The 56,871-nt window shown below is 67.4% G+C and carries 53 protein-coding genes, 2 tRNA genes and 1 pseudogene (2 of these 56 only partly in view); 19 read left to right on the top strand and 37 right to left on the bottom strand.

Features of this window, described 5'->3' with window-relative positions:
- On the bottom strand, positions 1-1,129 hold the 5' portion of the coding sequence (locus ACX1D0_RS13160; protein ID WP_459018449.1) for a ribulose-bisphosphate carboxylase. It extends 251 nt beyond the left edge of the window; only the first 1,129 of its 1,380 coding nucleotides appear in the window; the start codon lies at positions 1,127-1,129; its stop codon lies off the left edge, out of view.
- A gap of 332 nt (positions 1,130-1,461) precedes the next feature.
- Between ACX1D0_RS13160 and ACX1D0_RS13155 the strand changes: the two genes are divergently transcribed.
- Positions 1,462-2,733 carry a glycosyltransferase gene (locus tag ACX1D0_RS13155; RefSeq protein WP_459018448.1) on the top strand — a complete coding sequence of 424 codons (1,272 nt, stop codon included), beginning with the start codon at positions 1,462-1,464 and terminating at the stop codon, positions 2,731-2,733.
- A gap of 60 nt (positions 2,734-2,793) precedes the next feature.
- Here ACX1D0_RS13155 and ACX1D0_RS13150 read toward each other — a convergent pair.
- The 4 genes from ACX1D0_RS13150 to gyrB all read right to left on the bottom strand — a co-directional run bounded on the left by ACX1D0_RS13150 (position 2,794) and on the right by gyrB (position 9,031).
- A tRNA-Ile gene (locus tag ACX1D0_RS13150) sits at positions 2,794-2,870 on the bottom strand.
- 61 nt (positions 2,871-2,931) lie between these two features.
- A complete protein-coding gene (locus tag ACX1D0_RS13145; protein WP_459018447.1) occupies positions 2,932-3,801 on the bottom strand; it encodes a DUF3566 domain-containing protein in 870 nt (289 codons plus the stop codon).
- The gene (gene gyrA, locus ACX1D0_RS13140; protein WP_459018446.1) at positions 3,794-6,457 is read right to left on the bottom strand and encodes a DNA gyrase subunit A; all 2,664 of its coding nucleotides are present in this window, start codon (positions 6,455-6,457) and stop codon (positions 3,794-3,796) included. The genes ACX1D0_RS13145 and gyrA overlap by 8 nt, the downstream gene beginning before the upstream one ends.
- A gap of 576 nt (positions 6,458-7,033) precedes the next feature.
- Positions 7,034-9,031 (bottom strand): DNA topoisomerase (ATP-hydrolyzing) subunit B, encoded by a 1,998-nt coding sequence (gene gyrB, locus ACX1D0_RS13135; protein WP_459020453.1) that lies wholly within the window; start codon positions 9,029-9,031, stop codon positions 7,034-7,036.
- Positions 9,032-9,458: 427 nt separating this feature from the next.
- On the opposite strand from gyrB, the gene ACX1D0_RS13130 reads away from it, so the two are divergent.
- Complete coding sequence (locus ACX1D0_RS13130) at positions 9,459-10,208, top strand: sulfite exporter TauE/SafE family protein (RefSeq protein ID WP_459018445.1); 750 nt, start codon at positions 9,459-9,461, stop codon at positions 10,206-10,208.
- Between the two features lie 23 nt (positions 10,209-10,231).
- On the opposite strand, the gene ACX1D0_RS13125 is transcribed toward ACX1D0_RS13130, so the two are convergent.
- The 9 genes from ACX1D0_RS13125 to ACX1D0_RS13085 form a co-directional block, all read right to left on the bottom strand.
- Entirely contained in the window at positions 10,232-11,575 is a 1,344-nt protein-coding gene (locus tag ACX1D0_RS13125; protein WP_459018444.1) for a M23 family metallopeptidase, read from the bottom strand.
- A 109-nt stretch (positions 11,576-11,684) separates the two neighbouring features.
- The gene (locus ACX1D0_RS13120) at positions 11,685-12,314 is read right to left on the bottom strand and encodes an SIMPL domain-containing protein (protein ID WP_459018442.1); all 630 of its coding nucleotides are present in this window, start codon (positions 12,312-12,314) and stop codon (positions 11,685-11,687) included.
- 16 nt (positions 12,315-12,330) lie between these two features.
- Positions 12,331-12,855 (bottom strand): DciA family protein, encoded by a 525-nt coding sequence (locus tag ACX1D0_RS13115; protein WP_459018440.1) that lies wholly within the window; start codon positions 12,853-12,855, stop codon positions 12,331-12,333.
- Between the two features lie 66 nt (positions 12,856-12,921).
- On the bottom strand, positions 12,922-14,073 hold the full coding sequence (gene recF / locus ACX1D0_RS13110; protein WP_459018438.1) for a DNA replication/repair protein RecF: 1,152 nt from the start codon (positions 14,071-14,073) through the stop codon (positions 12,922-12,924).
- A gap of 12 nt (positions 14,074-14,085) precedes the next feature.
- Positions 14,086-14,967 (bottom strand): phosphogluconate dehydrogenase (NAD(+)-dependent, decarboxylating), encoded by an 882-nt coding sequence (gene gnd, locus ACX1D0_RS13105; protein ID WP_459018436.1) that lies wholly within the window; start codon positions 14,965-14,967, stop codon positions 14,086-14,088.
- Between the two features lie 40 nt (positions 14,968-15,007).
- Entirely contained in the window at positions 15,008-16,168 is a 1,161-nt protein-coding gene (dnaN, locus tag ACX1D0_RS13100) for a DNA polymerase III subunit beta (protein WP_459018434.1), read from the bottom strand.
- Between the two features lie 92 nt (positions 16,169-16,260).
- Positions 16,261-18,825, bottom strand: a complete 2,565-nt coding sequence (locus ACX1D0_RS13095; protein ID WP_459018432.1) for an ABC transporter permease — start codon at positions 18,823-18,825, stop codon at positions 16,261-16,263.
- A gap of 4 nt (positions 18,826-18,829) precedes the next feature.
- A complete protein-coding gene (locus tag ACX1D0_RS13090; RefSeq protein WP_459018431.1) occupies positions 18,830-19,735 on the bottom strand; it encodes an ABC transporter ATP-binding protein in 906 nt (301 codons plus the stop codon).
- Between the two features lie 265 nt (positions 19,736-20,000).
- Positions 20,001-20,177 carry a DUF8730 family Cys-rich protein gene (locus ACX1D0_RS13085; RefSeq protein WP_459018430.1) on the bottom strand — a complete coding sequence of 59 codons (177 nt, stop codon included), beginning with the start codon at positions 20,175-20,177 and terminating at the stop codon, positions 20,001-20,003.
- 72 nt (positions 20,178-20,249) lie between these two features.
- Between ACX1D0_RS13085 and ACX1D0_RS13080 the strand changes: the two genes are divergently transcribed.
- Complete coding sequence (locus ACX1D0_RS13080; RefSeq protein WP_459018428.1) at positions 20,250-21,884, top strand: FAD-dependent oxidoreductase; 1,635 nt, start codon at positions 20,250-20,252, stop codon at positions 21,882-21,884.
- 80 nt (positions 21,885-21,964) lie between these two features.
- Here ACX1D0_RS13080 and ACX1D0_RS13075 read toward each other — a convergent pair whose 3' ends face one another.
- A complete protein-coding gene (locus tag ACX1D0_RS13075) occupies positions 21,965-22,243 on the bottom strand; it encodes a metal-sensitive transcriptional regulator (RefSeq protein ID WP_459018427.1) in 279 nt (92 codons plus the stop codon).
- A 105-nt stretch (positions 22,244-22,348) separates the two neighbouring features.
- Positions 22,349-23,725, bottom strand: coding sequence for a chromosomal replication initiator protein DnaA (gene dnaA, locus ACX1D0_RS13070; RefSeq protein ID WP_459018426.1), 1,377 nt, complete (start codon positions 23,723-23,725; stop codon positions 22,349-22,351).
- A 344-nt stretch (positions 23,726-24,069) separates the two neighbouring features.
- Here dnaA and rpmH point away from each other — a divergent pair, with 344 nt between their 5' ends.
- The 9 genes from rpmH to ACX1D0_RS13025 all read left to right on the top strand — a co-directional run bounded on the left by rpmH (position 24,070) and on the right by ACX1D0_RS13025 (position 29,767).
- Positions 24,070-24,207 carry a 50S ribosomal protein L34 gene (gene rpmH / locus ACX1D0_RS13065; protein ID WP_459018424.1) on the top strand — a complete coding sequence of 46 codons (138 nt, stop codon included), beginning with the start codon at positions 24,070-24,072 and terminating at the stop codon, positions 24,205-24,207.
- 12 nt (positions 24,208-24,219) lie between these two features.
- Entirely contained in the window at positions 24,220-24,570 is a 351-nt protein-coding gene (rnpA, locus tag ACX1D0_RS13060) for a ribonuclease P protein component (RefSeq protein WP_459018423.1), read from the top strand.
- Positions 24,564-24,860 carry a membrane protein insertion efficiency factor YidD gene (yidD, locus tag ACX1D0_RS13055; protein WP_459018422.1) on the top strand — a complete coding sequence of 99 codons (297 nt, stop codon included), beginning with the start codon at positions 24,564-24,566 and terminating at the stop codon, positions 24,858-24,860. The genes rnpA and yidD overlap by 7 nt, the downstream gene beginning before the upstream one ends.
- Complete coding sequence (yidC, locus tag ACX1D0_RS13050) at positions 24,861-25,985, top strand: membrane protein insertase YidC (protein WP_459018421.1); 1,125 nt, start codon at positions 24,861-24,863, stop codon at positions 25,983-25,985.
- A gap of 73 nt (positions 25,986-26,058) precedes the next feature.
- Entirely contained in the window at positions 26,059-26,529 is a 471-nt protein-coding gene (locus ACX1D0_RS13045) for a Jag family protein (protein WP_459018420.1), read from the top strand.
- 20 nt (positions 26,530-26,549) lie between these two features.
- Positions 26,550-27,152: a 16S rRNA (guanine(527)-N(7))-methyltransferase RsmG gene (gene rsmG / locus ACX1D0_RS13040; RefSeq protein ID WP_459020452.1), complete on the top strand. Its 603-nt coding sequence runs from the start codon at positions 26,550-26,552 to the stop codon at positions 27,150-27,152.
- Between the two features lie 312 nt (positions 27,153-27,464).
- Positions 27,465-28,445 (top strand): ParA family protein, encoded by a 981-nt coding sequence (locus ACX1D0_RS13035; protein ID WP_459018419.1) that lies wholly within the window; start codon positions 27,465-27,467, stop codon positions 28,443-28,445.
- Positions 28,442-29,332, top strand: a complete 891-nt coding sequence (locus ACX1D0_RS13030) for a ParB/RepB/Spo0J family partition protein (RefSeq protein WP_459018418.1) — start codon at positions 28,442-28,444, stop codon at positions 29,330-29,332. Before ACX1D0_RS13035 ends, ACX1D0_RS13030 begins: the two co-directional genes overlap by 4 nt.
- A 66-nt stretch (positions 29,333-29,398) precedes the next feature.
- A complete protein-coding gene (locus ACX1D0_RS13025; RefSeq protein WP_459018417.1) occupies positions 29,399-29,767 on the top strand; it encodes a DUF3817 domain-containing protein in 369 nt (122 codons plus the stop codon).
- Here ACX1D0_RS13025 and ACX1D0_RS13020 read toward each other — a convergent pair.
- The 9 genes from ACX1D0_RS13020 to ACX1D0_RS12980 form a co-directional block, all read right to left on the bottom strand.
- On the bottom strand, positions 29,764-30,471 hold the full coding sequence (locus ACX1D0_RS13020) for an SURF1 family protein (protein WP_459018415.1): 708 nt from the start codon (positions 30,469-30,471) through the stop codon (positions 29,764-29,766). The two genes, ACX1D0_RS13025 and ACX1D0_RS13020, sit on opposite strands and share 4 nt — an antisense overlap.
- A gap of 1 nt (position 30,472) precedes the next feature.
- Positions 30,473-31,405 carry a D-alanine--D-alanine ligase family protein gene (locus ACX1D0_RS13015; RefSeq protein WP_459018414.1) on the bottom strand — a complete coding sequence of 311 codons (933 nt, stop codon included), beginning with the start codon at positions 31,403-31,405 and terminating at the stop codon, positions 30,473-30,475.
- Positions 31,406-31,419: 14 nt separating this feature from the next.
- The gene (locus tag ACX1D0_RS13010) at positions 31,420-32,733 is read right to left on the bottom strand and encodes an aminotransferase-like domain-containing protein (RefSeq protein ID WP_459020451.1); all 1,314 of its coding nucleotides are present in this window, start codon (positions 32,731-32,733) and stop codon (positions 31,420-31,422) included.
- Between the two features lies 1 nt (position 32,734).
- A complete protein-coding gene (locus tag ACX1D0_RS13005) occupies positions 32,735-33,301 on the bottom strand; it encodes a hypothetical protein (RefSeq protein ID WP_459018412.1) in 567 nt (188 codons plus the stop codon).
- A complete protein-coding gene (gene trxA / locus ACX1D0_RS13000; RefSeq protein WP_459018410.1) occupies positions 33,301-33,618 on the bottom strand; it encodes a thioredoxin in 318 nt (105 codons plus the stop codon). The genes ACX1D0_RS13005 and trxA overlap by 1 nt, the downstream gene beginning before the upstream one ends.
- Positions 33,619-33,687: 69 nt before the next feature.
- A complete protein-coding gene (trxB, locus tag ACX1D0_RS12995) occupies positions 33,688-34,623 on the bottom strand; it encodes a thioredoxin-disulfide reductase (protein ID WP_459018408.1) in 936 nt (311 codons plus the stop codon).
- Positions 34,624-34,760: 137 nt separating this feature from the next.
- The gene (locus ACX1D0_RS12990; protein ID WP_459018406.1) at positions 34,761-35,687 is read right to left on the bottom strand and encodes an enoyl-CoA hydratase/isomerase family protein; all 927 of its coding nucleotides are present in this window, start codon (positions 35,685-35,687) and stop codon (positions 34,761-34,763) included.
- 34 nt (positions 35,688-35,721) lie between these two features.
- Complete coding sequence (locus tag ACX1D0_RS12985; RefSeq protein ID WP_459018404.1) at positions 35,722-36,690, bottom strand: sugar-binding transcriptional regulator; 969 nt, start codon at positions 36,688-36,690, stop codon at positions 35,722-35,724.
- 142 nt (positions 36,691-36,832) lie between these two features.
- Positions 36,833-38,149 (bottom strand): MFS transporter, encoded by a 1,317-nt coding sequence (locus tag ACX1D0_RS12980; protein ID WP_459018402.1) that lies wholly within the window; start codon positions 38,147-38,149, stop codon positions 36,833-36,835.
- A 72-nt stretch (positions 38,150-38,221) separates the two neighbouring features.
- Between ACX1D0_RS12980 and ACX1D0_RS12975 the strand changes: the two genes are divergently transcribed.
- The 3 genes from ACX1D0_RS12975 to ACX1D0_RS12965 all read left to right on the top strand — a co-directional run bounded on the left by ACX1D0_RS12975 (position 38,222) and on the right by ACX1D0_RS12965 (position 39,949).
- Positions 38,222-38,294, top strand: a tRNA-Ala gene (locus tag ACX1D0_RS12975).
- Between the two features lie 147 nt (positions 38,295-38,441).
- On the top strand, positions 38,442-39,647 hold the full coding sequence (locus tag ACX1D0_RS12970) for a site-specific integrase (RefSeq protein ID WP_527252170.1): 1,206 nt from the start codon (positions 38,442-38,444) through the stop codon (positions 39,645-39,647).
- A 71-nt stretch (positions 39,648-39,718) separates the two neighbouring features.
- Positions 39,719-39,949: a helix-turn-helix domain-containing protein gene (locus tag ACX1D0_RS12965; protein ID WP_459018399.1), complete on the top strand. Its 231-nt coding sequence runs from the start codon at positions 39,719-39,721 to the stop codon at positions 39,947-39,949.
- Between the two features lie 101 nt (positions 39,950-40,050).
- On the opposite strand, the gene ACX1D0_RS12960 is transcribed toward ACX1D0_RS12965, so the two are convergent.
- From ACX1D0_RS12960 to ACX1D0_RS12935, 6 genes are read right to left on the bottom strand one after another with little or no spacing between them, the layout of a single operon-like run.
- A complete protein-coding gene (locus tag ACX1D0_RS12960; RefSeq protein ID WP_459018397.1) occupies positions 40,051-41,499 on the bottom strand; it encodes a sulfatase family protein in 1,449 nt (482 codons plus the stop codon).
- The gene (locus ACX1D0_RS12955) at positions 41,492-43,009 is read right to left on the bottom strand and encodes a sulfatase family protein (protein WP_459018395.1); all 1,518 of its coding nucleotides are present in this window, start codon (positions 43,007-43,009) and stop codon (positions 41,492-41,494) included. The genes ACX1D0_RS12960 and ACX1D0_RS12955 overlap by 8 nt, the downstream gene beginning before the upstream one ends.
- Entirely contained in the window at positions 43,006-44,007 is a 1,002-nt protein-coding gene (locus ACX1D0_RS12950; RefSeq protein WP_459018393.1) for an aliphatic sulfonate ABC transporter substrate-binding protein, read from the bottom strand. Before ACX1D0_RS12950 ends, ACX1D0_RS12955 begins: the two co-directional genes overlap by 4 nt.
- Positions 44,008-44,040: 33 nt before the next feature.
- Positions 44,041-44,838 (bottom strand): ABC transporter ATP-binding protein, encoded by a 798-nt coding sequence (locus ACX1D0_RS12945; protein ID WP_459018391.1) that lies wholly within the window; start codon positions 44,836-44,838, stop codon positions 44,041-44,043.
- Positions 44,835-45,635 carry an ABC transporter permease gene (locus ACX1D0_RS12940; protein WP_459018390.1) on the bottom strand — a complete coding sequence of 267 codons (801 nt, stop codon included), beginning with the start codon at positions 45,633-45,635 and terminating at the stop codon, positions 44,835-44,837. The genes ACX1D0_RS12945 and ACX1D0_RS12940 overlap by 4 nt, the downstream gene beginning before the upstream one ends.
- A 32-nt stretch (positions 45,636-45,667) precedes the next feature.
- Positions 45,668-46,858, bottom strand: coding sequence for an ROK family transcriptional regulator (locus ACX1D0_RS12935; RefSeq protein WP_459018388.1), 1,191 nt, complete (start codon positions 46,856-46,858; stop codon positions 45,668-45,670).
- Positions 46,859-46,997: 139 nt separating this feature from the next.
- Between ACX1D0_RS12935 and ACX1D0_RS12930 the strand changes: the two genes are divergently transcribed.
- A complete protein-coding gene (locus ACX1D0_RS12930) occupies positions 46,998-48,224 on the top strand; it encodes an anaerobic sulfatase maturase (protein WP_459018387.1) in 1,227 nt (408 codons plus the stop codon).
- A gap of 218 nt (positions 48,225-48,442) precedes the next feature.
- On the top strand, positions 48,443-50,893 hold the full coding sequence (locus ACX1D0_RS12925) for a polysaccharide lyase 8 family protein (protein WP_459018386.1): 2,451 nt from the start codon (positions 48,443-48,445) through the stop codon (positions 50,891-50,893).
- Positions 50,894-50,997: 104 nt separating this feature from the next.
- Here ACX1D0_RS12925 and ACX1D0_RS12920 read toward each other — a convergent pair whose 3' ends face one another.
- From ACX1D0_RS12920 to ACX1D0_RS12910, 3 genes and pseudogenes are all read right to left on the bottom strand, one after another.
- Positions 50,998-51,324: a DUF202 domain-containing protein gene (locus ACX1D0_RS12920; protein ID WP_459018385.1), complete on the bottom strand. Its 327-nt coding sequence runs from the start codon at positions 51,322-51,324 to the stop codon at positions 50,998-51,000.
- Positions 51,321-51,614 (bottom strand): annotated as a pseudogene (locus ACX1D0_RS12915) (DUF202 domain-containing protein); the annotation flags it as partial. The gene ACX1D0_RS12920 and the pseudogene ACX1D0_RS12915, both read right to left, overlap by 4 nt.
- 129 nt (positions 51,615-51,743) lie before the next feature.
- The gene (locus tag ACX1D0_RS12910) at positions 51,744-52,115 is read right to left on the bottom strand and encodes a DeoR/GlpR family DNA-binding transcription regulator (RefSeq protein WP_459020450.1); all 372 of its coding nucleotides are present in this window, start codon (positions 52,113-52,115) and stop codon (positions 51,744-51,746) included.
- Between the two features lie 134 nt (positions 52,116-52,249).
- Between ACX1D0_RS12910 and ACX1D0_RS12905 the strand changes: the two genes are divergently transcribed.
- Positions 52,250-53,494, top strand: a complete 1,245-nt coding sequence (locus ACX1D0_RS12905; RefSeq protein WP_068751157.1) for an IS256 family transposase — start codon at positions 52,250-52,252, stop codon at positions 53,492-53,494.
- Here the strand turns inward: ACX1D0_RS12905 and ACX1D0_RS12900 are convergent.
- Positions 53,491-53,748: a DeoR/GlpR family DNA-binding transcription regulator gene (locus ACX1D0_RS12900; RefSeq protein WP_459020449.1), complete on the bottom strand. Its 258-nt coding sequence runs from the start codon at positions 53,746-53,748 to the stop codon at positions 53,491-53,493. The two genes, ACX1D0_RS12905 and ACX1D0_RS12900, sit on opposite strands and share 4 nt — an antisense overlap.
- A gap of 192 nt (positions 53,749-53,940) precedes the next feature.
- Here ACX1D0_RS12900 and ACX1D0_RS12895 point away from each other — a divergent pair, with 192 nt between their 5' ends.
- Entirely contained in the window at positions 53,941-54,258 is a 318-nt protein-coding gene (locus ACX1D0_RS12895; protein WP_459018384.1) for a transposase, read from the top strand.
- Here the strand turns inward: ACX1D0_RS12895 and ACX1D0_RS12890 are convergent.
- Both ACX1D0_RS12890 and ACX1D0_RS12885 read right to left on the bottom strand, forming a co-directional pair.
- Positions 54,243-56,093, bottom strand: a complete 1,851-nt coding sequence (locus ACX1D0_RS12890) for a tyrosine-type recombinase/integrase (RefSeq protein ID WP_459018382.1) — start codon at positions 56,091-56,093, stop codon at positions 54,243-54,245. The two genes, ACX1D0_RS12895 and ACX1D0_RS12890, sit on opposite strands and share 16 nt — an antisense overlap.
- Positions 56,090-56,871: the 3' portion of a tyrosine-type recombinase/integrase gene (locus ACX1D0_RS12885; protein ID WP_459018380.1), read on the bottom strand. 322 nt of this gene lie beyond the right edge of the window; the window shows 782 of its 1,104 coding nt (coding positions 323-1,104); its start codon lies off the right edge, out of view; its stop codon occupies positions 56,090-56,092. Before ACX1D0_RS12885 ends, ACX1D0_RS12890 begins: the two co-directional genes overlap by 4 nt.

The raw sequence follows: 56,871 nt of genomic DNA, 5'->3' as shown, positions 1-56,871 counted from the left end.
CCGGCAGCCGGAGCGCGTTCATGCCACCGGACACGATGGGGGTGGTGGGGCGCATCCCGTGCCAGTCCTGGTGGAAGGCCGGTCCCTGGTACTGGTCCCGCTCGCAGATGTAGGCGATGGCGCGATCATCCCGGGCACCCTCCATCTTCCCGTACCCCATCGTGCCGACGTGCATGCCCGACGCGCCCTGCAGCCGCGACATCTTCGCCAGCACGTAGGCGGTGTATCCCCGCTTCGAGCTGGGTGAGGTGACGGCCCCGTGACCTGCGCGGTGATAGTGCAGGAACTGGCGCGCGAAGTAGCGTCGCGCTGTCGTCACCGCACCCGGTCCCCCGACATAGCCATCGACGAGGAACGCCACCTTGTCCGCATCCGGACCGAACGCCTGCAGGATGAACTCGCCTCGGGCGATCATCTCGGCGTGGTCATCGGCGGTGATGTTGGCGCTGAACAGCTTCGCCTCGCCCGTGTCGTCCATCGCCCGCTTCATGGCGTCGTAGACCAGCGGGATGGTGGTTTTCATCGGCGAGAACACCTGGTTGCCCTGCGGTTCGTCGTTCTTGATGAAGTCGCCGCCCAGCCAGAACTCGTAGGCCGCCTGCGCGAACGGCTCCGGACGTAGGCCCAGCTTGGGCTTGATGATGGTGCCGGCGATGTAGCCGCCGTCGGTGACCGGCCGGCCCAGGATGCGCCAGAGCTCCGAGATGCCGACAGCCGGCCCGTCGAACAGGTTGATCGCCGCGCGCGGGACGTAGAAGTCGTACATCTTCGCGTACTCGATGTCGCCCATCCCCTGGTTGTTCCCGATGGTCAGGGTGAGGAACGAGACCATCATCATCCTGCCGTCGATGATGTTGCGGTCGAACAGATCTATCGGATAGGCGATCCGCATGTCCTCGGCGGCCTCGTCGATGTGATAGACGAGGGCGTCGAGGCCCTTGGTGAAGTCATCGGTGGTGGACACCTCGACGTTGGTCCCGGTAGACGACTCGGCGGCGAAGTGGGCGGCGGCCTCAAGGTAAGAACCGGACTTCGGCTTCATCGTGTACGCGCACAGGATGTGCCGACCTCCGGCGATGAGGTCCTCCTCCAGGAGGCTGAGATCTGCGTAGCGGGATGACTGGTCCACGATGACTCCTCGGTTGGGGGATGAGAGAGGGGTGCCGTCCGGGCCGCACTGGGCTGTGCGGCGGAGCGCCGTCGTTGGCGCCTATGCAGCAAGAGTGCGGCCCACATCCGCGATCGGATGCCTCGACCGCAGCTATGTGCGGACCTGACGGGTGAAAGCCGCACGCATTCTCAGCGCAGTCCTTCGCCTGGCGCGGGCCAGGTGGCGGGAGTGCCGACATGGTGACCCATGTGGGTGGATCGCGATCGAGTGGCGGCCGTGTGGTCTCCGGTCGCCTGGATGCCGTAGCGTCCGGACCGTGTTCCGCGCACCGCGGAGACCAGGAGGAACCAGTGACACGACCCACCCGACGCCTCGTGCTCGTCGTACGCGCAGATCCCGTGATCTGTGGCCACGCCGGCGAGGCACGCAACCTGGCCGAGGCGGCCATCGATCACGGCTTCGACGATGTGCGCATCCTCAGCTGGCCCCTGGAGCGGCTCATCGAATCGGGGCTGCCGCTGAAGCCGCTCGATTCGATCGAGCCCTATCGGGACGGCATCACCGTGGAGCGTCCCGGTCCCGTGGGCAACTACAAGGTGATCGACGGGCGCTACCTCGCTGGACTCACCGGGCGGCTGTTCGAGTTGTTCACCGACGGCGTCCCCACCGTGTGCATGTCGCTGTATCTCAGCCCGCACGCCGTGGCGGTCGACGATGCCCTGCGCGCGGCGCACCGCTCCGGCCTGCCGGTGCGCGTGGTCACCATCGCCGAGGCCGTCGGCTCGGACGTCACCAACGTGGTGCGCAACTGCATCGAGTCCGGCCGCTACGGCGCCGCCGCCCACCTGCTGACCGTCTACCTCGCCAACGACCTGTGCGTAGCGGTCTCCGAGTACACGCGTGACCTCATCGTCAGCGAGGCCGCCCTCCTCGATGCGCGTCACGGCACCAACTTCGCCCAACAGTGCCGCCGAAAGATCGCCATCTCCTACCCGGCCATCAACGCGCGACAGTTCACCGACGTCAGCGCGCAGGACACGGATGCGGCCCTGGCCGCACGGGGACTGGAGCGAGGCCAGTACGCCCTCTTCCTGTCCCGGCTGAGCGAAGCGAAGGGCGTCGACGACCTCATCGAGGGTTTCGCGCGCAGCGCTGCCAGCGGTCGCGTGCGCCTGGTGATCGCGGGGAACGGTCCGGAGGCCCCACGCCTGCGGGAGGTCGCGGCGACTTCGCCCGCGGCTGACCGGATCCTCTTCCTCGACGACGTCAGTGACGGCGAGCGTTCCCACCTCATGGCCGGCAGCGCGGCGTTCGTGCTGCCCAGCAAGCCCATCCCCGAGTTCGTCGAGACGTTCGGCATCGCCCTGGTGGAGAGCATGCTCGCGGGCGGCGGGCCCGTCATCACCACCTCCACGGGCGGCATCGGCGAAGCGGTCGGCGACTGCGCGCTGCTCATCGGGGTGGAAGACCCCGCCGGGATCGCGGCAGCCCTCGATCACGCCATTCTCGTGATGACCGACGAGGAACGGTCCACCCTCGCGGAGCGTGCTCTGGAGCACGCCATGCAGTTCGACCGCACAGCGGTCTACGAGCGGCTGCTCGCCCGGACGCCGGCACCCTGACGCGGGCATCGATCATCCTCGGAGACAGAAAACCCGCGTCGATCGACGCGGGTTTTCTTGTGGTGGGCCTAACTGGACTTGAACCAGTGACCTCTGCCTTATCAGGGCAGCGCTCTAACCGTCTGAGCTATAGGCCCGTTCACCGACGCCAAACTCTAGCGCACCGGTTCGCGGCTCGGCAAACCGGGGACGACGGGGTCAGTCCTCCGCGAGGGTGACCTCCAAGCCACCCATGACGGTGGCGGCGAGGTTGTACAGGAACGCGAAGAGCGTGGCCACCGCCGTGATGATGACGACGTCCACCGCCGCGACCACCGTGGCGAACCCCAGCACGCGCGTCATGCTCAGCAGGTCCGCGATGTTGAACGCCGTGTCCTGGTCACCGATGAGGGTGTTGATGAATGCGTTGGCCGACTCCAGCGCCCCCGAGCCGGCGAGCACCGACCACAGCACGAACGCCGCGACCACCATCATCACGCCGAACGCGATGGAGAACAGGAACGTGGTCTTCATGACGGACCACGGGTCGATGCGCGACAACCGCAGCCGCGCCTTGCGCGTACGGCGACTCGCCCGCGTCGCGGGCGTGACCACCGAGGACTCTGATCCCTCCACCCGCTCGAACGTGGCCGCACGCGACGGCGTGGTCACCACGGGCGGAACCACAGCCCCCGGCTCCACGGGCGGCCCGGTGAGCGTGGCGGGGGGGCGGGAGACGGCATCGGCCACGACCACCTTCGCCTTCGACGCCCACTCCTGGGCAACCCTCGCCGCGCGCCCGGCGACGGCCGGGATGGTCCTGGTGTCATTGGCGGCGTCAGCGGTGGTGGCATCGGTCGGTCCGCCGTCGTCCGCGGCCGCGGGGGTCGGCGAGAAGGCCGGCCCAGCGTGCGCGGGAGTGACCGACGGCTCGTCGGTGGTGGCCCCGCTTCCGGCCGGGGCAGGGACACTGCCGTTCATCGAGGGCGGCGAGGGCTGCTCCCGGTTCCCCTCGGGTGGGCGCTGGGCAGAGAAGTCGAGGCCCGGTGCCCCGGAGGCGGATGGCCAGCGCGGCGGGTTCTCACTCATCAGCGCCCTCCTCGGTGTTCGGCTCCTGCGTCACCTGACTGGCGTCGCTGCCTCCTACCGTACCCTCTGGGTCCTCCGTCGAGACCTCTTCGATCTCGCCGTAGGCGTCGTCGAAGGCCTCCACATCATCGTCTGCCGCGGAGTCGTCCGCGGCGGCAGCCTCGGCAGCGACCTCCGCTTCCGGGTACAGCGCGATGGCGCCCACGGCGTCGTCGCCCTTGACCCCGACGAACTTGACGCCCATGGTGTCGCGGCCCTTGACCGGCACGCCCGCCACCGCGGACCTCGTCACCTGGCCCGAGACCTTGATGGCCAGCACCTCGTCCGCCTCGCCGACGATGAGCCCGCCCACCAGGGAGCCGCGATCCTCGTTGAGGCGCATCGCCTTGATGCCCAGGCCCCCGCGACCCTGCTGACGGTACGAGTCCACGGCGGTGCGCTTCGCGAAGCCGCCGTCGGTGACCGTGAACACGAACTGGCCCTCGAGGTCGTCGTCGGCCCGCAGTACGGCCATGGACAGGAGTTCGTCTCCGTGGCGGAACTTCATCCCGGTGACGCCCGAGGTGGCGCGCCCCATGGGCCGCAGCTGCGAGTCGTCGGCCTGGAAACGGATGGCCTGCCCCTTGCGGGAGATCAGCAGCACGTCGTCTTTGGAACTGACCAGCGACGCGCCGATGAGCTCGTCGGACTCCTCGCGGAAATTGACGGCGATGACGCCCGCCTGCCGCGGCGAGTCGTACGCCTTGAGCTCGGTCTTCTTCACCAGGCCGTGCTTGGTGGCCAACAACAGGTACTCGGCGTCCTCGTAGCTGCGGATCGCCAGCACCTGCGCGATCCGCTCCTCCGGCAGGAAGCTCAGCAGGCCGGCCACGTGCCCGCCCTTGGCGTCGCGGCCCGCCTCCGGCAACTGCCAGGCCTTCGTCCGGTAGACGCGGCCGAAGTTGGTGAAGAACAGCAGCCACTGGTGGTTGGTGGTCATGAAGAGGTGCTGCACCTCGTCGTCGGCCCGCAGCGTGGCGCCGCGGACGCCCTTGCCGCCGCGCTTCTGCACGCGGTACTGATCCGCGCGCGTGCGCTTGGCGTACCCGCCGTGCGTGATGGTGACCACCACGTCCTCGTCGGGGATGAAGTCCTCCTCGGAGAAGTCACCGTCCGCCGCGACGATCCGGGTCCGCCTGTCGTCGCCGTACTTGTCGACGATCTCCTGCAGCTCGGTGGCGATGATGGTGCGCTGCCGCTCCTCGTGGGCGAGGATGTGCTTGAGGTCCTCGATCTTCGCCTCGAGGGTCAACAGGTGGTCGATGATCTTCTGCCGCTCGAGCGCGGCGAGCCGGCGCAGCTGCATGTCCAGGATGGCCGTGGCCTGCACCTGGTCGATGTCCAGCAGGTCCATCAGGCCCTCGCGGGCCTCGTCGGTGCTGGGCGAGCGGCGGATGAGCGCGATGACCTCATCCAGCGCGTCCAGGGCCTTCACGTAGCCGCGGTAGATGTGGGCCTGCTTCTCCGCGTCGTCGAGCTGGAACTGGGTGCGTCGACGGATGACGTCCAGCTGGTGCTTGATCCACAGTGAGATGAACTGGTCCAGGCGCAGCGTGCGGGGCACCTCGTCGACGATGGCCAGCATGTTGCAACCGAACGTGTCCTGCAGCGACGTGTGCTTGTACAGGTTGTTCATCACGACGCGCGGCTGGGCGTCGCGCTTGAGCACGATGACGAGGCGCTGGCCGGTGCGGGCGGAGGTGTCGTCGCGGATGTCGGCGATGCCGGTGAGCTTGCCGGCGTTGACCAGGTCCGCGATCCGCTGCGCCAACGCGTCCGGGTTGCACATGTAGGGCAGCTCGGTGATGACGAGGAGCTGACGGCCCTTCGGATCCTCCTCCATGTCCATGACGGCGCGCATCGTCACCGAGCCGCGGCCCGTGCGGTACGCCTCCTCGATGCCGCTGCGGCCCACGATCAGGCCGGCGCCGGGGAAGTCAGGGCCCTGGATGCGGGCCATGGCCGCCTCGAGCAGCTCCTCGCGCGTCGCCTCGGGGTGGGCCAGGGCCCACTGCACCGCGTCGTTGACCTCACGCAGGTTGTGCGAGGGGATGTTGGTGGCCATGCCGACGGCGATGCCGGTGGAGCCGTTGACCAGCAGGTTGGGGAACCGCGCCGGGAGGACGACGGGCTCCTCCTCGCGGTTGTCGTAGTTGGGCTTGAAATCGACGGTATTCTGCTCGATCTCGCGGACCATCTCGACGGCGGGCGGCGCCATCTTGCACTCGGTGTAGCGCATGGCCGCGGCCTTGTCGTTGCCCTGGGAGCCGAAGTTGCCCTGGCCGGTGACCAGCGGAAGGCGCATGGCCCACGGCTGCGCGAGGCGCACGAGGGTGTCATAGATGGCCGTGTCGCCGTGTGGGTGGTAGAGGCCCATGACCTCGCCCACCACGCGGGAGCACTTGTTCCAGCCGCGGTCCGGGCGGTAGCCGCCGTCCCACATCGCGTAGAGCACGCGGCGGTGGACCGGCTTGAGGCCGTCGCGCACGTCCGGCAGGGCGCGCCCGACGATGACGCTCATCGCGTAGTCCAGGTACGAGCGCTGGATCTCCACCTGCAGGTCGATCGGGTCCACCCGGCCGAATGCCGGGGGGATCGGGGTGCCGTCGTCAGCCATGCGTCAGAGAACCTTCCAGGTGGTTGTGGTCGTCGTTCAGTTGTGAGCGAGAGGTGGACCACATGAACTCAGGTGATGCCGGACCGCTCGCGGAGCGAGCCCAGGAACCGCTCCGAAGAGCTTGGTTCCTGGTTGATGAAGTTGTGCGAGCCCAGCAAACCGCTCCGAAGGAGCCTGTTGCTGGCCAGGTTCAGTTGTGAGCGAGAGGTGGACCACAAAAACTCAGGTGATGCCGGACCGCTCGCGGAGCGAGCCCAGCAAACGCTCCGAAGGAGCCTGTTTGCTGGCCATTCAGTTGTGCGAGCGGAGCGAGCTCCTGGTGGGCTCACGGGGCGGAGCCCCGTGAGGGGGGCCCACGGGGGGCTTGCCCCCCGTGTGTTTGCTGGCCATTCAGTTGTGCGAGCGGAGCGAGCTCCTGGTGGCTCACGGGGGCGGAGCCCCGTGAGGGGGGCCCACGGGGGGCCTGCCCCCCGTGCGTTTGCTGGCCATTCAGTTGTGCGAGCGGAGCGAGCTCCTGGTGGCTCACGGGGGCGGAGCCCCGTGAGGGGGGCTCACGGGGGGCTTGCCCCCCGTGCGTTAGATGTCGAGGAAGCGGACGTCGCGGGCGTTGCGCTGGATGAATGTGCGGCGCTGCTCCACGTCCTCACCCATCAGGATCGAGAACATCTGGTCCGCCATGGCGGCGTCGTCGATGGTGACCTGCAGCAGGATCCGCTTGTCCGGGTCCATCGTGGTGTCCCACAGGTCGTCGGCGTTCATCTCACCGAGACCCTTGTAGCGCTGGATGGGGTTGACCTGGGGCAGTTTCTTCCCCTCGGCCAGGCCCTTATCGCGCAGCCCGTCGCGCTCGGTATCGCCGTAGGCCAGCTCATGCGGGGCGTTGCTCCAGCGCAGCCGGAACAGCGGCGGCTGGGCCAGGTACACGTGCCCCGCCTCGATCAGCGGGCGCATGAACCGGAACAGCAGCGTGAGCAGCAACGTGCGGATGTGGGCGCCGTCGACGTCCGCGTCCGCCATGAGGACGAGCTTGTGGTAGCGCAGCTTGTCCAGGTCGAAATCCTCCTGCATGCCGGCGCCGAGGGCGTTGATGATGGCCTCGACCTCCTTGTTGGCGAGGATGCGGTCGATGCGCGCCTTCTCGACGTTGAGGATCTTGCCGCGGATGGGGAGGATGGCCTGCGTTCGGGGGTCGCGGCCGCCGCGGGCCGAGCCGCCGGCGGAATCGCCCTCGACGATGAACAGTTCGCATTCACTGGGGTCTGTGGACTGGCAGTCCACCAGCTTGCCCGGCAGGCCGGAGCCGCCCAGGAGGCCCTTGCGCGAGCGGGCCATGTCGCGCGCCTTGCGGGCGGCGATTCGCGCCGCGGCGGCGGACTGCGACTTGCGCACGATGTCCTTGCCCTCGGCGGGGTTGCGCTCGAACCAGTCGCCCAGGCGGTCGTTGAGGACGCGCTGCACGAACGACTTGGCCTCGGTGTTGCCCAGCTTGGTCTTGGTCTGGCCCTCGAACTGAGGCTCGGCCACCTTGATCGACACGATGGCGGTGAGGCCCTCGCGGATGTCGTCGCCAGAGACCCGGTCCTCGCGCTTCTTGATCAGGCCCCACGACTCGCCCCACCTGTTGACGGTGTTGGTCAGCGCCGTGCGGAAGCCCTCCTCGTGGGTGCCGCCCTCGTGCGTGTTGATGGTGTTGGCGAACGTGTAGACGCTGTTGGTGTAGGACGTGTTCCACTGCATCGCGATCTCCAGGCCCATGCCCTGGTCCGGCGCGTGGGCCTCGACGGCGATGACGGTGGGGTGGATCGCGTCCTTGCCCGAGGACAGGTACTTCACGTAGTCGATGAGGCCGTCCATGTACTGGAACTCGTCGTAGGGGGTGTCCGTCTCGCCCTCGTCGCCCGTGGCCACCTGACGGTCCGCGCGCAGGTCGATCAGTGAGATCCGCAGGCCCTTGTTGAGAAAGGCCATCTCACGGAAGCGGGTCGCGAGCGTGTCGTAGTTGTAGTGCGTGGTCTCGAAGGTCTCCGTGGAGGGGAAGAACGTGATGGTGGTGCCCGTCTCGTCGGTCTCCTCGCGGCGCTCCAGTTCCGTCACCGGGGTGCCGAGGTGGAACTCCTGCTCCCAGCGGTAGCCGTCGCGGCGGACATCGACGATGAGCTTGTCCGACAGCGCGTTGACCACGGAGGAGCCCACGCCGTGCAGGCCGCCCGAAACCTTGTACCCGCCGTCGCCGAACTTTCCGCCGGCATGCAGGACCGTCAGCACCAGCGTGACGGTCGGGATCTTCTCGATGGGGTGTTCCTTGACCGGGATGCCGCGGCCGTTGTCCTTGACCCGGACCCCGCCGTCGTCCAGGAGCTCCACCTCGATGGAATCGCAGTAGCCCGCGAGGGCCTCGTCGACGGAGTTGTCCACAATCTCGTACACAAGGTGGTGAAGGCCGCGCTCGCCGGTGGACCCGATGTACATGCCGGGGCGCTTGCGGACCGCCTCGAGGCCCTCGAGGACCGAGATCTGATCCGCGTCATAGAGGCCGGAGACGGTGTTGTCCGCGGAGTCCTGAAGGCCCTCCATCCGCTCGCTCGGGAGGTACTCCTCGTCCACCTGTACGTCTTCGCTCACTTTGCTCCTGTCCACACAAACGGGCGCCGGACTGGCCGGCGCCGTTGATCGTGCCAATTCTACCCTGACAGCCCAAGTTTCGAGGCATCGCCCACCGCGGACGCGCCACGGGACGCCGGATTTGCGCGATTCGCGACGACGGCGGGGGTCGGGGCAAGGTCCCCTATCCCTCCCGGGGCCGTAGCGCGGCACAACGGCGCCGGTCCTTGAGCCGGATCCCAGTCTCAACCGGCACTGGAACGATCAAACGGGTCTGCCCGGCCGACGAATGCCGGATCAGGCTCGTGGCGGCACGCCGAGAGCCGTGTCCGGCTCAACTCACCTGGCGCGGCGGACGACGGGCGGTGCAGTAGCCTGCCCGCGACAGAGGGAGACGCTCGTGGAGTGGACGTGGGTGGTGGTGGGCGCTGCGGCGCTGGTCATCGGCATCGCCAAGACCAGCTTCGGCGGGCTCGGCTCCCTGGCGGTGGCGCTGCTGGCGCTGACGCTGCCGACGAAGGAGTCCACGGCCGCCGCGCTGCTGCTCCTCATCACCGGAGACATCATCGGCGTCCTGCGCTACCGTCGCTCCGCCGACTGGTCGCTGCTGCGGGCGCTGCTGCCCTCCGTCGTCCCCGGCATCCTGCTTGGCGCCCTGTTCATCCAGTTCGTCGACGACCTCGTGCTGCGACGCTCCATCGGAGCCATCCTGCTGCTGTCGGTGCTGCTGCAACTGGTGCTGTCGACGCTGGCCCGGCGCCGGGCGCCGACACCAGAGCTCGACGCCGGCCCGCCGCATCGGGCGCTGACGATAGGCGCGGGTGTCGCGGCAGGGTTCACGACGATGGCCGCCAACGCGGCCGGCCCCGTCATGGCGGTGTATCTCCAGCTGGCGAAGGTGGAGAAGATGCGCTTCCTCGGCACCTCGGCCTGGTTCTACTTCATCGTCAACGTGGCCAAGACGCCGCTCACCTTCAGCCTGGGGCTGTTCACGCCGCAGGTGATGGTGGCGGTGGCCTGGGGCATCCCTGTGGTGCTGCTGGGCACCGTCATCGGCGTCGCGCTCATCCACCGTGTCCCGCAGCGGACGTTCGACGTCCTGACCCTGCTCACGTCGGTGATCGCGGCCGGAGCGTTGCTGGTCATCTAGCAGGGATCATCGCCGGCCCCGGCTCAGGGCGTCGGGGAGCCCTCGACCGGGTCCGGTACCGGTTCCACCACGGGATCCTCGGCGGGCGGAGGCTCGGGCTCGACGACCGGATCCGGCTCGGGCTGCGACGTGGGTGGCGGAGGCGCCGCCGTCGTGGTCTCGGGAACGGGTTCCTGCGTGGTGGTCGCCGGTGGGGGGGCGGAGGAGGGCGAGGGCTCTGGTTGGGTCACGGATGCGGTGGGCGACGGCGCGGCGCTCGTGACCGGGATGGCCTCGCTGGGGCTCGGCGAATCACTCGGGCTAGGCGACGCGCTCGGGCTTGGCGACGGACTCGCGCTCGGGGACGGGCTGGCGCTCGGCGACGGGCTGGCGCTCGGCGACGGCGACGGGCTGGCGCTCGGCGACAGGGCGACGCTCGGGTTGGGCGAGGCGCTGAGCAGAGGCACCAGGGACGGTGACCCGCTCGGCGACGGGCTGGGGCTGGGGCTCGGGCTGAGCGACGGCAGCGGCGACGGCGACGCGGGGACATCGAAGAACGTCACCGCGCTGAGGTCCACCCGGGAGGGCTGCCCGTTCAGCCACGGCTCGGGGTCCGTGAACTGTCCGTTGACGATGACCTCGAAATGCAGGTGGCATCCGGTGGAGTAGCCCGTGTTACCCACCCGACCCACCCCGTCGAGCGCCTCGACCCTCTGGCCGAGGCTGACGCCGATGGCGCTGAGGTGGTTGTAGGTGGTCACCACGCGGAAACCGGCGATCATGCCGTGGTCGATCTTGACCTGGACCCCGTTGCCGCCCGCCCAACCCGCCTTGACCACCCGACCGTCCGCCGCGGCGCCGACGGGGGTGCCGCACGGTGCTGCCCAGTCCAGGCCGGTGTGCAGCTTCCACACGCGCAGCACAGGGTGGTAGCGCATCCCGAACACGGACGTGCGCCTCCCCATGACGGGCATCGAGAAGAGCTCCCCCGCGGCCCGCTCGCCCAGTGAGCCGATCGCCGGGTCGGCCGGGATGGTCTCCGGTGCCGGTGGGGGTGCCGGCTCCGGCATGCGGGGGCCGTCAAGGGGAAGCACCTCGGGGGTGGGGGCGCTGAACGGATCAAAGGAGAGCGGACGGTCGTCGACCCATTCGCCGTCGACCACCGACCCGTCGACCCATTGGCCGTCGACCACCGACCCGTCGACCATGCCCATGGGCAGCGACGGCGGTTGGGTGAAGGAGGGCGCGGGGGCCACGACGTGGAGGACGGGTTCGATCGGCACGGCCTCAACCGCCGTCAGCGGGTCCTGCCCGTACGTGACGGCTCCTCCGACCAGGGCCGCCGAGACCGCTGCTGCGATCACCGACGACAGCCCTCGAAGCTTCATCCAGTCCCCCGATACCGGTTAGCCCGTGCCTACCCATGGAACCACGTGGGGACAAGAATTGGAAGAAAGTTAGTGTGTTGATTTCAGGCTTTTCTCAGGCGAGCTCTGGTCAGGCTGTGAACTCGACGACGAGACTCACCGAGATCTCGACGTCCTGCGGATCCAGGTTGATCGAGGGGGCGGCCTCCATGCCACGCGACGCCGTCCGGGCGCTGGCCATCGGCATCACTCCCCCGCCCGCGTCCTGCACCGCCACCACCTCGACGGTGCCGCGTCGGGCCGCCGTCGCGATCCACCCGGCGCGCCGTTCGGCGTCGCCGAAAGCGTCGGCCAAGGCCCGCGGCTGCACCTCGTCGAGGGTGGCGTCCCGCAGCCGCCAGTCCAGCCAGCCCACCTGGGCACCCGGGGTGCCGGCCAGCCCGCCCAGGAGGTCTCCCAGAGCAGCGAGGTCGTCGACGACGAACGAACCCCGCACCTCCGCCGTGTGCTGGGCCGGCGTCGGCTGCCCCCACGTGTTGACCGGGGTGGAGGTCCACGAGCGGAGGCCGCTCAACCTGACGTCGCGGACGGTGCCCGACGACGTGGCGCGCTCCAGGCGCACCCGGGCCCCGTCGGTCGCGGCGGCCGTGTCTGCCACCACCGAGCTCCGGTCCGGGCCGGTGAAACCCAGGGTCAGGTTGACCGCGACACACTCAGCGGGGAGCGTGATCCGGCTGGTGCCGGTGACGGTGATGCGCATGCGGCCAGCTTAGGTCTCAGCCGTAGGTGTCGCGGGGGCCGCGACCCTGCACGGCGCGAGTGCCCCTCTTCCAGCTCGGCGGCCTCGGTCCGCGGAAGTCGACGCGCAGCACCGTCCGCTCACCCAACGCGGCGTTGAGCTTGGCGACGATCTGCGAGGCCGAGAACTTCATGGCCGCGGCCCAGGAGGTGGAGTCGCAGTCCACGATGAGGACCCCGTCGGTGTAGTTGACGGGGGTGGAGTGCTGGGCGTTGGACTCCCCCACCAGCTCCGGCCACCGTCGCAGCACGTGCGACAGGCTGATCCGGCGCTGCCACCCGCGGGCCTTGATGACCGTGTCGAGCACGTCGCCGACAAGTTGAGGGTCGCGGTCGTCGGGGTGTGCGCCGGAGCGCTGCTGCTCCATCGGCCGCTGGCGGCGCCGCGGCTGCCTGGCGGGCGAGGGGTCCGGCAGCACCACCCCGTAGGCGGCGGACTCGACGGCGGCGCGAGCGATCTCGGAGGCGAGGTCGAGCCCCGTCGGGTCGTGCTCCTCGCTCATGCGCCGAGACTACCCCCGCGGCGTGAGTGGGCCGACGTCGCCCACCTCCCCCCGCTCCTCCTCAGCTCAGGCACCGAGCAGTTCGACGGTGCCGGCGTCGACGCGGAAGCGACGCTCGGCCGGGAAGTCCGGGACGTCCGCGCCGACCGCGGCCGTGATGAGCACCTGCTCGGCGTCGGCGATGGCAGCCGCCAACCGCTCCCGCCGCGACACGTCCAACTCGGCGAACACGTCGTCCAGCACGAGCACGGGCTCGACGCCGTCGTCGCGCACCAGCGTGAACCCGCCCAGGCGCAGCGCCAGCGCCAGCGACCAGGACTCCCCGTGCGACGCGTACCCCTTCGCCGGCAGGGCGCCGATGGACAACTCGACGTCGTCGCGCTGCGGCCCGACAAGGGTCACCCCCCTCGACACCTCGTCCCTGCGCATGCGCTCCATGGCGGACAGGAGCCGCTGGCGCAGGCCTGCCCGCACGTCCGCCTCCTCCGCCACGCCGTCGAGGTCCAGCAGCGTCTTGTAGGACGCCGAGATCTGGTTGTTCAGCGGTGCGATGGTCTCGTAGGCGCGCTGCGCGTGCGGCACCACGTCTGCGAGCGTGTCCAGCCGGGCGTGCAGCAGCTCCGCCCCCAGGGCGGCGAGCTGCTCGTTCCACACGGCGAGCGTGACGTCCTCGTCGCCTCCGCTCGGAACGAACGAGCGCCCCGCCATCGCCTTGAGCAGGGCGTTGCGCTGCTTGAGCACGCGGTCGAAATCCTGCCGCACCCCCGCCATCCGCGGCCACCGGGTGATCACGAGCGAGTCCAGCCAACCGCGTCGATCCGACGGGTCGCCGCGCACGATCGCCAGGTCCAGCGGAGAGAACACGACGGTGCGCAGGGCGCCGATCAGGTCCCGCGGCCGGCCCAGCGGTGCCCGGTTGAGCCGAGCCGTGTTGGATCGACCGTTGGCGATCTCCAGCTCCAGGGAGATCACCCGGGGATCCTCGCGGCCGGCCTGGACGCGTGCCCGCACCACGGCCGTCTCCGCGCCCGCGCGGATCAGTGGAGCCGTGGCCGCGACCCTGTGCGAGGTCATGGTGGACAGGTACTCGATGGCTTCCACGAGGTTGGTCTTGCCCTGACCGTTGGATCCGACGAAGACCGTCACCCCCGACGACAGCGACACCGCTGCCTCGGTGTAGTTGCGGAAATCCGTCAGCGTGAGTTCGGTGACGAACACCTAGGCGATCACCTAGTCCTTGGCAGGCGCGACGGCGTGGCCGCCGAACTGGTTGCGCATCGCCGCCACCATCTTCATGGCCGGCGAGTCCTCCTGGCGCGACACGAACCGCGCGAACAGGCTGGCCGCGATGGTCGGCACGGGCACCGCGAGATCAACGGCCGCGTTGACGGTCCAGCGACCCTCGCCGGAATCCTCCGCGTAGCCCTCGATGGCATCGAGGTGCGGGTCAGCGTCCAGTGCCCGGACCATGAGGTCCAGCAGCCAGGAGCGGATGACGGTGCCCTCGCGCCAGGACTCGAACACCGCGGGCACGTTGGTGACCTCGTCCGAAGCCTCGAGAAGCTCCCAGCCCTCGGCGTACGCCTGCATGAGGCCATACTCGACGCCGTTGTGCACCATCTTGGCGAAGTGCCCGGCGCCGTGTTCGCCGGCGTGCACGAAGCCGAACTCGCCCTCGGGCTTCAGCGCCTCGAACACGGGCATGGCCAGCTCGACGGCGTCCGCCGGCCCGCCCACCATCAACGCGTACCCGTTCTCCAGGCCCCACACTCCGCCGGAGACACCGACGTCGAGGAACCGGATGCCGGCGTCGGCGAGGAACGCGGCGTGCCTCGCGTCGTGGGTCCACTTCGAGTTGCCACCGTCGATGACGACGTCGCCCTCAGACAGCAGCGGCTTCAGTGTGGCGATGAGCGGGTCGACGGCCTGGATCGGGACCATGAGCCAGATCACTCGCGGACCCTCGCCCAGCTGGGCGACGAGGTCCGCCTCGTCCGTCGCGTCCGAGAGGGCGGGGTTGTGGTCCAGGCCCACCACCTCCACTCCCGCCACGCGCAACCGCTCGCGCATGTTGCCGCCCATTTTCCCCAAGCCGATGAGACCGATGCGCATGAGAACTCCTTCAGTGGGATAGGTGTGTCGGTGGTGCGGGTCAGCTCGGCAGGCGCATGAGCATGATGACGTGCCGGTAGTCCGCCAAGGGGTCCCCGTCGATGCTGGCGAGGCCCATGATGAGGCACGGCTTGCCCGGGAGCGTGAACGAGAAGTGGGCGAAGGGCGCGTCGAGCGCCGTGAGCGCGTCCAGCAGGTAGTGGGGGTTGAACCCGGCGTCCGTGATGGACTGCTCGTCGCCCACCACCTCGATCTCGGCCTCGATGGCCTCCGATGCCTGGGCCTGATCCCCCGTGGCCGCCTCCAGCGCGATGTGGTCCTCGTGGATGCGCATCCGCAGCGGCGTGTTGCGCTCCGCCACCAGCGATACTCGCTTGACCGCGGCCAGGAGGTCCGTGGTGTTGACGCGCACGCCGACGGTGGCGTCCACGTCCATGAGGTGGCGCACCTTGGGGAACGCCTGGCTGAGCAGGCGCGTGGTGGCTTCGCGGGTGCCCTTGGAGCTTTCGCCGACGAAGCCGGCCAGGCCCTCGCCCTCCGCCTCGGTGGTGGACAGTGAGATGGTCAGCGTGTCACCCGAGGTCATGGATTTGGCGGTGTCCGCAAGAACCTTGCCGGGCACGAGGACCGCACCCTCGACCGACGGCGACGACGGCCGCCACGTCAGCTCCTTCAGCGCCATGCGGTAGCGGTCCGTGGCGAGCAGCGAGAGGGACTCGCCGTTGATCTCCATCTTCACGCCCGTGAACACGTTGAGCAGCTCGTCCCGGCCGGCGGCGACGAACACCTGGCCCACGGCCTTCTCGAACGTGGCCGCGTCGACGACGCCCGTCTGGGTGGGCATGTCCGGCAGCGTGGGGTACTCCTCCACAGGCAGCGTCTGCAGCGTGAACCGCGCCTGACCGCACGTGAGCTCCACCTTGCTGTGGTCCGCCACGAGATCCACGGGCTTGTTGGGCAGCGCGCGGGCGATCTCCGCGAGCAGCCGGCCGGAGACCAGCACGGTGCCCTCGTCGTTGACCGTGGCGGGCATCGAGACCTTGGCCGAGGTGGTCGAGTCGAAGCTGCTCAGCGTCAGCCCCTTGGCGTCCGCCTCGAGGAGCATGCCGGCGAGGATCGGTGCGGTGGGACGCGTGGGAAGGCTGCGCGCCACCCAGGCCACGGCGTCTGCCAACGCGTCGCGCTCAACTCGAATCTTCACAAGGCTTCCCCTTTGATCTCGCTACCGTCTTGATCTCGCTACCGTCGCCTGAATCATAGCCGGGCGGCTCTCCGCCCATGCCAGCTGTGCGGCTACTCCGTGGCGATCGACTCCAGCACGTTGAGCCGCGACGCCCGGCGCGCCGGACCAACGGCCGCGAGTACCCCGAACAGTGCCGCCACCACGACGAACACCAGCAACTGGGCCCACGGGACGACCAGCTGATCGATGCCGTCGGCGCGCAGCAGGGTGACCAGCGAGGAGCCGAAGACCACCCCCAGGACAACGCCCAGGGTGGCGCCGAGGGTGGCCACCATGACAGATTCCAGGGTCACCATCCTCCTCAGCTGGGGCCTGGTCATTCCGACGGCGCGGAGCAGGCCGACCTCCCGCGTGCGCTCCATCACCGAGAGGCCGAGCGTGTTGACGATCCCGAGCACGGAGATGACGACAGCCAGGGCGAGCAGCGCGTAGAGGATCGAGAAGATCTGCTGGAACTGCCCGACGCGGGCCTCCACGAACTCGGCCACGTCCGCCACGACCACGGTGGGCTGATCGGAGGTGGCGTCGTCGAGACCGGCGCGCACCGACGCCAGATCGGCGCCGTCTTCCGCGAACACCACGAGACGCTGCACGAGCGTGGCGTCGCCCAGCTGGGCATAGGTGTCCAGGTCCACGATCAGGTCGCCCAGTGACTGTGGGCCGGCGCCCCCCTCGTGCAGGCCGGTGACGAGCACCTCGACGGTGCCACCCGCCGGGGTGGGCAGCTGCATGAGCTGGCCGAGGCTGAGGCCCTGGTCCTCGGCGAATTCGGTGGAGACGACCACCGGTGCCGCGCCGCCCTGGTCGCTCAGGGACCCGGCAACCAGCTCCAGGCTGCTTGCCCTGGTGAGACCGTCGGCGGTCGTGCCGGTGAGCTGCACCGGTTCGCCGTCGATGACCGTGGCCCCGCGGTAGAACTCGTACACGGTCTCCACGCCCTGAACGGCGCGCGCATCAGCCGCGACCGTGGCGTCGAACGGCTGGTAGGCCACAGGGCTCACGGTGAAGTCCCCGCGCTGATCCGACGTGAGCCGGTCACGGATGGAGGTGGTGGTGCTGGCCGCCAGGATCGCCACGGTGGCCACCAGCGCCAGGCCGATCATGAGGGTCGCGGCGGTGGCGGCCGTGCGGCGGGGCTGACGGATCGCGTTGAGCCGGGCCAGCTTGCCCACCTCGCCGAACAGCGCGCGGTAGGCGGTGCCGAACAGCCAGATCAGGGGGGCTCCCACCACGACGGCGGCGAACACCATGCCGACCAGCAGAAGCACCGCCCCGATCCCCGCCCAGATCAGCGGCTGCGGGACGTCGAGCCACAGGGAGCACACCAGGGCGGCGGTTCCCATCTCGATCATCGCCACGCCCACCATCGGCAGGCCACCGAGCTTCTCGGGCCCCGACTGCTGTGCGGCGGCCATGGCCTCGACGGGGCGCGTGCGGGACGCCTTGCGCGCCGGCAACGCCGCGGCCACCACCGTGACGAGGATGCCGATGGTGTACGACGCCACCACCGCCTGCCAGGTGAAGGACGGCACCGCGGCGCCGAGGTCGATGCCCAGGAGGCGCAGCACCACCAGGATCGCCCAGGCCAACCCGTATCCCACCAGGAGGCCGGCGGTGGCGCCGATGACGCCCACCACCAGCGCCTCGGTCAGCACGGAGGTGCTCACCTGTGAGCGGGTTGCCCCGATGGCCCGCAGGAGCGCCAGCTCGCGTGAGCGCTGCGCCACGAGGATGGAGAAGGTGTTGAGGATGAGCAGGGTGGCCACGAGCAACGCGATCCCGGCGAACACCAGGAGGAAGGTGTTGACGAACCCGAGCCCTACGTCGAGCTGCTCCTGGATGGTCGCGGCCAGGGCGTCGCCCGTCTCCGCGACGAAACCCGCGGGCAGGACCTTCTGGATCTCCTCCGCAACGGCGGCGGGGTCCGCCTCCGTCTGCGTCTGGACCCAGGCGGCGTAGAAGCCGTCCTGCCCCTCCTGCACGATGGCCTGCGCCTCCTCGAGCGTGAAGAACAGGTAGCTGGCGCCGGCCGTCGCCCCGGCGCCGTAGGTGCCCAGACCCACCAGGGTGTAGCTCTGAATGCCGTCGCGGGGGGTGGCCACCTTGAGCTCGTCACCGAGGACAAAACCACCGCGTGCCGCCGTCGCCGGGTCCAGCACCACCTCGTCGTCCGCGCCGGGGGGCACCCCCTCGACGATCCGGGCCCCCACCTGTCCACCCGCGGCGGGCAGGTCGATCCAGTTCATCGCCACGCCGGGTGCGCCCGGGAACATGATCAGCCTGTCGTTCTTGTCGAGCGGGAAGACCTGGCTGCTGGAGACCATGCCCACGGCTTCCTGCACGCCGTCGACGGCACCGATGGCACCCAGCTCCTCAGGCGTCATGAGGATCTGCTGCTGGCCGGTGGTGTTGTCGAAGCCCTCGATGCCGACTCCCTCAGCGGAGACGTTCACATCCGCCAATGCGCCCTTGACGAGGGAGTCGAAACTCGAGGACAGCAGATTGGTGAACAGCAACGAGCCGGACACGAACGCCACACCGAGCACGATCGACAGGGCGCTGAGCAGCAGCCTGACCTTGCGCGCCCAGAGAGAGGTCCACGTTGCGTGCAGCATCTGGCTAGTCCAGCAGCGCGCGACGCGCGATCGATCGTTCGAGGGTGGACTCGCCCTCGTCGTCGTCCGACGGACCCCGGTGGGTGGGCGCCGAGCCGCCGTCGCGGTAGACCGGTTCCTCCGAGGCCTGGGTGTCCACGGGAACCCCGGCCGGCGCGACGACGGGTGTCAGAGGTGCGTCGTGGCGCGGGTAGATATGCGACATCTCGCCCAGCAGGTCCTCCTGCGTGGCCCCGCGCATCTCGTGGACGATGTGGCCGTCGGAGAGGAACACGGCGCGGTCCGCATAGCTGGCCGCGTGCGCTTCGTGGGTCACCATGACCACGGTCTGGCCGAACTCGTCGACGCTGCGGCGCAGGAACCCGAGCACCTCGGCGGCCGACGTTGAGTCCAGGTTTCCGGTGGGCTCGTCGCCGAACACGATGTGGGGGCGGTTCATCAGCGCCCTGGCGCACGCGACTCGCTGCTGCTGACCGCCCGACAGCTCGGAAGGCTTGTGTGTGAGGCGGTCCCCCAGGGCCAGCACGTCGACGATCCGCTCGAACCAGGCCTCGTCCACCTTCTTCCCCGCGATCCGCAGCGGCAGCACGATGTTCTCCCGCGCCGTGAGCGTGGGAACAAGGTTGAACGCCTGGAAGATGAACCCGATGCGGTCCCTGCGCAGTTCCGTCAACGGCGTGTCCGCCAGCGTGGACACCGCGGTCTCTCCCAGGTAGACCTCGCCGGACGTGGGGGTGTCGAGGGCCGCCATGAGGTGCATGAGGGTGGACTTGCCTGATCCCGAGGGGCCCATGATGGCGGTGAACTCCCCGTCGATGATGTCGAAGTCCACGCCGTCGAGAGCTTTCACCACCGCTGATCCGGATCCGTAGATCTTGGTGAGGCCCCTGGCCCGCGCTGCGATGCTCACCCCACCACGGTAGCAGCGGGGAGAATTCGGTCCCCTTGCCCACAGCCGTGACTTTGAGTGGAGAGAGGTAATTACATATCAGTTGTACTCATAGCCCCTGTGGAATCGGTGGATAACCGGTGTCGTGGCTGACCAGCGCGTCATTGCGCCTGTTGAGGGCTTGTGGAGGAATGAAAAACTACACGGTTGGGATTTGTGGAGAAGACCGGGGCGGGAAGTTGTCCACAGCCCCGTCCCCGGCCCTCTCACACGGTTGTCCGCAGGTTCAGCGGCCCATGAGACGGTCGAAGAATCCCGCTCCGGCGGGCTGGCTCGATGCCTGGCTCTGGTGGCCACCGCACCACTGGCCCGCGGGCACGGAGCGCTTGACGGCATCGACGTGGTTGCCGCAACCGGCCCAGGTGGTCTTGCCGCACTGGCGACACTTGGTGGGACTGCACATACTTGATTCTCCTCTTCGGTTCGGGGTACCCCGGTTCGTCAACCATACCCCCTGGGGTATAGAGTTTTCAACATGAAGGTTGTCATTGTCGGTGGTGTTGCTGGTGGGATGAGCGCGGCCGCGCGTCTGCGTCGTCTCGATGAGTCCGCGGAGATCATCGTGGTGGAGCGCAGCGGCTACGTGTCGTTCGCCAACTGCGGTCTCCCCTATCACGTGGGCGGGGTGATCGAGGACCGCTCCGCCCTGCTGTTGCAGACACCGGAGGCGTTGTACAACCGATTCCGCCTGGACGTGCGCGTCGGCACGGCAGCCGTCCAGATCAACCGCCAGCTCAGGGAGGTCGTCGTCCGCGACGTGGCCACCGGCCGCGAGGAGACCCTCTCCTACGACAAGCTCGTCCTCTCCCCCGGCGCCAAGCCCCTCATGCCCCCCATCCCCGGCATCGAGCGGGCACTCCCGCTGCGCAACGTGGAGGACACGGACCGCATGCTCGCCGCCGTCGCGGAGGCTGAGACCGCCGTCGTGGTGGGAGGCGGTTTCGTGGGCCTCGAGGTGGCCGAGAACCTGCTGCACCGCGGTATGAAGGTGGCGGTCGTCGAGGCACTCCCCCAGGTGATGGCGCCGCTGGACCCGGAGATGGTCGCACCCGTGCACGCCGTCATGCGCGCCGCCGGCATCGACCTGCGTCTCGGATCCGGTGTCACCGCCATCGGTGCTCAGGACGTCACACTCGCTGACGGGTCGCGGCTGCCCGCGGACGTGGTGGTCGCGGCCATCGGCGTTCGGCCGGACACCGAACTCGCCAAGGCCGCCGGCCTCCGGGTGGGTCCGCGCGGCGGACTGCTGGTCGACGACAGGCAACTCACCAATGACGAGCACATCTACGCGGTGGGTGATGCGGTCGAGAAGGTCGACGCGCTGAGCGACGAGTCGGTGCTCGTGCCGCTGGCCAACACCGCCAACCTGCAGGGACGTCGCGTCGCCGACGACATCGCCGGGCGGGGCCGTCCCGCGCGGCACGTCCGGGGCACGGCCATCGTGGGCCTCCTCGGTCTCCAGGTGGCTGCCACCGGATGGAACGAGAAGCGCCTGCGCGACGCCGGTCGCCACTACATGGCCATCCATACCCACCCCGCCTCGCACGCCACCTACTACCCGGGCGCATCCACCATGGCGCTCAAGCTGCTGGTGGATCCGGCCACGGGCGAGATCCTCGGCGCACAGGGCGTCGGCCAGGATGGTGTCGACAAGCGGATGGATGTGATCGCGACGGCGATGGCCGGCGGTCTCAAGGCCCCTGACCTGGCCGAGCTGGAACTGGCGTACGCTCCGCAGTTCGGTTCCGCAAAGGATGCCATCAACATGCTGGGCTTCATCGCGGAGAACCGCCTGAGCGGCTGGGAGGATCACATCCAGTGGCACGAGGTGGTGGAGGCGCAGAACGCCGGCGCAGTGGTCGTCGACGTGCGCACTCGGGGTGAGTACGCCGCAGGCGCGGTGCCCGGTGCGATCAACATCCCCGTCGACGAACTGCGCGAGCGCATCGACGAGATCCCCAATGGCGGGACTCCCCTGATCGTCCACTGCGGTGTGGGCATCCGTAGCCACGCGGCGTTGGCGGCCCTCAAGGGTGCCGGTCGTGAGGCGCGCAACCTCGACGGCGGCTACACCACATGGAAGGCCGGCTCCGGCCTCACGGTGCACTGAGGTGCACGCATAAGGGTCCCCAGCATGACTGCTGGGGACCCTTGCTTTCCGCGCGGACACCCGTTCCGGCGGGCGAGCGCTCAGGCGAGGCTGAGGAAGAGCTTCTCCATCTTGGCCTGATCCAACGGGTCCGGATCGGGCTGTTCCATGCACTGTCGCAGCCCGATCGAGATGGTGGTGAACCCGGCGCGGTCAACTGCCTTCGAGACGGCGGCCAGCTGCATCACGATGTCATCGCAGTTCCGGCCGTCCTCGATCATCCGGATGATCCCACCCAGCTGCCCTTGGGCGCGCTTGAGGCGCTTGACCACCGCTGTCATCTGCTCCGGGTCGAGCTGCATCGGATCCTCCACAATCATGGGACGAGTATACCCCTACCGGTATAGGGGATGGGGCTTCGCGCGCGCACGGGTTCCCGCGCGTTGTTCCATTGTCGCCGCCTGGTCAAGCCAGGCGAAACCGCGTCAGGACTGCTTGATCTGGTTGGTCAGCTCGGTGACCTGGTTGAACAGGTCGCGATCCTGGCCGATCTTCTCGTTGATCTTGCGGACCGCGTGCAGCACCGTCGAGTGGTCCCTGCCGCCGAACTTGTGTCCGATCTTCGGCAGCGACATGTCCGTCAGCTCCCGACAGAGGTACATCGCGATCTGGCGGGCCGACGCGATGGTGGCGACGCGGCTGCTGCCGGTGAGATCCTCGAGCGAGATGCTGAAGTACATGGCGGCGGCGTCCATGATGGCCTGCGCGTCCACCGGGGCCGCGTCGTCGGGCATGAGGTCGTTGAGGACCTGCTCAGCCAGGGCGACGGTGATCTCCTGCTGGTTGAGGCTCGCGAGCGCCGCGACGCGCGTGAGGGCCCCCTCCAGCTCGCGGATGTTGGTGGGGATCCGCGACGCGATCAGCTCCAGCACCTGCGTTCCGGCGGTCAACCGCTGCGACGCGACCTTCTTCCGCAGGATGGCGATGCGCGTCTCGAGGTCCGGGGGTTGAATGTCGGTCATCAGGCCCCACTCGAAGCGCGACCGGAGCCGCGGCTCCAGCGCCTCCAGCAGCTTGGGGGGCCGGTCCGAGGTCATCACGATCTGCTTCTGGGCGTTGTGCAGCGTGTTGAAGGTGTGGAAGAACTCCTCCTGGGTCTGGATCTTCGATTCCAGGAACTGGATGTCGTCGACCAGAAGGACGTCGACGTCGCGGTAGGAGCTGCGAAACTCCGCCGTGCGGTTCGACGAGATGGCGTTGATGAAGTCGTTGGTGAGTTCCTCGGTGGAGACGTACTTCACGCGAAGCTGCTCGTAGTAGCTGGTGACGTAGTGGCCGATGGCGTGGAGGAGATGGGTCTTGCCCAGACCAGAGGGTCCGTAGATCATGAGCGGGTTGTAGGACTTCCCGGGGGTCTCGGCCACCGCCGCGGCTGCGGCGTGCGCGAACCGGTTGGACGAGCCGGCGACGAAGGACTCGAACGTGTAGCGGGGATTGAGGCGCACGTCCTGCGGGCGCGAGCGCGGGGCCGCCCGTCGAGGCTCCTCCTCGGGGACCAGAACCGTGGCCGTGGAGGACCAGGATTCGGCCTCCTCCCGCACCATCTCCGGGTTGATCATCACCGCGAGATGCGTGCTCTGACCGCAGATGGCGCTGAGCCGTTCCTCGATCTGTGGACGAAGGCGCGTCTCGATCCGCTCGCGCGTGGTCTCGTCGCCCACGGCGAGCATCAGTGTGCTGCCGTGCATCTCCAGAGGTCTCGTGCGGCGAAGCCAGGCCTTCGTGGGGGCGTCGGCCGAGGCGATGACCTCATCCCACAGGCCCGCCAGGTCCGGCGTCGGTGATTCGCTCACCTCACCCACTTCCCGGCGGAAGCCCGCCTCTTCAAGTAATCCACAAGGTTATCCACAAGGGGGGTATAACTCACCCTAGCGGTACGGCCGACCGGCGCTCACCTGTGGATAAGCTGGAAGGCAGGACAACGAAGTTAGTCCCGTCGGGGCCAGTTGGCAAGGCGATTTGCGCGACACGCCGAGCGCGGTACTGGACTACATCGGTGTTATTTGCTTGGTTGTCCGGCCCCACAGGATCCTGGTTTGGTCTGCAGGGCGTTTGGCACGTATCGTTGACCAGTCGCCATCTAGGCGGCCACTTCCCCCTGCCCACCAGGGCAGTTGTACACCATCGAACCTGAGGGAGTAATCCCATGACCAAGCGTACGTTCCAGCCGAGCAACCGCCGTCGTAGCCGCACCCATGGCTTCCGCGCCCGCATGCGGACCCGCGCCGGTCGCGCCATCCTGGCCGCCCGTCGCAGCAAGGGTCGCACCGAGCTGTCGGCCTAGGGCCGATCGTCGGTGCTGCCAGGTCCGCGTCGGCTCACGAAGCCTTCTGACTTCGGTGTCACCGTCCGGCACGGCGCCCGAGCAGCAACTCCGACAGTCGTGGTGCACGTGAAGCGCATCACCCTTCAGAATCCACCCGACATCGGCCGGGTGGGTTTTGTCGTCTCCAAGAAGGTGGGCAACGCAGTGACCCGAAACCGCGTCAAGCGGCGGCTCAGGCACCTCGTCGTCCCCTTGGAGGCTCCCTTCGTCGCCGACGTGGTGGTGCGGGCTCTGCCCGCTGCCGCCACTGAGCCGCAACGCCTCGCCGGGGACCTGGCCGACGCCTGGCGCCGCGCGCATCTGAAGGCGGCAGCGTGCTGAAGTATCCGCTGATCTGGTTGGTGAAGGGCTGGCGCACGTTCGTCTCCCCCTCCTACGGAAATGTGTGCAAGTACCACCCGTCCTGCTCGAGCTACGGGCTGACGGCACTTGAGACTCACGGCGCCGTCAAGGGCGTGTGGCTCACCACCCGACGTCTCCTCCGCTGCCACCCGTGGGCGGCCGGCGGCGTCGACTATGTTCCCGGATCGCCGGAATCGGCGGCCTGGGCAGACGAGATATCCAACGAATCACGGGGACACGAGCCCCAACTGAAGACTGAGGTGGCTTAAGTGGTCGATCTGCTGGTGATGCTGAACATCTGGGACAGTTTCTACGGGGTGCTGTCCGCCATGATGCAGCCCCTCTACTGGGCGGTGTCCGGACTCGTCGTGTTCTTCCACTGGCTGTACACGCCGCTGTTGGGCGCGTCCTCCGGATGGAACTGGACCCTGGCGATCATCAGCCTCACGGTCGTGATCCGCACCCTCCTCATCCCCCTGTTCGTCAAGCAGATCAACTCGGCGCGCAACATGCAGATGCTCCAGCCGAAGATGGCGGACCTGCAGAAAAAGCATGGGCATGACCGGGAGCGCCTGGGCCAGGAAACGATGAAGATGTACAAGGAGGAGGGCGTCAGCCCCACCGCATCGTGCCTCCCCCTGCTCCTGCAGATGCCCATCTTCCTCTCACTGTTCCGCGTCCTGGAGGGCGTGTCGTCGGGCAATGTGCGCGGCCACTTCTTCAAGATCAACCCGGACCTGGTGTCGTCGCTGCAGAACGCGGAGATCTTCGGCGCCCGCCTCGCGGACCGCATCTTCCCCATGACGTCGTTCGGCGCCACGCAGGCGGTGGGCATCGTCCTGGTGGTGGCCATGGTGGCTGTGTTCTTCGTCACGCAGCTCCAGTTGATGCGCAAGAACCTGCCCCCGGAGTCGTTGACCGGTCCCATGGCGCAGCAGCAGAAGATGATGCTGTACTTCTTCCCCGTCATCTACGCCGCCTCGTCGGTGGTCATCCCGATCGGCGTGCTGATCTACTGGCTGACGTCCAACGTGTGGACCATGGCGCAGCAGGGCCTGCTGATTCGTAACAACCCCGCTCCGAACACGCCCGCGTTCATCGAGTGGGAGGAGCGGATGCTCGCCAAGGGCAGGGATCCGCAGTCCATCATGCTGGCGCGCAACGCGAAGCGTCGGGGCACCAGGAACCCGTCCGCGGCCCCCTCGCGACCGGTCGCCCGGACGGGTGCCGTGTCCACGGACGAGCTCGTCGCGGACGAGACGTCCGAGTCGCCGACGAAGATCGCCCGGCAGCAGGTGAACCGTCAGACGGTGCGCACCACGGACGACGGCAAGCGCGTCGTGAGCCGGCAGCAGCCGCGACAGGCGCCCCGCTCCGCCCGCAAGAAGAAGTGAGCCGACGCACGGCGTCGCTCCCCACACACCACACACACTGCCCCTTGCGGGCTTGAAGGAGAGGACACTTTCCATGTCGAACAACGAGACTGAGGCCGCTCTACTGGCCGAGGGAGACCTGGTCGCCGACTATTTCGAGGAGCTGCTGGACATCGCAGACCTCGACGGTGACATCGAGAACTCCGTCCAGGACGGCCGGGCATTCATCGCCATCGACACCGAGTCGGAGCTGCTGGTGGGCAAGGACGGCGAAGTCCTCGACGCACTGCAGGAATTGGCGCGGCTCGTGGTGATGACGGAGACCGGGCATCGCTCGCGGCTGATGGTGGACGTCGCGGGCTACCGCCAACGGCGGAGGGCAGAGCTCGTGGCCATGGCGAAGGATGCCATCGCCGAGGTCAAGGAGTCCGGTGATCCGGTGAGGTTGGCGCCGCTCAACGCCTATGAGCGGAAGATCGTCCACGACGAAGTCGCGGCCGCCGAACTGGTCAGCGAGTCCGAGGGTGAGCCGCCGAACCGGCGTGTGGTGGTCCGGGCCAAGTGAGTGCGGGCACGGCAGAGGGGTTGTCACGCGACGCGATTGTCGCGCTATACCCTCAAAGCGGTGAAGCGCTAAGTAAATATGTAGATATATTGGCAAGTCGTGGTATCGAGTGGGGTCTTCTGGGCCCGCGGGAGGGCGACAAGCTGTGGCATCGCCACATCGCCAACTCGGTGGCTCTCAACGACGCCCTGCCCCAGGGCGTGGATGTGGCGGACGTCGGGAGCGGCGCGGGGCTGCCGGGGCTGCCCATCGCCCTCACGCGTCCAGACCTCAATGTCACGCTCGTGGAGCCGCTGCTGCGGCGGGCGAACTTCCTGACCCTCGCGGTGGAAGAGCTGGGCGTGGAGGCCCGGGTCCGGGTCTCCCGGTCCCGGGCTGAGGAGACGAAGGACCACTTCGACGTCGTCGTGTGCCGCGCCGTCGCTCCGCTGGAACGGCTTCTGCGCTGGACCACTCCCCTGTTTGCTCATGGCGGGCAACTCCTGGCGCTCAAGGGCGAGTCAGCCGAGCTGGAGATCCGCGAAGCCGGCAAGATGCTGGCCAGATGGGGCCTGAAGGCGGAGGTGCTCGAACTCACCGTCGGCCCCGGCACCGAGCGGGCGCGCGCGATCCGCGTCAGTTGATTCACTGAAGATGCCGCCGCGAGGGGCGGCAATCGTGTGGCCCATGTCGGTGCCTCGGGAGAGTCACTCCTTCCCTGCCCTGCAGGTGGTCTGCCGGCGTCGCCCGCGATCTTTGTTCAACCCTGGTCTGCTCCTCCCGTCGCTGGCACCTCGATGCCTGGGATCCATGTGTCCGGTCCAGGGGCACGGTTTGGGCCGTCCTTGGCGCGCCCTCGCGTGCGGCCGGCGCGTTTCACGTGAAACGCGACACGCGCAACTTCGTGAAGCCGACGAAGCTTCGATAGAGTCGTCGCGGACACCGAGGAGGCCCTGATGGCGTTGTTCTTCCGCAAACGCAAAGCGCAGGCGAACGAGGACGAGTTGTGGAAGGACCACACCAACGTTTCACGTGAAACGGGGTCCCAGCCCCGCCGCGCCGCGAACAACCCTGACGTGAGCATCGAGTCCGAGTACGGCGACGAGATGATCGAGTTCGACGAGCCGGCCCCGACGCTCCCCCGGCCAGCAAGCCCACGCATTGTCGTCGTCGCGAATCAGAAGGGTGGCGTCGGCAAGACCACCACGGCGGTGAACCTGGCGCACGCGATGGCAATCGGTGGACTGAACGTGCTCGTCGTCGACAACGACCCCCAGGGCAACGCCTCGACAGCCCTAGGCGTCAAACACACGCCTGGCACGAAGGGCACCTATGAGGTGCTCCTTGAGGGCGTAGGCATCATCGAGCACGCCTTGCCGTCGCCGCACTCACCGAACCTGCACGTCCTACCCGCCGCTATAGACCTCGCCGCAGCCGAACTTGAACTCGTCAACCTACGGGGGCGCGAGCATCGCATGCGTGACGCAATTCGGCAGTACGTGGAGGAGTCGGGCGTGGACTACATCTTCTTCGATTGCCCCCCATCCCTCGGACTTCTCACGCTCAACGCCCTGGTGGCCGCCAACGAGATCCTGGTGCCCATTCAAACGGAGTACTACGCACTCGAAGGCGTCACGCAACTGATGCGCACCATCCAGCGCGTCAAGGGCAACCTCAACGACGATCTCGAGCTCAGCACTATTCTGTTGACGATGTACGACAGCCGCACGAACCTTTCGCGAGAAGTGGCCGAAGAGGTCCGACGGCATTTTCCCGCGCAGACCCTGGCTCAGGAGATACCGCGCTCCGTGCGGATCGCGGAAGCGCCGAGCTACCAGCAGACAGTACTCAACTACCAGCCGAAGTCCCCCGGCGCCGTTGCCTACACAACAGCAGCGCGCGAGATGGCCGAGCGCGCGCATAAGGTGGTGCAATGATGGCCGTTCCCAAGAAGAGTGCCCTTGGTCAGGGACTGGGTGATCTCTTCGCCCGCACCGACGACGACACGGTGGAGCAGCTGCGGGACGGCTCGACGTTCGAGGAGTTGCCCCTGAAGCATATTTCGCCCAACCCGCATCAACCTCGCACGGTATTCGACGAGGACGAGCTGAACGAGCTCGCAGAATCCATCGCCGAATTCGGCGTCCTCCAGCCAGTGGTGGTCCGGCGCCAGGGTCACGATTCGTTCGAGCTCGTAATGGGGGAGCGTCGGCTGCGAGCGAGTCAGATCGCCGGCCGCGACACCATCCCGGCGATCATCCGCGGAACCGACGACACCGCGCTCCTGCGGGATGCGCTCCTGGAGAACCTCCACCGTGCTGACCTCAACGCGATCGAGGAAGCCAATGCCTACGCGCAGCTGCTGCAGGACTTCGACTGCACCAAGGAGGACTTGGCGCAGCGGATCCACCGGTCCAGGCCGCAGGTGTCCAACACCCTGCGGCTGCTGAACCTGCCCCAGCGCGTCCAGACGAAGGTCGCCGCTGGCGTTCTGTCCGCTGGTCACGCCCGTGCTCTGCTCGGCCTGGACAATGCGGAGTTGCAGGAGCACCTGGCCGAGCGCATCGTGGCCGAGGGGCTGTCAGTGCGCTCAACAGAGGAGATCGTGTCGCTCGACAGGGGGACAGAGCCGCGACACTCGCGCCCTCGGACCCCTCGAACCCCCACGGAGCGTGAGCGCGACATTGCCACCGCGCTCAGCGACCACTTCGACACGCGAGTGAAGGTGGCCATCGGACGCAACAAGGGGCGCATCACCATCGAGTTCGCCTCGGGCGAGGACCTGGATCGGATCATGGCGATCCTCGACAACACCACGGTATAACCGTATACCTGTTAAACCACACAGCTATATAGCGACATATCACTACAACCATTGAACGAGGAAACGATGACTGTGGCCGACCCCAGCACGACCGTTCCCAGCGACGACGTGCCGGGCATCCGTGGCGCGCTCACGCGCTACCGGATCATGGCCTACGTCGTCGGGGTGCTGCTCGTGGTCCTCGTGTGCGTAGGGCTGCCGCTCAAGTACATCTGGGGCGACGGCCGGGTGGTGCTCTGGACGGGGATGCCCCACGGCTGGCTCTACATGGTCCTTCTCATCACGGCCTACGACCTCGGCCGTCGGGTGAAGTGGTCCATCAGATGGTTCCTGGCCATCATGGCGGCCGGGACGGTGCCGTTCCTGTCGTTCGTCGCCGAGCACTTCGCGACGAAGAACGTGCGAGCCACGCTCGCGGCGAGCGAGTCCGCCTAGTGAGCCTTCGGATCGGAGACCGACGCAGCCGCGGCGCCGTCCCTGGCAAACCCACGGGCGACGTAGAACCCGAACGCGACCGCGCCCGCTGCGAATACCCACCACTGGAGGGCGTATCCCCGGTGCGTGGCTGATCCCTCGGCCGTGGGCAGCACCAACGGGGCCGGGGAGAGCCCCTCCATTGCGGAGTCCGGGGCAGACAGGGTGACATATCCGCCGATCAACGGCGACGGCCACGACTGCGCCATGGCCTGGATCCGCAGCGAGCCGAAGTCCGCCCCCGCCGGGACACTGTCAGCCGGGAGGTCCGACGACAGGAACACCCCCACCAGGTTCTGCGGGCCGATGGGCGCGTCTGCCGGGTCGAAACCCTGCCCGACGGCGCCCCGCACCACCGCCACGTACCGGCCGTCGTCCATCCTGAACGCAGTGGCCACGCGCAGCGGCCAAGACTGGCCGACCAGCACCTCGTGGTCGGTGTACGCGCCACTCAGGGTGACCTGGCGCCCGTAGACGTCCTCGATCTCCCCGTTCGCCGCGACACTCTCAGCCAGCGGAACCGCCTCCTGGGCCGCACGCTCGGCCGACACGTCGCGGGTGGACTCCTGGTAGGACGACATCTGCCACAGCCCCAGTAGGAGCATCATCACCGCGACGACCAGGCCTCCCGCGACGGCGATGACCTGCTTGGCTTTGACGCCCATCTCAGCCGCGCGCGAGGTCGACGAGCCGTGCGAAGACCTCGCCCAGCTCCCGGCCCGCCGCCTCGAAGGCCAGCGGCGCCAACGACGTCTCGGTCATACCGGGCGCGACATTGCCCTCGAAGAACACGGGACGGCCCGACTCCTCGACGATCATGTCCACGCGGGAGAGGTGCCTCAGCCCCAGGGCGCGGTGCACGGACACCGCCAGTTCGCCCGCGGCCGCGAGGACGCCGTCGGAGAGCTCCGCCGGGGTGACGAAGCGGGTGGCGCCTGCCGTGTAGCGCGATTCGTAGTCGTAGACACCGGACTCGGGCCGGATCTCCACCGGGGGCAGCGCGACGGGTCCCTGGCCCTCGTCGAGCACCGTCACCGCGATCTCCGTGCCCGACAGGTACGACTCGATCACCGCGACCGCCCCGTAGGCATACGCGGCCACCAACGCCGCCGGAAGCCCGGACGGACCGTCCACTTTCGTCACGCCCAGCGCGGAGCCGCTGCGCGAGGGTTTCACCATGAGCGGGTAGCCGAGTTGCTCCCCGATGCCCTCCATGAGCGCGGGCGCGCCGAGCTCGCGGAAGATGTCGTGGGGGAGCGCGATCTGCTTCGGCGTAGCCAGGCCGGCGCCGCGCACCACCGAGGTGGCGATGGACTTGTCGAACGTCAACCGCGACGACGCCCCCTCCGGCCCGACGAAGGGCACGTCCAGCACCTCGAAAACCTCGCGCAGCGCCCCGTCCTCCCCGAGACCCCCGTGCAGCATGGGGACGACGACGGCGTCGGCGGTGCGCCGCACCAAGGGGATCAGGTCCGCATTGACGTCTGCCTCGATCACCTCGCGGCCCACGTCGCGCAGCGCCTGCGCGACCCGCCGGCCGGACTTCAGTGACACGTCTCGCTCGTGGCTCAACCCACCGGCAATCACGATGATCGTCATGGAACAGCTCCTTGTCAGGTGAGGTCCGGGCCGGGCCCGGAGGGAGGACGTCCACCGCTGGGGGATGCGGCGATGCCGAAGGTGTCCATGACCTCCAGCTCGCGCCGCACCACCTCCGCGAAGCGTTGCACGCCGGTGCGGATCCGATCCGGCGGTGGGAAGCAGAAGGAGAGCCGCACGTTGCGGGCACCCTGCCCGTCGGCGTAGAAGGCGCCGCCAGGGACGAACGCGACGCGGGCGTTGACTCCTCGAGGGAGCATCGCCTGTGAATCCAGACCCTCTGGCAGGGTCACCCACACGAAGAATCCGCCGGCGGGACGCGTCCAGGTGGCGCCGTCGGGCATCTCCTCGGCGAGACAGTGCAGCATCGCATCCCTCCGCTCGCGGTACATCGTGCGGTAGAGGCCCACCTGTCCCTGCCAGTCCTGGGTGGCGAGGTAGGTGGAGATGGCGAATTGGCTGAACACGGGCGGGCACAGCGTGGCCGACTCCTGGGCGAGGACCAGCTTCTCCCGCACCGCGTGCGGTGCCAGCACCCAGCCCACCCGGAAGCCTGGCGCGAACGTCTTGGAGAACGATCCGAGGTAGATCACGTCCGCGTCCACCGAGCGCATCGCCGGGATGGGGTCCGCATCGAGGGTCAGCAGCCCGTACGGGTTGTCCTCGACGACGAGAATGCCCAACTCCTCGCAGGCCTTGAGGATGTCCAGGCGACGCTGCCACGGCTGGGTGGTGCCGGAGGGGTTGTTGAAGTTGGGGATGGTGTAGAGGAACTTGATCCGTTTACCGGCCTTCTGCAGCCGCGACACGGTCTCGCGCAGCGCGACAGGGTCGAGCCCATCGTCGTCTGAGGCGACGTGCACCACCTCGGTCTGATAGCTGAGGAAGGTGCCCAGCGCGCCCACGTACGACGGCGACTCGGCCAGCACCACGTCGCCGGGGTCGCAGAAGATCCGGGTGACCAGATCCAGGCCTTGCTGGGAGCCGGCGGTGATCACCACGTCGTCGGCGTGTGCGGTGATGCCCTCGAGCGCCATGATGTCGAGAATCTGCTCGCGCAGCGCCGGCTCGCCCTGGCCGGAGCCGTACTGCATCACCTGGGTGCCGTTGGTGGTGATCATGTCCGCCAGGGAGGCGGCGATCTCGGCGAGGGGGAGGTCCTTGATGTTGGGCATGCCACCGGCGAGCGACACGATCTCCGGACGGTTGGCTACGGCGAACAGGGCCCTGACCGCGGAGACCCGCATGCCGTTGGTGCGCTGTGAGTAGCTGTCGACGAACCGGTCCAGCCGGGTGTCGTGTCGGGAGTGCTCGGTCACGTCAGTCAGCTTATCCGCCGACGGCGGCGTCGAACTGGCCGAGCATTCCTAGAACGGCTGCCTCGGACTGCTCCGTGACCGCCAGCAGAAGCAGGCCCGTCTCCTCGGTGATGCGCGCGCATGCGGGGAAGTTGCTGTCGACGGAGGTGCCACAGATGGTGCCGGGCATCGCTTCGCCAGTCTCCTCCACCCCTGCGTCCGCCACGTAGGCCGTGAGGTCATCCTCCGGCCACGTCATGACGAAGACCAGCTTGTCTGCGCCGTCGGAGTAATCTGCGCGCACGATCCGCTGGTTCTCAGGCGCGGGGCCGGAACTCTCCGTCACGCCGCCGCGGACGAATTCTCCCACCTGCACGGGTGGCTCCATCGAGAGCTTCGGCGAGGGCGACGCTCCGGGTGCACTCCCGTCCGTTGCGCCGCCCAGCCCCGCGCCGATGATGCCGCCCAACACCACCAGGGCGGCCGCGGCCGCGGGTCCCACCAGCCGGGCCCACCGGGGGGGCGGGGGTGGTGCGGCGGGCTCCTCGGCGGCGACCGCGGTCCACGTCGACGGATCAGAGGCGGGAGTGAGGCTCATCAGAGCAGCTCGTCGATGGCCTTCTTCAAGGCGTTCTTCGTCTTGCCTCCGGACAGCGACTTGGTCACCCGGCCGCCCTGGAAGAACTGCAGCGTGGGAAGGCTCAGCACGCCCTGCTCGGCCGCGAGGTTGGGGTTGGTGTTGGTGTCCACCTTCACGAACTTCACTGTGCCGTACTCGGCCGACAGCTCCTCGATGATCGGCGAGATCTGCCGGCAGGGGGCGCACCAGTCTGCCCAGTAGTCGACGACCACGAGCCGGTCCGCCATGAGGACCTCGTCGACGAACGTCTTCTCGGTCACGTCGGTGACTGCCATGGATGCTGCCTCTCGAAAAGGGGGTGGGTCAGACCCCGAGTCTATGCCGTGCCGGCTGGTGGCCGGGGATCAGTCCTCGAGGGACTGCAGGTAGCGCTCGGCGTCCAGGGCCGCGGCGCAGCCACTTCCGGCGGCGGTGACGGCCTGACGGTAGGTGTGGTCCACCAGGTCTCCGCAGGCGAACACACCCGCAACGTTGGTGGCCGTGGTGCGCCCGTCGACGAGGACATACCCCTCGGCGTCGGTGTGCACCTGATCCTTGACGAGCGCGGAGCGCGGATCGTGGCCGATGGCGATGAACACGCCGTTGACCTCCAGGTCACGCAGCTCGCCGGTTCTGGTGTCCTTGAGCGTGATCGACTCGACGGACTTCGGACCGTTGATGGTCTCGACCACGGAGTTCCAGGCGAACTCGATCTTGGGGTCGCGCATGGCGCGGTCCACCATGATCTTCGACGCGCGCAGTTGGTCGCGACGGTGCACGATGACCACCTTCGAGCCGAAGCGGCTGAGGAAGGTGGCTTCCTCGACTGCCGAATCCCCGCCGCCGATGACCGCGATGGGCTTGTCGCGGAAGAAAGCGCCGTCGCACGTGGCGCACCAGGACACGCCCCGGCCGGACAGCCGCTCCTCGTCTGGCAGGCCGAGCTTGCGGTAGCCGGAGCCCATGGCCAGGATCACGGACTTGGCGTGGTACTTGACGTCGTCGGAGTCCTTGACGATCTTGATCTCACCGGTGAGGTCCACTGCGGTTGCGTCGTCGGTGATGAGGACTGTGCCGAAGCGCTCCGCCTGCTGGCGCATCTGCGCCATGAGGTCCGGGCCCATGATGCCCTCGGCGAACCCGGGGTAGTTCTCCACCTCTGTGGTGTTCATGAGGGCGCCGCCGCCCTCGAACGAGCCCTCGAACATGACCGGCTTCAGGTTGGCGCGGGCGGCGTAGATGGCCGCGGTGTAGCCGGCGGGACCGGAACCGATGATGATCACGTCGTGCACGGTGGGCATGCTTCTCCTTCAGGGGGGCGTTCAGCCGCCCCCATCGTAGTGCGTGCCCCTCCGCCGGCCAAAATACCCCTGGGGGCATGCTCGTCGGGTCTTGGTCAACATCGGGGCCGGGTTCAGGCGCCCCGGACACTGAGAGCTCAGTAGGCGAACGCCCGGTCCACCTCGGCGGCCGGTACGTCTTCCAGGGACGCGTGCCGCCACGCGGGGGAGTTGTCCTTGTCGATGAGCAGTGCGCGCACACCCTCAACGAAATCTCCACTGGGGATGACGGTCTCGGCCAGCCGCAGGTCCTGGGCGAGCACCTCGTTGAGACGCAACGACCTCGCACGCACCAGCGCGCGCATCGCGACGTGCACCGCGTAGGGGCTGCGGGCCCGCAGGTCCACCGCGGCCTGACGGGCTGCCTCATCGGGATGGCCCTCCAAGGCCTGGACCACCTCGAGCACATCGTCGGAGGCGTAGCACTCGTGGATCCACGCCGCGGACTCCTCGAACAGGGGAGCGGGTAGGTCGCCGTCGGCCGACTCGTCCGCCAGGCCTATGAGCAGAGCGTCGCCGCCCGTGAACGTGGACGACGTGAGCGCTACGTGCTTGCCGACGGCGCCCGCCCGCGACAGTTCGTACATGACGCCCGCGTCGGGGAAGAAGCCGATCTTGGTCTCCGGCATGGCCATCACGGTGTCGGCGTACACGACCCGGCGGTCCACATGCGCGCCGATCCCGAGGCCGCCGCCCATCGCCACGCCGTTGAGGAAGGAAGTCACGGGCTTCGGATAGTTGGCGAGCATGATGTCCAGCGCGTACTCGGTCTCCAGGTAGTGGAGGAAGGGCCCGTCCTCGCGCACCAACTGGGCCAGAGCCCGCACGTCGGCTCCGGCGCAGAACCCGCGGACGCCGTTGCCGGCGAGTTCGACCGCCGTGACCGCGTCGTCGTCGTGCCAGGCGGTGAGGGCGCCGTACATGGCCGTGAACATGTCCTCGGTGAGGGCGTTGATGGCGCCTGGACGGTTCAGCGTGATGCGGGCGATCCCGTCGTGCACCTCGGTGAGGATGAATTCAGACATGGGGAGCAGCCTAGGTCACGGGCCGACGGCGGCGTCAGCTCAGGCGCATACCGGGCCGGAATCGGTTGAGCACCGCACGGGCGGTCTCGGCGTCGATCACCAGGTCGGTGGCCACGCCGGCTCGCAGCGCGCCCAGCACCGGGGCAGCCTTGGACAGGCCGCTCACGACGCAGACCCGGCGCGGAACGGCCTGGAGCTCCGCGGGCGTCATCCCCGTGGCGCGCTTGTTGATGTCCAGGTCGCGATAGCTACCGTCCTCGCGCAGCATCACGGTGCACACGTCCCCCACCACGTTCTTCTCGCGCATCTGGCGCAGGTCCCGCTCGCTGAGGTAGTTCGAGGAGTACACGTGGCTCTGGAGCTCGGAATGCAGGCCGCCGACGCCGAACAGCGCCACGCGGCAGTTGGCGCGCACGGCGAGGATGTGGCGGGTGCTCTGTTCGCGCCACATCGCCTCCTTGGTGGCGGGGTCGTCGAAGAAGGCCGGGAGCGCGAGGAGCTGTTCCTGGCCGCCGAACGCCAGAGCGAACTTGTGGAGGATGCTTCCCACGTAGGGCAGGCCGGTGGTCTGGTGGTTGGCGCCTCCGTTGAGCCCGATGATGGTCACGCCGGTGAGGTCCCGAGGATGCAGGTGTGTGGCGATGGCTGAGACGGTGGTGCCCCAGGCGATGCCCACGATGTCACCGTCCTGCACGGCGTTGCCGAGGATGCCCGCGGCCATCCGGGCCACCTGGTCCAGACGGAAGATGCTGCTCGCACCGGGGCGCACATGGACGAGGTGGGCCTGCACGTGGAAGAACTTCTCGAACAGCTCGGCCATCCGGTTGAGGGGTCGGTCCGGGTCGACGATGCTCACGCGCACCAGCCCGCGGTCCCGCGCCTCCTTCAGTAGCCGCGACACGGTGGACCGCGACACTCCCATGTGGCGGGCGATGGCATCCATGGTCTCGGATTGCACGTAGTACATCCGCGCCACCGTGAGGAGCGCATCGCTCGTTCGCATCACTGCGCAGCCTCCCTGGGACACATCGTCGTGCACTGTCAGAGTGAGTCTAGGGCAGCAGGTGCACGAACGTGCACAGCGGTGGATGAAGACGTGCAGGATGGTGGGAGCGCCGGGCAGTAAAGCTGGTGGCGCTTGGCCGTCACCGGCCCCGCGACACCTCCGGCAGCCGCCAACCCCAGAGGGCCCCCAGGATGCCGAGAGCGGCGAGGAACAGCAACGCCCACACAACACCGGCCAAGGCGAGCAGTGAGCTGATCCCTCCGACGATCAGCAGGATCACACCCATCGCGGAGTTCGACACCGCGACGTACACGGTCCGCATGTCTCCCTCGGCCATGTCGATGACATAGGTCTTTCGCCCCACCCGCACCCCCGTGTGGAGGAGGGTGAGCAGGAAGTAGCCGGCGATGAGCGTGACGGTGCCGGCCGTGGTCGCGCCGTCGAACCCCGGGACGGACACGAGGACCACCAGCACCAGCACCACCGTCGACGCGGCCGCGCCACCGAACGCCATCAGCGTGCGGCTCGAGCGGTCCGCCAGCCGCCCGAAGATGCGGCCGCCGATGAGCGACGCGATACCGGAGGCGATGACGAAGCCGCCCAGTCCCGAGAGCCCGGTGGCGCCGGACGTTGCCGACACCGTGACGACGAAAGGCGGGCTGAGTGCGGAGACCAGCAGGAAGCTGCGGGTGGTGACGAAGCTCCGGAACTCCTTGTCCTCCCGGAGGAGCCGGATGACTCCGGTTGCTGAACCGTCTGCCTCGCCGTCGTCCCCGGGCACGTCCGTCGGTTCGCGCAGCCCGGCCTGGACCGCAGCTGTGGCGACCCACAGGGCCGCGCCGCCGGCGAGCATCCAGGCCAGTTGGGCGGGGGAGAGGTTCTCGCCGCCGAAGAGCCGGATGGCGAGACCGAGGGTGATCGCCACGATGCCTGCGGCGGTCGTGCCCAAGCCGTTGATCTGACCGCGCTCGCCCTTCGGCACGGTGCGGCCCTGCACGTCCTTGGAGGCGATCGACGTGAGGCAGCGACCGAGCGAGAACACGGCGAGGGCGGCGACGATGGCCAGCCCCGCCGTCGTCCCCTCCCCGACGGCGGCCGTCAGTGCCATCGCCGCGACGGCCACCGCCTGGATCAGGGACCCGACGACGAGGACCCACTTGCGCTGCCGGTACCGCACGACGAGAGGGGTGAGGAACGCCTGGGGGAGCATGGATCCGGATTCGCGGATGGGCACCAGCAGGCCGGTCAATGCCGCCGGGGCGCCCAGGGCGGTGAGCAGCCAGGGGAGCACGGTGGAGGCGTTGACGGTCTGGTCGCCCGAGGACTGCAGAGCGCTCGATGACACCAACCGCATGCCGTTGCGTGCCACGTCGCGCTGCGCCTCGGCGGGGAGGCTGCGCTCGGCGTCGGGGTCGCGGCTGACCAGCGCGGAGTACAGGCGGTCGGACAGGCTCACGGGCCTGACACTAGGGCAGCCGTCCGCAGTTGGGCGGCGTATCGCCCACTGCCCTATACTTGCCGTCGATTCGGGGCATTAACTCAATTGGTAGAGTGCCACCTTTGCAAGGTGGAAGTTAGGGGTTCGAGTCCCCTATGCTCCACGGCTGAACTCCCTAGTCAAACGCCCTTGACTAGGGAGTTTGTATGTTTCACCTCGGACTCAAGTGCCCTCAGAGGGACCGAAATGGACTCGCTAACAGCACGTTCACAGCACGCGCGGCACGGCTCGGCGCGGGGTTCTAAGGGTCATGAGACGTGGATTTGGTTGGGTCCGGAAGCTGCCCAGCAACAGGTACCAGGCTTCCTTCCCTCATCCCCTGACGCCAGGGGAGAGGATCAAGGCACCCTCGACGTTCTCGCACAAGGGCGACGCGGAGCATTGGCTCAGGATGCAGGAGCGGGCCATTGAGCGAGGGGAGTGGCTCGCGCCCGAGGAAGTCGAGGCCCGACGGCCGAAGGTGCGCACTCTTCAGGAGACCTACGACCGGTTCCTGGCCCAGCGCCCGCGGCCGCTGGCCCTGTCCACGCTGACCGCGTATGAGCAGGACTGGCGTCTGCGGATCGTTCCCCACTGGGGGGCTGAGCGTGACGTGAAGACCATCACCCACGACGACGTGTGGCAATGGCGCCAGGGCCCGCTGGCCGCTGAGCGCCGCCGCGACCGGTCGTCGTTGGCCTTGTTCAGTGAGTTGCTGGCCAAGGCGGCGCATTGGGGATGGATCGCCAAGAACCCCGCCGCCGGCGTGGGCATCCCGCGCCAGACGAAGGCGATGGAGCAGCGTCACGTGTTCGACCTGGACGACGTCCGACGCTATCTGCAGGCCGCCGAACCCCAGCACGTGGCGATGTTGGCCACGGTGGCCCTGGGCGGGTTGAGATCCGGTGAAGTCCGGGGTCTGCGTCGGATGGACCTCGACCTTGAGGGGCGGCGGATCCTCGTGCGCCAGGCGATCGAGCATGGCAAGGACGGCGATGCCTACCGCGTGGGTGTGAAGGTTCCCAAGACGGCGGCCGGCATCCGCTCGCTGCCGATGTCGACAACGTTGGTGACGATCCTGCGGGATCACCTCACGTTGCATCCGAGGTCGCCGGAGCAACTCGTGTTCACTGTCGCGGATGGCAAGCCGATGGGGCCGGCCGAGGCCGACCGGCGGCACAACAGGGCGCTGGCCAATATGGGGTTGCGGACCCCAGAGGCGGAGCGGCGCCGATTATGGAGGAAGGGGCTCCCGGTACCGAAGGAGGATCACATCACGCTGCACGACCTTCGTGCTTCGTACGCCGCGTGGCTCTTCAGCGAGGGATACACGATCGCGGAAGTCATGCTCTTGCTGGGGTGGAGCGATTCCCGCATGGCGCTGGAGGTCTACAGCCGTGTCTTCCCCCGCCGAGTCGAGAGCGTTGGTCCCAAGCAGGACGAAGCCCTCAAGGGCCTCACACTGGTCGTGGCATGAGGCGCGGTCCGTCTCCTCACGGTGGACGTGCCCGGCTGGGGTTCATAGGGGTATGAGCGAGAGGATCCTTGATGAGCACCCGTGACAGCTCTGCGCGTACGTCAAAGGGCGGGGCCCGGCGTTGGGCCTCCCTGAAGGAGGCGGCTGAGTATGTCAGCGTCCATCCCAAGACCCTGACCCGGCGGTTCAGCGACGGTTCCTTGATCCGGTACCGCGTCGGGCGACGGGTGATGGTGGACCTGGATGAACTCGATGACCTCGTGACGGCGAGCGCGGGTGGACTCAAGACACTGGTTGGGTGAGGCGCAGTACGCCAGCACCGCGGATGAAACCTAGCCCCACTTGTCCACGTCCAGCGCCGGGCTCCATAGCCCGGACGGGGGGTCACCGCCCTGGTCGGAGCTTAGGTGCTCCAGAACAGCCGAGGCGTATCCGGTCCCAGATAAGGTTGATCACCGTAGAGCCGCTGGAGCCGGGACAGCTCAGCTTCCAGTGCTTGTCGCACAGTGGCATACCGAGGATCGTCCGCGACGTTGATGAGCTCGTCGGGATCGCGTTCCAGATCGTAGAGTTCGTACTCGATCGGCATGATGCGCTCCGAGGATCCCGGCGTGCCGAGCCCGTCGTTGTAGTAGACGATGTACTTGTGTTTCCCGGTTCGGACGCCATAGTGGGCTGGAGCGTGGTGGTGCGGATCGTCGTGTTCCCAGTACCGGTAATACATCGACGTCTGCCAATCGTCGATGTTTTCGCCCCGTAGGAGAGCTCGAAAGCTTCTGCCTTGTTGTGAGGGGAGGGCGACATCGGGGTCCAGGCCACAAATGTCGAGGAAGGTTGCCGCGAAGTCCACGTTGGTGATCATGGCCTCGGACCGTGAGCCAGCGGGGATCTCGGCTGGCCACCGAATCAGCAAAGGCATTTCAAGGGATTGGTCGAACATCAATCGCTTGTCGAACCATCCATGGTCGCCGAGGAAGAAACCTTGGTCAGACGTGTACACCACGACGGTGTCCTCCGTGAGGCCGTTCTCGTCCAGCCACTCGAGGACGCGTCCGACGTTATCGTCGACGCTTTGAATTGTTTGGAGGTAGTCGCGCATGTAGCGCTGGTATTTCCATGAGGCTCGCTCTCGCTCTCGACCGGGCCCAAGCAAATGGGTCGGTACTGGCTCCTTCAGGTCCTCCTCGGTGAGGTCGTCAGCGATTGTCATGCTCACGTTGCGCACCACTGTGGCACGCGTTGCGTGATCGTCCCAGATCGTGTCTGGCTCCGGTATTGATCCGACCGGGTACAGGTCTCTATGCTTCTCATCCGGCACCCAGGGGCGGTGGGGAGCCTTGTGGTGGATCATGAGGCAGAAAGGCTGCTTCGGGTCGCGTGCCTCGAGCCATGCGAGGCTCAGGTCGGTGACGATGTCGGTCGCATACCCGGTGATGACTTCTTCGCCGCTTGGGCCGTACATGACGGGATCCACGTAGTCGCCCTGGCCCGGGAAGATCTTCCAGTCGTCGAAGCCTCGCGGATTTGCCATCTTCGAGGTGCCGAGGTGCCACTTTCCGTAGATGGCGGTCTGGTATCCAGCCATGTGGAGGACTTGAGAGTACGCAGGTACCCGGTAGTCCAACTCGGAGAAGATGGAGCAGGCTCCGTTGACATGGCTGTAGGTCCCAGTGAGGATAGTCGCTCTCGAAGGCGTGCAGATGGAGTTGGTGCAATACACCCGATCAAGGCGGATCCCCTCGGCCGCCAGGCGGTCGATGTGCGGGGTGCGGTTGACCCGGCTCCCATACGCGCTGATTGCGTGCGCGGCATGGTCATCGGACATGATGAAGATGAGGTTTGGCCTAGCCACGGCTGAGTTCGCGCTCCTTGCGATAGGTGCCCTCGTCCATTCCGCTCATCGAGGGGTCATAGTCCACCCCGCCGACGTCGTACATCGAGGTCATCCAGTGGTAGAAGTTGTCGCCGCGGTCACGGAGCCGCTGGTAGAGCCGCTGCATGAGCTGGCGCCTGATGGCGGCGAACTCCGGGTGCCGATAGCGGTTGTGCAGCTCGTCGGGATCGAGTTCGAGATCGTACAACTCGTTGACTGACTCGGGGTTGACCACCAGCTTGTATCGGCCGGTGCGGAGCATGCGTTGCGGGTACGGGAAGTGGTGCCCGTGGAATTCGCAGACGATGTCGTCGTCCCAGTCCGGCGTCTCACCGTGCACCAGCGCCGTCAGGGAGCGGGAGTCGACTGCGGGGCGGGGGTCGATCCCGCACCAATCGAGAATGGTGGCCGTGCAGTCCAGCAGGCTGACAAACTCGTCGCGCACCTGGCCCTCGGGAGCGCCCGGCAGGCGGATGATGCCGGCCGTGCGGTAGATGTCTTCGTACATGGCCGGGCCCTTGTCGTGAAGGCGGTGGCTCCCGGTGAACTCCCCATGATCCGAGCTGAAGAACAGCGCTGTGGAATCCATGAGCCCCAACTCTCTGGCCGCTTCCACCACCCGCCCGATCTGCTCGTCGATCAGCGTCACGTATCCCCAGTACACCGCGATGAGCTTGCGGCTGTCCGCCTCGCTCATCGTGTCGAAAGTCCAGTGGGCCGAGTAGTTGGCCTGAACTGAGGGTTTGTCCGAGAAGGTCTCCGCCACAGATTTCGGCAGCTGCACATCGGCGATGTCGTACATGTCGAAGTACTCGTCCGGCAATACATACGGCAAGTGGGGCCCGAAGTAGTGCAGGGCGAGGAAGAATGGCCTGGACGAGTCCTGCAAGTCTTCGGCGTAACGGCGCAGCTGCTCGATGGCCCGCTCCGCGAGGTAGTACTCGAAGGTCGCCTCCACTGGTTGCCGGAGCCGGGCTGCGAGCATGTTGCCGGGCCCTCCGTTGGGGAGGGTCCCGCGCATCTGGTCGTGGATCTCGTAACCCGGCAGCCCCCGTTCAGCCAGGTAGGCCAGATAGTCGGGATGATCGACGGGGTTGTGCCAGCCGGGGAGCAGTTCGCCGTCGAACCCGAAGCCGTCGCGCTCCTTGTTGGTGCCCACATGCCACTTGCCGAGGAGCCCGCAGTTGTACCCTGCGGCGCGCAAGGCTTCCGAGAACGTGAACTGACCCTCGGCAAGGTCTTCCTGGTAGCCCACGTTGCGTTCGTAGTTGGCGAGCAGCTTGTGGCGGAAGGGAGCCATGCCGGTGAGGAGGCTGGCGCGCGCGGGGGTGCAGATCGCCGTCGGGGTGTACCAGCGCTCGAAGCGCGTCCCCGATGCGGCGAGGGCGTCGAGGTTGTCCGTCCTTGCCAGGGGATTGCCGTAGCAGCCGAGCGTGTCGGCTCGGTGCTGGTCGGTGAGGAAGAAGATGACGTTGCGGGGTGAGTTCACTGCCCCGCCTTCATGAATAGCTCACCCACGTAGAAGTCAGACGGCGCCACAACGTCGCCCTCGATCTTTCCGTTGGCATTGAAGTAGTCGTTCATCGCGCCCAACCACGTCTCGATGGTCCCGTCCTCGGTGAGACCGTCAAGCTCTGCGGCGGTGTAGTACTTACCGTTGCTGGCATCGGCCTTGACTGCGTCGACCTCGAGCTGGTTCATGGCCGCGACCAACTCGACGGTGGCGTCCAGATTGGTGGCACGGAAATCCATCGCCTCGCGGAGCACCCGTAGCGTGCGCAGGGTGGTCTCCTCGTTCTCTGAGGGGTAGTCAGGGCCGGTGACCATCACGTTGGGGAACTGCATGACGTCGGCGAAATCTGAGTTCTTGGCCAGTTCCACGAGGTCGGGGACCTGCTGCTTGATGGTGTCGATCATCGGGTACCAGATGCCAGCGGCATCTACCTGCTTCGCGGCGAAGGCGGACACGACGGTCGCTGGGTCCATCGCGACCTTCTCGATATCGGCCATGCTCATGCCGGAGGCTTGAAGCGCGAGTTGGGTGATCATGTCTCCGGAGGTTCCCTCCGGGATCGCGACCTTCTTGCCCTTGAGGTCGGCGATGGATGCAATACCCGGCTGGGCGATGAGCCGGTCAGCCTGCCCCACACCGTTGATGGTGAGCAACTTGGCCTTGCCGGATGCGGGTAGCCACATGGCGCCTGGGCCGATGTAGCCGAAGTCGAGATCGCCCGTACCGATGGCCTGAATCTGGAGCGGGCCGTTGGTGAAGGTCTGCAGGTTCGCCTTGAGCCCGTGCTTCTCCCACAGTTTCTGGTCGTTGGCGATGGCAAGCAGGCTGGTGCCGTTGAAGTCGGGAATGTAGCCGTAATTGATGGTGATCAGTTCACCGGAGGTTCCGGTCGAGGTGTCGGAGCAGGCGGCGAGCGTGCCAGCGACGGGAAGAGCTGCGAGGGCACCGAGCAGGGTGCGACGACGGATCGGCATGGGTTACTCCTGTGGGTGAGGGGTGGTGGGAGGTCAGTGGGTCGGGGTTGGCTGCGAGTCCTGGTGGTAGACCGCGTACCAGATCTCGTTGCGAAGGTTCGTGAACTCGGGGCTCAGCCGCATCTCCTCGGTGCGGGGATACGGCAGGTCCACGTCGATGATCTTGTGAATGCGTCCGGGGCGGGCGGCCATGACGACTACTCGGTTGGCCAGGAACGCGGCCTCGTCGACGTCGTGGGTGATGAACATCACGGTCCGCTTGTCTTGCTCCCAGGTCTGGAGAAGGTGCTCCTGCATCCGTACCCGGGTGAGGGCATCGAGCGCACCGAACGGTTCGTCCATCAGGAGGATGGACGGATTCATCGCGTAGGCGCGGGCGATCGCGCAGCGCTGCTTCATGCCGCCGGAGAGGGTCTTGGGCAGGGCATCGGCGAACTGCGCAAGACCAACCATGTCGATGAAGTGCTGGGCTCGGGAGCGCCGCTCCTCGGCCGAGACCCCGGCGGTTTTGAGGCCGAACTCGACGTTCTTGCGTACCGTGAGCCAGGGGAACAGCGCGTACTGCTGGAAGATGACTCCGCGCTCCGGGCCCGGCCCCATAACCTCCTTGCCATCGACGATGGCTGAGCCGCTGGTTGGCTCATCGAGGCCAGCCAGGATGTTGAGCAACGTCGACTTTCCGCAGCCGGAGGGGCCCACGACGGTGACGAACTCGTTCTCGGCAAGTTCGAGGCTGACGCCGCCGAGCGCGACGAACTGTTCTTTGCCGAGATCGAAGACCTTGCGCACGTCGCGGACCTGGATCTTGGGTGTCAGAGTGGTGACGGTCATCGGCGTTCCTGCCATCCGGTGAGCTTTGCTTCCACCCCGAGCAGGGCGCGGTCCATGACGAGACCGAGTGCGCCGATCACGATGATTCCCACGAAGATGGTGGGGAGTTGGTAGTAGATCTGTGCCTGCTGCATCCGGTAGCCCAGCCCCTGCTGAGCGGCGATGAGCTCCGCTGCGACGACGGTGGCCCAGGCCGATCCGAGACCGACGCGCATCCCCACGAGGATGAACGGCGTCGAGGCGGGCACGACCACCTTGGTGAAGATGCGACCGTCCTTGGCGCCCAGGACACGCGCAGCGTTGATGAGGGTGCGGTCTACCTGGACCACCCCTTGGAAGGTTGAGATGACACAGGAGAGGAAGGCAGCCAGAAAGATGACGAAGATCTTCGGCTGCTCGCCGATCCCCATGAGCACGATCGCGAGGGGGATGATTGCGAGCGGCGGAACGGTGCGGAAGAACTGCACCCAGGGCTCAAGGAGTCCGCGTGCCCAGCCGTACCACCCCATCAGGAACCCCACAGGGATGGCGAGCGAGGTGCCGAGGATGAATCCGGTCAGGACTCGCGATAGCGAGGCGCCGATGTCGATCCAGAGTGTGCCGTTGGCGGCTAACTGAATGGCTGCCCCCACAACCTCGTCCGGCGACGGGAGCTGAAGACCGGCGGCCGCAAGCCCCCACCAGATCCCGATGCCCAGCACCACGGTCGCCACGTTGAGCGCCCTCATGTTGCGACGGGCGCGGGCCTGGCGAGCCTGGGTAGGGCTGGCGACGAGCACCGATGCGTCATCTGACATCGACGTTGCCCGTCTGCCAGTCGTCGTTGTGGTCACACGAACTCCTTCGTTCGGTAGGTCAGTCGTTGCGGGTGATGATCGGGCATGAGAGCCACCACGGCGCCGAGCGCACCGGCCTCGTCGCCGAGCCTGGCCCGCCGGACTGCCACCTGTTGGGACGGCAGGACCTCCCTGTCGAGCGCAGCCTGGAGGCGGGGCGCGAACTCCATCAGCAGCGCCCCGGCCTCTCCGGCGATCACAACCTCCTCGGGGTCCGTGACCAGCGCCGCTAGCCCCAGAACTCGGCCGACGTCCTCCGCGACACCACCGACGAGGGCGTGGGCCTGCACGTCCCCCGAGTCCACCGCCTCAGCCAGGTCGGCCAAGGTTGCTGCCGCGTGGCCGAGCGCCCTCCAGGAGCGCACAAGGGCCTCGCTCGAGGCGACGGTCTCGAGGCACCCAGAGCGGCCGCACCGGCACACCGCGGCGCTGGACGAGCGATCGATGATGGCGTGGCCGATCTCACCGGCCAACTTGTGCGCCCCGGCCGGAACCCGACCCTCACAGAGGACCGCGCCGCCGACGCCGGCCGAGAGTCGGAGATAGATGAGGTTGTCCTTCGAGTCCCCGTCGCTGGCCGCCTCGCTCTGGGCGGCGTAACGGATGTGGTGATCCACCTGGACCGGCACGCCGAAGTCCGCGGCGAACACCTCACGGATGCGGGCCCTGACGAGGCGGAATGGCTCGGTGGGGTCCCCCGACCGGTCTCCGGAGGCCCAGGCCGCGGCGTTGGGACCGGGCAGCCCGATGGCGATACTGCTGAGGAAGTCCAGATGGATGTCCTCGCCCTCGCCCAGCTCCCGGACAAGGCCGATGCCGGTCTGGCAGCGCTTCTCCCAGCCGTCTGCCGAACCGCACGCAGCGACGCCCTTCGCGACGATCTCCCCGGACGCGTTGGCCAGGCATACCAGCACCCTGGAGTGTGAGTAGTCGATTCCGACGAAGCGTACGGCCCCAGGGTGCACTGATAGCACTTCCGCCCGCCTTCCCCTGCCGTCGACCTCGCGGGAGGAGACGACGACGATGGCGCCTTCGTCACGCAGTTCGGTGAGCGCTTCCGAAATTGCCGTGCGGGTGATCCCCAGCTCGCGCGCGAGTTCGCTTCTGGTCAGCTGGTAACCGCGGTTGAGCACGCCTAACACCGCGGTGCGATGCTGGGCTCGGGCGCTCCGGTGCGTCTCCATACCGGGAAGATTTTCAGGTCGGAATTTTTCCGTCAATAGCACGACAGAAATAAATGAGGGAGAATCCCCATCACGGAGGAAACCACATCGTCGTCACCCAGGGCTCGGCATCGGTGCCAAGCCTCGCGAGAGGAGTCATATGACACGGCTGCCCTTCACCGTCGTCACGAAGCCGACAGGGGCCGCGTGCAATCTCGACTGCACCTACTGCTTCTTCCTGTCCAAGGAACTGCTCTACGACTCCGACGGCCAACGGATGAGTGAGGAGACGCTCCGGACCTACATCGCCAACCAGATGGCCTCGCAGCCAAATGGGGACGCCAACCTTGTCTGGCAGGGGGGCGAGCCGACGATGCGAGGCCTCGCGTTCTACCGCCGGGCTGTTGAGTTGGGGGAGGAGATGAAGAGGCCGGGACAGCGCGTGGTGCACTCCATGCAGACCAACGGCACCCTCCTCGACGACGATTGGGGCCGGTTCCTCGCGAAGGAGAACTTCCTGGTCGGCCTATCAGTGGACGGTCCTGCCCATCTGCATGATGCCTACCGGGTGAACAAGGCCGGGCGCGGCACCCACGCCCAGGTGATCCGCGGATGGGACGTGCTGCGACGCCACAACGTGGAGGCCAACATCCTGTGCACCGTCAACGCGGCCAACGCCGATCATGGGGCCGAGGTGTACCGCTACTTCCGTGACGAGTTGGGGGCCACGTTCCTGCAGTTCATTCCCATCGTCGAACGCGTCCCCATCGAGGACCTGCCGACGGCGGAGCTGGGATGGATCGGCCCGGACGGCGCCCGTCTCCTCTACCGACAGTCGGGCTCGGCCGTCACCTCGAGATCCGTCACAGCAGGGCAGTGGGGCCGTTTCCTGACGGAAGTCTTCGATGAGTGGCGTCAAGGCGACATCGGCTCGGTCTACGTCCAGCACTTCGACGTCATGTTGGCGGCCCGGTTCGGGCAGTACAGCCTGTGCGTGCATGCACCGGAGTGCGGGTCCGCGCTCGCTGTTGAGCACAACGGCGACATCTACTCCTGCGATCACTACGTCGAGCCGGAGTACAGACTGGGCAACATCGCTGAGATGTCTCTGCAGGACTCCCTGCAGTCTCCTCAGCAGCGGGAGTTCGGGCGCTCGAAGCGGACCTCCCTTACAGCGCAGTGTCAGAGGTGCCCGGTGCGGTGGGCCTGCAACGGCGGCTGCCCCAAGGACCGCTTCGCGACCTCCATCGATGGAGAAGCCGGGCAGAACTATCTGTGCGAGGGCTACTACAGGTTCTTCACCCACGCCCAGCCGGTGATCGAGGAGATGGCGCAGCTGCTGCAGGCGGGGCGGGCGCCCGCGGAGCTCAACACTCCTCGACCCTGACAGATTCCTTGGACCCGTGCATGAGTCGGGGGCTTGACCCGGTCCCCGGGAGGAGCGTCTCACCACCCGGGCGGAGGACGGGACGGGCATGTCTGCGGGGCTGGGTGTTGTGGCCGTACCTCGTCGTCAGGTCTTGATTGCTTCCCTCCGGCGCGGGGACGTTGGTCTCAGGACCAGCCCACTGCAGTTGGGCTTACCCCACGTCAAAGGAGTCGTTCATGTCCCCGTTGTCCCGTCGCACCATCCTGCACGGCGCCGGAGCTCTCGCCATCGCCGGCGCCCTGGCTCCGTACTTCGAGGAGTCCGCAGCCGCCGCCCCTACCCTCACACCGTCCGACCTGGAACAGCTGCGCCTCAGGTGGGTGGAGGATCTGACCTCGGCGGCAGTCATCGCCGCGGGGCCCGCGCCATTCGCCGCCCGAATCACCGCGCTGGACACTCTGGTGGGCAACTTCCAGAACCCTGAACACAGGCGGGGGATGGTGTTCCTCCCGACCAGGTTGTTCAATGATCTGGACTGGACCATCGGCGCCACGGAGATCGTCAAGTCCAACAACATGCGCTTGGGCTACGCGAACCTACAGACCATGGCCACGATGTGGGCCACCCCCACCTCCATCTGGTACGGATCAGACAGCCTGCTGGCGAACATCCGGCGAGGGCTCGCGCACCTCAACACCCACATCTACAACGACGATACGGTGTGGTTCGGCAACTGGTGGAGCTGGCTGATCGGTGCGACGAAGCCGCTGGCCGACATCATGGCCATCCTGCAGCCGGTGCTGGATCAGGACGAGATCGACGCCTACTGCGCGGCGATGGATCACTTCCTGCCCAACCGGGACCCCCGGCTGCAGATCCATCCTGTCGGTGACCCGGCCACCCCCGGAATCCAGGAGTCAAACGGCGCCAACCGCGTGGACATCTGCCGGGCCTTCATCGTCCGCTCGATCGTGCAGCCGGACACGGCGCTGCTGCAGGCCTCCGTCGCCGCGCTCAGCCCCAGCTGGCAGTACGTCACCTCCGGCAACGGATTCTTCAAGGACGGCTCGTTCGTCCAGCACTCGACGATCGGCTACACGGGCACCTATGGTCTGGTGCTGCTCGAAGGGCTCTCGAAGCTGTTCGCGCTACTGGCGGGCTCGACCTTCGACATCACGGATCCGACCAAGATCAACCTGACCTCCGCGATCGAAGGCTCGTTCGCCCCGTTCATGTACAACGGCCAGATGATGGACGCGGTGCGGGGGCGGGCGGTATCGCGGTTCGCGTTGCGCAGCATCGACAACGGCAACGAGTTGATCGAGTACACGCTCCGCATGGCCAAGGGGGCGGATTCCGAGACGGCCGCCCGCTGGCGCGGCCTGTGCCGGCAGTGGCTCGACAGCAACTCCGCGGCAAACATCCTGGACACCAACAACATGGGCCGGATCGCGCTGGTAACCGAGCTCAATGCCATGAACGTGGCGCCCGTGGCCGACCCTGTCGGCCCTGTTCTCTTCGCGGGCATGGACAGGCTGGTGCACCGTGGCGCCGACGGCGGCTGGGCGCTGTGCGTCGCGGGCTGCTCCAACCGCATCGCGTGGAGCGAGAGCTCGGGGGCGGAGAACTTCCGGGGTGTCAAGACCAGCCAGGGCATGACGTACCTGTACATGGCCGACGATGACGATCACTTCGACGATGAGTTCTGGTCGACGTCCGACCTGGAGGCGCCGCCGGGAACGACTGTTGACATGACCCCACTGTCCGACAGCCCGGAGGGCCTGTGGGGTGAGACGACGCCGGCGAACGAGTGGACCGGCGGGGTGACCGCCCACGAATACGCCTTGATGGGCATGCATCTGATCGCCCCGGGCGGGACGGGACTGGTGGCCCGCAAATCGTGGTTCACCATGGACGATCGCGTCGTGGCGCTCGGTTCGGACATCTCCACGCGGAGCGGCGCTTCTGTCCGGAGCGTCGTCGAGCACCGCAACCTCGGCACAGCACCCCGGGGCCTGCTCGTCGACGGTGCCGCCGTCACTTCGGAGACCGCGATCGCCGACGCCCGCTGGGCGCACGTAGAGGGCGTGGCCGGCTATGTGTTCCTCGGCGGCGCACCGTCCCTTCTGGCGAGCGTCGCCGAGCGCGAGGGCACCTGGCGCGACAACAACAAGAACGCCGCCGCGGGGACCGCCGTGGTCCAGAGGCGCCACTACGCCACCCTGGCCTACGACCACGGCGTCGGCTCCGCGGCGGACGGATCCGGCTACGCGTACCTCGTGCTGCCTGGAGCGGCAGCGGCGGCCGCGGAGCAGGCCTCGTCGAACCCGGGCGTGTCCGTCCTGCGCAACGACGGTGTGGCCCAGGGCCTGAGGACCGACAGCGGGGTGGTGGCGGTCAATTTCTGGAAGGAGGGCACGGTCGACGCGTACACCGCGACCGTGCCCCTGTGCCTTATCACGCGGGACTTCGGGGACAACAGCGTTCGCCTCAGCGTGAGCGACCCCACCCAGATCCAGGATGTCGTCGAGTTCGAGATCGCCGGGATCCACGGCCACGGCAACGGGCGCGTTGAGGGGCGCGACGCGGATCGGGTCCAGCTCAGCCGCACCCGGGTGGGGGTGATGGTCACGGTCCACGCCGCGGGCCTGGCCGGTGCCACCGTCGAGTTCGAGATCGTCGACTGAGCCGGTAGTCATGGGCGCACGTCCCAGCCCGGTGCGCTGTTCCGCGCCGGGTTGGGACGTGCGCCCGGCACTCGCCGATTCGTGACGGGGCGAGGACGCGGAGATCAGGTGAGCAAAGACAGGGTCAGTGCGACGGCCCCGGCAAGGGCCACGACGATGGCGACGGTGGCGTGGAGCAGCCCGTCAGCAAGGTGTGTCCCGCCTGAGACGAGCGTGCGATGCGTGTGGGCGTACCTTCTGCGCGACCAGGTACCGATCAGCACTGCGGCCACAAGACCCGCGCCGGCAAACGCCCATGACCACATGCCTAGCACACCGGCCTCGATTCGGGCGAACACCAACGACCCCATGCCGATGGACAGGGCCGTCCGCTGCCACGCCAGCACCGTCCGCTCGGGTTGAAGGCCCGGGTCGAAGGGGCGCTGACTCATCGCAGAAGGAATCCGATCAATACCAGAACGCCGCTCACCGTGACCGCGAAGGCGACGGGGAGTGCGAAGACGGACGACGGGAGCGGGGTGTCGTTACGCAGGGCCTTCTCGTAGCGTGCCCATCCCCACCACGCCAAGGGGGCCGCCGCGATCCCGGTGCCCATCATCACGACCGAAGCCGCGATGCGGAACAACTCCTGGATGCCTAACCCCAGCACTTCGAGTGCGATGCCTCCGGCCAGTAGGGCGAGCGAGGTGCGGATCCAAGCCAGATATGTGCGCTCGTTGGCGAGCGTGAACCGTGCGTCCGGTTCGTCGCCGGTGCCGTAGACGGACTGGGGAACCGCTCTCGTGCCACGCGATGACGCTAGCGTCTGATGGCCTCGGAGGGCGAACGATGAACAGGGGACCTGAGTGGCTCAGGGCAGGATGACCTCCACGCCCTGCGCGTGGAGACGTTCGCTGGCCTCCGCGGTGATGCGTGAATCAGTGATCAGGGCGGAGACGTCAGTAAAAGCCCCGATCCGCGCGAAGGCGGTGCGCCCGATCTTGCTTGCGTCTGCTGGCACCACGGTCCTGGACGCAACCTGCATCATCCCGGCGTTGATGGTGGCCTCGTCCTCGGTGTGGGTGTAGAAGGCGCAGCGATCGGTGTCCACCGCGTTGACCCCGAGGAAGAACAGATCAATGTGGATCTCGGGCAGGATCAGCGCGGCGAGCGGACCAACCAGCTCGAAGGAGTTGGTGCGTGCCACTCCGCCGGTGAGCACGACGCGGATCTGAGGCCGGATGGTCAGGTCGTTGAGTTAAGTCCCTCATAGTGGTGTAGCCCTCGGTGGCCGTGACCGTCAGGGACGTCAGCGCGGTCACCGTGGGATCCTTCGAGTTCACCCTTGCAAAGCTCTCTCGAAAGGACATCGCCACGATGACCGCTCCTCACATTGTCGACCCCGCCCACGTGCTGGGCAACCTGCTGGCCGAAGCGTCGCCGGACATGATGCGCAGCCTGCTGCAGAACATGATCAACCAGCTCCTGTCTGCTGATGCCGACCAGGTCTGCGGCGCCGAATGGGGACAGGCCTCGCCGGGCCGGCTGGTTCAGCGCAACGGCTACCGCCACCGGCCCTTGGACACCCGCGTCGGCACCGTTGATGTCGCCGTCCCCAAGCTGCGTTCGGGGACCTACTTCCCGGAGTGGCTGCTGGAGCGCCGCAAACGCGCCGAAGCCGCTTTGATCACGGTGATCGCGGACTGCTACCTCGCCGGGGTGTCGACTCGCCGGATGGACAAGCTCGTCAAGACGTTGGGAATCGACGGGTTGTCGAAGTCCCAGGTCTCCCGGATGGCCGCCGACCTCGATGAGCACGTCAACCAGTTCCGCCACCGTCCCCTGTCCGAGGCGGGGCCGTTCACGTTCGTCGCCGCCGACGCGTTGACGATGAAGGTCCGCGAGGGCGGCCGGGTGATCAACGCCGTCGCGCTGGTCGCGACTGGCGTCAACGGCGATGGACACCGCGAAGTGCTGGGGCTGCAGGTCGCCACCTCGGAGACCAAGACCGCCTGGAACACGTTCTTCGCCGATCTGGTCGCCCGCGGCCTGGCCGGCGTCCGTCTGGTCACCAGTGATGCCCACGCCGGGCTGGTCGAAGCCGTTGCGGCGAACCTGCCCGGCGCGGTCTGGCAGCGCTGCCGCACCCACTACGCAGCCAACCTGATGGCCGTCACCCCCAAGACGATGTGGTCGGCGGTCAAGGCGATGCTGCACTCCGTCTACGACCAACCCGACGCATCCTCCGTCGAGGCCCAGTTCGACCGGCTGCTGGACTACACCGCCGAGAAGCTTCCCGCCGTCGCCGAGCACCTCGACCAGGCCCGGGCCGACGTGCTCGCGTTCACCGCCTTCCCGAGGGATGTCTGGACCCAGATCTGGTCGAACAATCCCGCCGAACGCCTCAACAGGGAGATTAGGCGCCGCACCGACTCCGTCGGCATCTTCCCCAATCGGGAAGCCATCATCCGGCTCGTCGGGGCCGTCCTGGCCGAACAGACCGACGAATGGGCCGAAGGTCGCCGCTACCTCGGCCTCGACATCCTCACCCGCTGCCGCCTCACAACCCTCCCCGGCACCAACACCGAGGAGGTGACCGAACCCCTCGCCCTCACCGCCTAAACGAAGGAACCCCCGCTACACCACTCCACGGGGCTTGACCGGTCGTTGGCAATGTTGACGGCATTCGTCACGACAGTGAGTGGCGTCTCCAGGGACCGGGGATCGGTGGCGGCGTGAACGGCGATCTCCTGTGCGATCGCGGTTGTCGTCGTTCCGCCGTTGAGCCCGACAACCTGACCGGGCGCCACCATGGTCGCCGCATGGCGTGCGATTGCCTGCTTCTGGAGGGCGTTGCGAGAGGTGCGGTAGCGCAGGGGAACGTCCCCGGTGGTCGGGTTACTCCTGGCCCCGCAAGCTCGAGTACCGGGCCTCGGTGGCTCAGTGGAAGGCGGAGCTGTACGCCCGCCGGCCCAAGACCGCGAAACTCGTGAGCAATCAGCGGCTGCTTCGCTATGAACCACCCCGGGTTTGGTGGAGGGTCTTGACCTCTACAGGAGAGTGGAGTCATGCCTGCACCAAGGAAGTACAACGACGAGTTGCGTGAGCGTGCGGTCCGCACTGTGCACGAGACGATCAAGGAGAACCCGGGGATCCCAGTCAAGCGGGCCTGCAACCAGGTGGGCGAGCAGTTGGGCATCCCAGGATCTACCTTGCGGAACTGGTTGCGTGCCCCTGGTCCCGTGCCCGGGTCGTCGGCGACGGCGGCCGACCCGCATGAGAGGCTCGTGCAGCTGGAGAGGGAGAACCGGGAACTGCGCCGCGCGAACGCGATCCTGAGGTCGGCCTCGGCTTATGTGGGTGATCGCTGTCAAGCGGTGGCTTGATCGAGGCCTTCGAGGAGGTTGGTGTAGATCTCGGCGCGGCGGGTTTGGCCTTTGGCGCAGGCGTCGTCTCGTTGGGCGATGAGGGTGGGCCGGTGCTGCTGGGTGGTGAAGAACATGGGGCAGGTTTCGCAGATCGTTTCGTAGCGGCAATCGAGCTCGACGGGCCGGCGGCAGTAGCCGTTGCCCAAGAGTCGTTTGTCGACCTCAGCATGCAGGGCGGTCATGGCTGGCCCGGCGGCCTCGGCGGGCAGGACGGGGATGGCGGGCTCAGCATCTTTGTAGAGGGCTTCGATCTTGCTGGTGACTTGGAAGTACTGGTCGGCGACGGTGCGGTCACCGATGCGGGCGTAGACCATCGTCATCGACAAGTCGGCGTGGCCCAGTAGCGCGGCGATCGCTTCGAGGCTCATGCCGCGGTTGATGGCTTGGGTGGCAAGGGTGTGGCGCAGCTGGTGGGGGTGGACGTGGCCGATGCCCGCGGCAGTGGCGGCTTTCTGGACGGCTTTGTCGACGCGGGTTGGTGGAATGGGTCGTCCGCGTTCGAGCAGGAGCAGGTCGCTGGCCTGCCAGGACGGGCGGTGGGCGATCCAGGCGTCGATGAGGGTTTTGAGGGCCGGGTCGAGGGGGATGTAGCGGTCGGTGTGGAGTTTCCCGACCGGGGTGCGAAGCCAGTAGCCGGTGCCGATCTGGACGACGGCGTTGATGCGTAGTCCGAGTAGTTCGCCGCGTCGCATGCCGGTGCGGGCCAGGATCTGGATCATCAGCCGGTCGAGTTCGTCGGGTAGCTGTGCGGCGGCGGTCATGAACGCGGCAGCACGGGCATCGTCGAGGAACTTGGGCAGTGGCTTGTCCAAGCGTGGACGGTCTTCGCGGAAGACCAGAGCGCCGGTGGGCAGGTCGGGATAGCTCCATTCGGTGATACGGGTGAAGAAGGTATGCAGGTGACCCATCCGCATGCCCAACGTGGTCTTTGACAACCCGGTCTGGCCGCGGTAGCCGGGTCGTTGATCAAGCCAGGAGCGGTAGTCCTCGATGTGGCAGCGCTGCAGGTCGGCGATGCGATTGACCTCGGGGTGGTGGGCGATGAGGTATCCGGCGAATTGCCGCAGGGTGGTCTCGAACAGTGTCACTGATGAGGGCCGTAGTGAGGCGTGGCATTGCTGCAGGTAGCGGCGCATCGTGGCAGCCATCACCGGAACATGGGTGGTGATCTGTTCCCAGTCGACCTCGGCGGCGCTGCGCGCCGCCCATGGCCGGCGGACAGCCGGTTGCGGTGCTTGCCCGCGGTGGAACATCACCGCATCCAGCCCGAACAGTGGCGTCGACAACCATCGGGGCGGCGCGCTCGCTCGGGAGGCCATCACGGCATCGAAGTAGCTGGTGCGCGCCTGCTGGTAGGTCTGTGTGGTCAGGGCATCAGGGCTGGTGCCGGCGATCACGCAGATGCGCGCCAGATGGGACCACATGCGTCGGCTTTGTGCCGTGGTGAAGCCCAGCTCGAGGGCTTGGGTGGTGAATCTGTCGCGCTGCTCGGGATAGGCGTCAGCGATGTAGATGCCCCAGTGGCAGCATGACTGGGAGACGAAGTCCGGGGTGACCGGCAGGCTGCTGGCGATGGCGGCGTGAGCAGCGAACGACATCACCTCGGTGCGGACCTGGCGGCGTTGCTCGACGCTGGCGTGGTTCCAGCCGTCGAGATCACCGAACAGCCGACCGAAGCGCTGTGCCGCCAAGCGACGGCCCTTCGCCGACGCTGAGCTGGAAGCAGCCGCAATGTAGGAGGCCGTCACCTCCTCAAGAGCCGGACTGGTGCTGGTAGGGGCAACAGCGGTCATGGACGGGGCCCTTCCTCGATGGGTGGGTAGATGTCGCTCAACACCTGCATGGCGTCGCGGTACTGGTCAGCGAGCCAGTCGTTGGACAAGTGGAGGTAGATGCGGGTGGTCTCCAGGTTGGCGTGGCCGGCCTGGGCCTGAATCGCCTCCAAGGCCATGCCCGCCTCCCTCAGCCGGGTGAAACATGTGTGACGCAGTTCGTGGCAGGTCGCGTGTCGCAACCCCGCGCGACCTCGGGCCCCAGCAAGGACTTCGTCCAGCCCTGCTGCGCTCAACGGCATGCCGCGGCGGGGTCCCTTCAACACCACGAACACCAACCCGGTGTCACACTCCGGGGGACGCTCGGTGGTCAGGTAGGCGGCCAGGTGGGTGAAGAACGCGTCGACGACCGGGACGATACGTTCGTGGCCGCCCTTGCCCTGGTGGACGAAGACCCGTCCATCGCCCAGCTGGATGTCGGCCAGACGCAGGCCCAGCACCTCACAGCGTCGCAGTCCGGCGTGCAGCATCAGCGTGACCATCGCCCGGTCCCGCTCGGTGCGCAACGCGCCCATCAACGCGACCGCCTCGCCCGGCGACAGCACCTGCGGCAGCCGTTTTGGAGCACGGACCAGCGGCGAGCCCCGCAACGACCGCGACCGGGGCGTCATCGACCGAGGAACCGGCTGCCGCTCACACACACCGCGGGCCAGCAGGTAGTCGAACAGCGAGGTGACCGTGGCCAGGCGGCGTTTGATCGTGGACGCCGCCAGGCCCTGCTCGCCGTCGACCAACCGGA

It is taken from the genome of Tessaracoccus pujii, assembly GCF_054483895.1.
Note: the sequence above shows the minus strand (reverse complement) of the source record. Positions and strands in the feature narration are given on the sequence as shown.

Bases quoted from the DNA above. Each gene is read 5' to 3' on its own strand.
- ACX1D0_RS13145 (WP_459018447.1), bottom strand. From the start codon at position 3,801: ATGAGTGAGAACCCGCCGCGCTGGCCATCCGCCTCCGGGGCACCGGGC.
- gyrA (WP_459018446.1), bottom strand. From the start codon at position 6,457: ATGGCTGACGACGGCACCCCGATCCCCCCGGCATTCGGCCGGGTGGAC.
- gyrB (WP_459020453.1), bottom strand. From the start codon at position 9,031: ATGGAGGGCCTTCAGGACTCCGCGGACAACACCGTCTCCGGCCTCTAT.
- ACX1D0_RS13125 (WP_459018444.1), bottom strand. From the start codon at position 11,575: ATGAAGCTTCGAGGGCTGTCGTCGGTGATCGCAGCAGCGGTCTCGGCG.
- ACX1D0_RS13120 (WP_459018442.1), bottom strand. From the start codon at position 12,314: ATGCGCATCACCGTCACCGGCACCAGCCGGATCACGCTCCCCGCTGAG.
- ACX1D0_RS13115 (WP_459018440.1), bottom strand. From the start codon at position 12,855: ATGAGCGAGGAGCACGACCCGACGGGGCTCGACCTCGCCTCCGAGATC.
- gnd (WP_459018436.1), bottom strand. From the start codon at position 14,967: ATGCGCATCGGTCTCATCGGCTTGGGGAAAATGGGCGGCAACATGCGC.
- ACX1D0_RS13095 (WP_459018432.1), bottom strand. From the start codon at position 18,825: ATGCTGCACGCAACGTGGACCTCTCTCTGGGCGCGCAAGGTCAGGCTG.
- ACX1D0_RS13085 (WP_459018430.1), bottom strand. From the start codon at position 20,177: ATGTGCAGTCCCACCAAGTGTCGCCAGTGCGGCAAGACCACCTGGGCC.
- ACX1D0_RS13080 (WP_459018428.1), top strand. From the start codon at position 20,250: ATGAAGGTTGTCATTGTCGGTGGTGTTGCTGGTGGGATGAGCGCGGCC.
- ACX1D0_RS13075 (WP_459018427.1), bottom strand. From the start codon at position 22,243: ATGATTGTGGAGGATCCGATGCAGCTCGACCCGGAGCAGATGACAGCG.
- rpmH (WP_459018424.1), top strand. From the start codon at position 24,070: ATGACCAAGCGTACGTTCCAGCCGAGCAACCGCCGTCGTAGCCGCACC.
- ACX1D0_RS13045 (WP_459018420.1), top strand. From the start codon at position 26,059: ATGTCGAACAACGAGACTGAGGCCGCTCTACTGGCCGAGGGAGACCTG.
- ACX1D0_RS13035 (WP_459018419.1), top strand. From the start codon at position 27,465: ATGGCGTTGTTCTTCCGCAAACGCAAAGCGCAGGCGAACGAGGACGAG.
- ACX1D0_RS13030 (WP_459018418.1), top strand. From the start codon at position 28,442: ATGATGGCCGTTCCCAAGAAGAGTGCCCTTGGTCAGGGACTGGGTGAT.
- ACX1D0_RS13025 (WP_459018417.1), top strand. From the start codon at position 29,399: ATGACTGTGGCCGACCCCAGCACGACCGTTCCCAGCGACGACGTGCCG.
- ACX1D0_RS13020 (WP_459018415.1), bottom strand. From the start codon at position 30,471: ATGGGCGTCAAAGCCAAGCAGGTCATCGCCGTCGCGGGAGGCCTGGTC.
- ACX1D0_RS13015 (WP_459018414.1), bottom strand. From the start codon at position 31,405: ATGACGATCATCGTGATTGCCGGTGGGTTGAGCCACGAGCGAGACGTG.
- ACX1D0_RS13005 (WP_459018412.1), bottom strand. From the start codon at position 33,301: ATGAGCCTCACTCCCGCCTCTGATCCGTCGACGTGGACCGCGGTCGCC.
- trxA (WP_459018410.1), bottom strand. From the start codon at position 33,618: ATGGCAGTCACCGACGTGACCGAGAAGACGTTCGTCGACGAGGTCCTC.
- trxB (WP_459018408.1), bottom strand. From the start codon at position 34,623: ATGCCCACCGTGCACGACGTGATCATCATCGGTTCCGGTCCCGCCGGC.
- ACX1D0_RS12990 (WP_459018406.1), bottom strand. From the start codon at position 35,687: ATGTCTGAATTCATCCTCACCGAGGTGCACGACGGGATCGCCCGCATC.
- ACX1D0_RS12985 (WP_459018404.1), bottom strand. From the start codon at position 36,690: ATGCGAACGAGCGATGCGCTCCTCACGGTGGCGCGGATGTACTACGTG.
- ACX1D0_RS12970 (WP_527252170.1), top strand. From the start codon at position 38,442: ATGAGACGTGGATTTGGTTGGGTCCGGAAGCTGCCCAGCAACAGGTAC.
- ACX1D0_RS12965 (WP_459018399.1), top strand. From the start codon at position 39,719: ATGAGCACCCGTGACAGCTCTGCGCGTACGTCAAAGGGCGGGGCCCGG.
- ACX1D0_RS12950 (WP_459018393.1), bottom strand. From the start codon at position 44,007: ATGCCGATCCGTCGTCGCACCCTGCTCGGTGCCCTCGCAGCTCTTCCC.
- ACX1D0_RS12945 (WP_459018391.1), bottom strand. From the start codon at position 44,838: ATGACCGTCACCACTCTGACACCCAAGATCCAGGTCCGCGACGTGCGC.
- ACX1D0_RS12940 (WP_459018390.1), bottom strand. From the start codon at position 45,635: ATGTCAGATGACGCATCGGTGCTCGTCGCCAGCCCTACCCAGGCTCGC.
- ACX1D0_RS12935 (WP_459018388.1), bottom strand. From the start codon at position 46,858: ATGGAGACGCACCGGAGCGCCCGAGCCCAGCATCGCACCGCGGTGTTA.
- ACX1D0_RS12930 (WP_459018387.1), top strand. From the start codon at position 46,998: ATGACACGGCTGCCCTTCACCGTCGTCACGAAGCCGACAGGGGCCGCG.
- ACX1D0_RS12925 (WP_459018386.1), top strand. From the start codon at position 48,443: ATGTCCCCGTTGTCCCGTCGCACCATCCTGCACGGCGCCGGAGCTCTC.
- ACX1D0_RS12920 (WP_459018385.1), bottom strand. From the start codon at position 51,324: ATGAGTCAGCGCCCCTTCGACCCGGGCCTTCAACCCGAGCGGACGGTG.
- ACX1D0_RS12905 (WP_068751157.1), top strand. From the start codon at position 52,250: ATGACCGCTCCTCACATTGTCGACCCCGCCCACGTGCTGGGCAACCTG.
- ACX1D0_RS12895 (WP_459018384.1), top strand. From the start codon at position 53,941: ATGCCTGCACCAAGGAAGTACAACGACGAGTTGCGTGAGCGTGCGGTC.
- ACX1D0_RS12890 (WP_459018382.1), bottom strand. From the start codon at position 56,093: ATGACCGCTGTTGCCCCTACCAGCACCAGTCCGGCTCTTGAGGAGGTG.